The organism is Inquilinus limosus DSM 16000 (assembly GCF_000423185.1).
In the GTDB taxonomy this organism is placed as follows: Bacteria; Pseudomonadota; Alphaproteobacteria; order DSM-16000; family Inquilinaceae; genus Inquilinus; species Inquilinus limosus.
The window spans coordinates 1-55,128 of the sequence record NZ_AUHM01000025.1 but is presented as its reverse complement, the minus strand read 5'-3'; the positions used below and the strand labels follow the sequence as shown (position 1 = coordinate 55,128).

The window sequence follows — 55,128 nt, the reverse complement described above, 5'->3', positions numbered from 1 at the left end:
CCTCGAAGGCCAGGATGGTGCGCAGGATCAGCGCGGTCTGCAGGCTGGGCCGCAGCAGCGGCAGGGTGATGCGGACGAAGCGCTTCCACGGGCTGGCGCCGAACACCTCCGCCGCCTCGTAGTACTCCTTGGGGATCAGGCTCATGCCGGCGACCAGGATGACCAGCACGATGGCGGTCGCCCGCCACAGCTCGGCGATGATGATGGCCACGAACAGCGCCACGATGCTCTGATAGCTCAGCAGCAGCTTCGGGCCGGGGATCAGGCCGACATAATAGAGGACGCTGTTGAGAAAGCCGTTCTGCTCGAGGATGGCGAGCCAGATCAGCCCGGCGGCGAGGTCGGAGATGCCGAGCGGGATGGTGAAGATGTACAGCGCCACGTCGCGGCCGCTCTTCAGCGCCATCACCAGGCTGGCCATGGCCAGCGCCAGCGCGATCTGCAGCGGCACCAGGATCAGGGTCAGCACGAAGGTGTTGCGCACCGCCGGCCAGAACTTCCAGTCGGCGGCGATCGACCGGAAGTTGCCGAAGGACAGCTGGCCGTATTGGGTGAAGGCCTCGACCGCCACCTGGCCGAAGGGCACCAGGAAGAAGGCGACCAGGAAGATGGCGGCCGGGGCCAGCAGGATATAGGGCAGGACGCGGGCATCGCTCATGGCGGGCTCCGTCGCAATTCGACGCCAGACGCAGGCCAAAGCTCAACGAGTCCCCCCTCCCCTCGCGGGAGGGGGCCAGGGGGAGGGGGTTCGGGCAGCAAGAACCGGCTTCGGCGATCAAGGGATGCGATAGGATCCAGGAAGGGCGGCGTCACATCTCTTCGATCGACAGCCCCCTCCCCCTGCCCCCCTCCCGCGAGGGGAGGGGGGACAAGGAAGGGACGGGCTCGACCCATTCCGGCCATCACTGCACCTTGCACGGCCCGTCGCTCACCGGGTCCGGGGCCCAGCAGGGGGCGCCCTTCTCGTCGAAGATCGCCTGCAGGGCCTGGGCCTGCTGGTCCAGCACCTCGCGGACGTCCTGGCCGGACAGGACGATGCGCTGGAACGTGTCGCTGAACGCCTTGTTGTAGCGGCCACCTGCGTCGCCCAGCCCCATCGGCAGCAGCACGGGCAGGGAATCCTTCGCCGCGCTCTGCGCCGCCACCACCGGCTGCAGCATCTTGATGCTGTTCGGCACGTCGGCCGGCAGCTGAACCTCGACCACGGGGAAGAAGCCGGTCGCCTTCATCATGGCGATCTGGTTCTCCGGCTTCTCCATATGCGCGACCAGCGCCTTGGCGTCTTCGAGGGCGTTGGTGGTCTTCGGGATACCGATGCCGGTCAGCACCGGCATATGGCCGCGCCCGGCCGGCCCGGCGGGCACCGGGAAGACGACGAAATCGTCCGGCTTCTGGTTCAGCGCGTCCTTCAGCCGGGCGACATGGTCCCAGGCCACCCAGACATCGCCGGTCAGCAGCGGCTCCTGCATGAAGGCGTAGCCGGTCGAGGCCGGGGTGACGGAGGCGGTCCAGAAGTCCCGGAACGACGTCCACATCGCCTCGGCCTCCGGCGACTTGAACTTCACCACGGGCGAGCCGGTGTAGGACGGGTAGAGATAGCCCTGGAAGAAGCGGTGCATCAGCCCCTTCGGGCCGGCCGGGAAGCCGATCTTGGGCGATCCGGTGGCCTCGGCCATCGCCTTGCCCCAGGCGGCCAGTTGGTCGTAGGTCAGGGCGTTGATGTCGGCGCCCTGCGGCAGGTACTGCAGCGCCTGCTTGTTGGCGGCCATGACATAGGTCGCCTGCATCCAGGGCAGGTATTTCTGCTCGGCCGTGCCGAGCTTGCCGAGATCGAGATAGGATTTGTTGATCGCGCCCTCGGGCACGATGCCGGACAGGTCGATCAGACCGTCCGGGATGTTGGCGAACTCGCCGTGCAGCCCGCCGATCACGGTGATGGCGCCGGATCCGGCCTTCAACTCGGCCTGGATGCGGGTCATGAACGGCCCCGGCTCCTGCGCCGAATAGGTCACCGGCTTGCCGAATCCGGCCAGGACGGTTTCGCGCATCGCCTGCGATTCCTCGACCGGCGTCGCCTGGGTCGACCAGAAGAGGATCTCCTGGGCGCCGGCGGCGCCGGCCAGGCCGAGGCCGAGCAGGCCGGCGGCAAGGGCGACGGCTGTGGTCCGGATGGTCATCCTGTCCTCCCTCTTTGTCTGCGGCCGGCCTCCGCGGCGCCGGCCCGTTCACGCCCGCCGGTCATGCCGGGCGGGCGCGTTTCCGTGGCATCGGGGCCGAGCCGTGGCTGGCCCGTTCGACGAATCTCACCTCGGCCAGGCGCGGCTCGACGCCGTCCGGTCCGTTCTCGATGGCGTCCACCACCATGTCGGCGATGACCGTGGCGCTGCGCTGGATGTCCTGGTCGAAGGTCGACAGGGGCGGCCGGGCATAGGCCGCGATCGGCACGTCGTCGAAGCCGACGACCGACAGGTCCTCGGGGATGCGCAGCCCCGCCTCCTGCGCCGCCTCCATCACCGCCAGCGCCAGCCGGTCGGTCATGCCGACGATCGCGGTCGGGCGCGGATCCAGGGCGAAGAGGCGCCGGGCCGCGGCCATGGCGGCGGCCTTGTCGCGGACCGGCACCGCCGGCAGCCGGTCCGGCGCCAGGCGGATGCCGTGCCCGGCCAGCGCGCTCTCGAAGCCGCGCCGCCGGAAATGGGCGTAGCTGTAGGGCTCGCCCGGCGACAGCAGAGCGAACTCCCGGTGGCCCAGGGCGTGCAGCCGGTCGACCAGCCCGGCGAAGGCGGCCTCGCCGTCGGTGTCGAACCAGGGATAGGCGGCCGGGGGATCGATCAGCCGGCCATGGGCGACGAAGGGGAAGCGGCGCTCGATCAGGAAGCGCACGCGCGGGTCGTCGCAGGTGACGCGGTTGATGACCACGGCGTCGATATGGCCGCCGTCGACCACGTGCCGCAGCACGGTCATGTCGTCCTGGCCGCGCGGCACGGCGGCCAGGAACAGGTCGCGGCCGCGCCCGGCCAGCCCGTCGGCGACGCCGGACAGGAACTGGCCCAGGAAATCGTCCATGAAGTTGGGGGCGCTGATCGGCAGCAGCACGGCGACGAAGTTGGTCCGCCCCGACACCAGCATCCGGCCGATGCGGCTGGCGACATAGCCGTGGGTGCGGGCGGCCTCCTCGACCCGGCGGCGGGTCTCGGCGCTGACGTCGGAATAGCCGGCCAGCGCCCGTGACACGGTGGTCGGCGACAGGCCGAGCTTCAGCGCCAGCTCCTTCAGCCGGATTTGCCGGGTCACCGCCACAGCGCAGGCCTCCCTGTCCCGCCCATGCACGTTCAAAACGTTTTGGATTCGCTCCGAATGATTCCCAAAACGTTTTGGAACTGTGCGGCAGAATCGGAGCAGGGTCAAGCGCGAGCTCTTGAACGCAATCGGCCGTCCGGGAATCTGCTACTTCTGCCGCGGCTCCCGCAGCGCCGTGCCGGCGGCGGCCTGGCGGCCCTCGCGCCGGGCGATGACCGCCTCCAGCAGGGTACGCGCGGCGTTGCGCACCTCCTCCTGCACCGCCCTGTCGCGGTCCAGGGCGTCGTGGCTGGTGGCGTAGGGCTCCCAATAGCCGATATAGCGGTCGATCTCGGCCAGCGGCCCGGCCGGGACCAGATGCATGTAGCACAGCCAGTCGGACAGGCTGCGGCGCACGCTTTCCGCGCCCTCGACGTCGCCATGCACCACCACGGCGAACAGCCGGCCGGCCAGGTGCCGGGGATAGTCCCAGCCCGCCATCTCGATCTCCTTGGCCCGCCTGGCGTCTTTGCCATGGGTCAGGGTCGGGTCCGGGTTGCCGCCGTCGGCGCAGACCAGCCGATCCATCATCAGCTTCACCGGCGAGGAGACCTGGTACCAGTTCACCGGCGTCACGATCATGATCCCGTGCGCCGCGACCCACAGCGGATAGATCTCGTTCATCCAGTCCTGCAGCTGGCCGAGCGAATAGTTCGGGTAGCAGGAGCAGGGCCAGTGGCAGAGGGCGGGCGAGGTCGAGAAGCAGGTCTTGCAGGGATGGATGTGCCGCCCGTATTCCGAGGCCAGCCGGCTGAGGTCCAGCAGGTCGGTCTCCACCCCCGCGGCGGCGGCGAAGACCTCGCGCGCCAGCTGCGCCAGGCGATAGGTCTTCGACAGCTCGCCGGGGCAGGTGTGCTCGCTGCGCGCGGCGCCGCTGATCAAGAGGATCCGGTCGGGCAGGGCCGGGTCGGCATGGCGGTGCTCCGCCGCGCGGATCGCGTCGCGCGCCGCCAGCCAGTCGACGGAGAGATCGTAGTCGGGATCGGCGAAGCCCGGCCCGGCCTTCCGCGTCCGCGGGCTCTTCCGCGAATGGCTGTACGCATCCCAGGCCGCGGCGGCGATCCGGCCGAGCTCGGCCTGCAGCGGGTCGAAGGCGGGATCCTGGAACTGGCCGAGGAACCGCCGCCGGAACTCCTCCTCGCTCAGACCGGGGCTCGGGCTGCCCTTGCGCGGGTTGAGATCGGCCATGACGGCGTCCCGCCCGGCGGTCAGCCGCGCACCAGTGGGGTGTCGACCAGGTGCTCGGCCAGGAACCAGGCCTGCAGCTCCCCGGTCCGGATCAGGTCGGAGACGATCAGGTCGTTGGTGCCGTCGTCGCCCATCTCGGCCGCCTTGCCGGCGGCTTCATGGGCATCGATCAGGATCAGCTCATGCGCCTCGAGCAGCCGGGACAGCATGGCCGGGACCTCCTCGCAGCCGTCGGGCGCGCGCGGGATCCGGGTGATCTCCGCCACGTGCCGCGGGTCGCCGACCGCGATCCCGCCCAGCGTCTGGATCCGCTCCGCGATCTGGTCGATGAGCGCCAGCTGCTCCCCGGCATGTTTGTCGAGCAGCAGATGCAGCTGGTAGAAGGTCGCGCCGCGCATCAGCCAGTGATGCTTCTTGTACAGGGCGTGCAGGATCTGCGAATCCGCCAGCAGCTGGTTCAGGCGCTGGCAGGAATAGAGGCGCGCCTCGTGCGACAGCCCCAGCGGCAGCTGCCGGACCGTGCCGAAGGCCTGGATCTCGCCGCCGTGCTGGTGCAGCCAGGGCTGGCTGGTCCGCGGGCGATGGTCATGGGCAGTGACGCGCTGCACGCTTCTCGCCATCTTCTCTCTCCCGTTTCACCGGTTCCCGGACGGCCGGCGGATTGCGTGCCGTCGCCGTCCATCAAGGGATACGGCGCGACGGCCGCCCGGGTTCCGGGGCCGGTTAGGCCTCGAGCAGGTCCTCGATCCGGATCGGCAGCGCCCTGATCCGCTTGCCGGTCGCGTGGTACACGGCGTTGGCGACGGCGGCCGCGGTGCCGACATTGCCCAGCTCGCCGATGCCCTTGATGCCGGCCGGATTGACCTTGTTGTCCTCCTCCGGCACCAGGATCACCTCGACCTCGCCGATATCGGCGTTCACCGGGATCAGGTATTCGGCGATGTCGGTGTTGGCGTAGCGCGCGGTGCGCCGGTCGATCTCGGTCTTCTCGTGCAGGGCCGAGCCGACGCCCCAGATCATCCCGCCCATCAACTGGCTGCGCGCGGTGCGCGGGTTCATGATCCGGCCGGCGGCGAAGGCGCCGACCATGCGCGGCACCCGGATCTCGCGGGTGCGGGCATGGATCCGCACCTCGACGAACTCGGCCCCGAAGGCGTAGCGGATGAAGTCCTCGCCCCCCGGCCCGCCCGTCAGCGCGCTGGCGCCGCGGTACAGCTTGTCGATCGCGCCGGGCGGCAGTCCCTTGGGCACCGACTCCGCATACTCCTCGATCGCTCCGGCGCCGATGCGCCCGAACGCGGCCTGCAGCTCCTCCGCCTGCCCGTCCGGGCCGATCAGCCGGCCGTCGCGCAGGTCGTAGCCGGACAGGTCGTTGTCCCGGCCCGCCTTGGCGCGGAACAGCGTCTCGCGGATCGCGTCGCAGGCCTTGATCACGGCGGTGCAGACGCTGGCGGTCATGTTCGACCCGCCGGCGACCGGGGCGGGCGGCAGCGCCGTGTCGCCCAGCAGCACCTCGACCCGGTCGAGCGGCAGGCCCAGCCGCTCCGCCGCCGCCTGGCCGATCACCGTATAGGCGCCGGTGCCCAGGTCGTGCGCGGCCGTCGCCACCTGGACGCGGCCGTCGCCGAGCAGCCGCACCCGCGCCGAGGCGGCGGCGATCATGCTCGGATAGCAGGCGGTGGCGCAGCCCCAGCCGACCAGCCAGTCGCCGTCGCGCATCGATCCGGGCCGCGGGTCGCGCCGGGCCCAGCCGAAGGCTTCGGCGGCGGCGTCGTAGCAGGGCATCAGCGACCGGCTGCTGTAGGGCACGTTCCTGATCGGCTCCGCCACCGTGTCGTTGACGCGCCGCAGCTCCACCGGATCCATGCCCAGCGCCACCGCCAGCTCGTCCATCGCGCTCTCCAGCGCGTACATGTAGGGCACCTCGGCCGGGGCCCGCATGAAGCCGGGGGTGTTCCGGTCGGCATGGACGAGATGGACCTTCGAGGCGACGTTCGGCGCGGCGTACATCCGCGTCGTCGTGTCGGTGCCGGCGACCATGTAGGAATCGGGCCGCGAGGTGACCTCCCAGCCCTCGTGGCTCAGCGCCGCCAGCCGGCCGTCCTCGCCGGCCGCGAGCCTGATCCGGTGCCGGGTCTCGGCGCGGTGGGTCGTGGTGGTGAAGCCCTGGGCCCGGCTGGTCACCAGCTTCACCGGCCGGCCGACGCGGCGGGCGGCGACCGCGGCCAGGGCGGTGCGCGGCGTCACCGAGGCCTTCGACCCGAAGGCGCCGCCGACGAAGGGGCTGACCACCTGGACATTGTCCGGGTCGAGGCCCAGCTGCTGCGCCACCCCGTGCTTCAGCCCGTAGACGATCTGGCTCGGCTCGTGGATGGTCAGCCTCACCCCGTCCCAGGCGCAGGTGGTGGTGAACAGCTCGATCGGATTGTGGTGCTGGATCGGGGTCTCGTATTCGGCATCGACCACCACGGCCGCGTTGCGGATGGCGGCGTCGACATCGCCGATCGCCGGGTCTTCGTGCGTCTCCTTGGCCTTTGCGGCGTCGACCGTGTCGACGCCCGGCGCGTCGAAGCCCCAGCTGGGCGCCGGATCGGCCCGGTAGCGCAGCTTCACCCGGTGCGCCGCGTCCTGCGCCGCCTCGAAGCTCTCGGCGGTGACCACGGCCACGATCTGGCCGTCATGCCAGATCCGGGCGCTCTCGAGCGGCCGGATCGTGGTCGAGGCATAGCCGCCGGCGGCGAAATGCTTCATCGGCGCGACCTGGCCGTGCGCGTCGCGGTAGGTGAGGATGTCGAGCACGCCGGGCACCGCCTTCGCCTCCTCCAGCTCGATGCCGGCGATCTCGCCCTTCGCCACCGCGCTGGTCACCAGCACGGCATAGGCCGGGTTCTGGACCGGGGCGTCGGAGGGGTAGCGGGCCTCGCCGGTCACCTTGCGACGGCCGTCGATGCGCGGCTCGGGGCGGCCCATATTGGGGCCGGGCTCGGGGGCGGCTCTCACCATGTCACGCCTCCATCCTTGCGGCCTGCAGCAGCGCGCGCACCAGCGTGCGGCGCCCGAGATCGACCTTGAACGCGTTGTCCCGTTGCGGCCGGGCCGAGGCGAAGGCCGCCTCCGCCGCCGCCTCGGCCGCCTCCTCGTCGAGCGGCTTGCCCTTCAGCGCCGCCTCGGCGGCGCGGGCCCGCCACGGCACCGTCGCCACCCCGCCCAGCGCGATCCGGGCCTCGCGCACCGCCCCGTCGGCGATGTCGAGGGCGACCGCGGCGGAAGCGAGGGCGAAGGCGAAGGATTCGCGGTCGCGGATCTTCAGGTACAGCGACCGCCGGGTCCACGGGCCGCCCGGCACGTCGATGGCGGTGATGATCTCGCCGGGGGTCAGGCGCGTCTCGCGATGCGGCTCGCCGTCCGGCAGGCGGTGCAGCTCGGAGACCTGCAGAGTGCGGGCGCCATCCGGCCCGACGATGTCGAGCGTGGCGTCCAGCGCGATCAGCGCCTGCGCCAGGTCGCCGGGATATGTGGCGATGCAGGCGTCGCTGGTGCCCAGCACGGCATGCTGGCGGTTGACGCCCTGGATCGCGGCGCAGCCGGACCCCGGGACGCGCTTGTTGCACTCGGCCCAGCTGGTGTCGCGGAAATAGGGGCAGCGGGTGCGCTGCAGCAGGTTGCCGCCCAGCGTCGCCATGTTGCGCAGCTGCTGGCTGGCGGCGAGGTCCAGCGACTGCGCGATCACCGGATAGTCGCGGCGCACGTCCTCGTCCTCCGCGACATCCGCCATCCGGGCCATGGCGCCCAGATGCAGGCCCCGCGCCGTGCTCTCGATCCGGTCCTCGCCGATGCCGGTGATGTCGATCACCCGCTCCGGCCGCATCACGTCCAGCTTCATCAGGTCCAGGAGCGTGGTGCCGCCGGCGATGAACTGCGCGGCCTCGGCCTGCGCGGCGGAGCGGACCGCCTCCTGCACCGTTCCGGGATGGTCATAGGCGAAGGGGCGCATCTCAAGCCTCCATCTGCGGCTTGGCCTGGAGGATGGCGGCGACGATGTTCGGATAGGCGGCACAGCGGCACAGGTTGCCGCTCATATATTCGCGGATCTCGGCCTCGCTGCCGGCATGGCCCTCCTCGACGCAGGCGACGGCCGACATGATCTGCCCCGGCGTGCAGTAGCCGCACTGGAAGGCGTCGTGGTCGATGAAGGCCTGCTGCATCGGATGCAGGGCCCCATCGGGCGCCAGCCCTTCGATCGTGGTGACCTCACGGCCCTCCGCCATGACGGCGAGGACGAAGCAGGACAGCACCCGCTTTCCGTCCAGCAGCACGGTGCAGGCGCCGCACTGCCCGTGGTCGCAGCCCTTCTTCGAGCCGGTCAGGCCGACATGGTCGCGCAACGCGTCCAGCAGGGTGGTCCGGGCGTCGAGGGCGAGGGCATGGTCCTGGCCGTTGATCCTCAGCGTCACCGGCACCAGCCGGCCGTTGCCGTGTGCCGCCGTGCGCTCGGCCGTCTCGGCCAGCGCCGGCCCGGGGCCGGCGAGGGGGAAGGCGGCGGCGGTGGCGGTGATGCCCAGGAAGGCGCGCCGCTTGACGTCGGGCAGGCTGACGGGCTGGCGGTCTGCTTGCATCGCCTGGCTCCTGCAGTGTCGGGGAGGCCGCGGCCGTCATGGCGATGCGGCCCTTACCGACGACAATGCGGGCGCGGCGACACCGGTTCCTGGCCCGGCGGGATCAGGCCTCCAACCCGGCGAACGGGTCGCGCCAGGCCTCGATCCGGTTCAGCCGGTCGTGCCAGCGCATGATATGGGCGTATTGCGTCACCGGGATGCCGGCGCGCTCGGCGAAGGGCAGGGCGGTCGCCACCCGGAAATCGGCATAGGTCGGGCCGTCGCCGACCAGCCAGGTGCGGCCGGCCAGGACCTCGTCCAGGATCGGGCCGAAGACGCGAAGGTCGTCCGCAGCCTCCTCCAGGGCCGGCTGGTTCGCCGGCCGCGACAGGAATTGCGGGCGGATCAGGTTCTCGAAGTAGAAGACGTCGGCGGCCCGGGTGAAGTGATGGGTGCTCCAGCTCACCCAGCGCAGGATCTCGACCATGCGCTCGTCGGTCGGCCAGAACTCGCCGCCGGCCAGGGAAGACAGGCGGCAGGCGATCGCGTCGGTCTCCCACAGCGGCGGGCGTCCGTCCTCGACCAGGATGGGCACGCGGGTGTTCGGGTTGATCGGCCGGAACGAGTCGCGGTGGCGCGGGTCCATCGGGCTGGCGCGGACGAATTCGACCGGCGAACCGAGATACTTGGCCACCGCCACGGCGACGCGCGGGTTGAGGTTGGGCGAGTAGTAGAGCTTCACGGCGCTGCCTCCTGGGCGGGTCGCGGGACGATCACCCGCTCTCCTTGTCGCGCCGGGGAGGATGGAATCGACAGCGCCTCATTGCTCAATGCCCTCTTCTCACCGTCATGCGAGGAGGCGAAGCCGACGAAGCAATCCAGGGCGGCTCGCGCTGGCCCCTGGATTGCTTCGCTGCACTCGCAATGACGGTGGAGGGAGGAGGGGGCCGCCCTCACTCCTGCGCCGCCGGCTCCACCGGGCTGCGCATGCGGCGGTACACGAAGTCGGGCGGTGCCTCGCTGTGCGCCGCGGTCTCGGCCAGGCCCAGCATGGCGTCGTGGAAGGGCGACAGGACGCAGGCCGGGTCGGTGGCGTCCGCCCGGCCGGTCAGCGCCAGCGCCTGGCAGCGGCAGCCGCCCCAGTCGACCTCGCGCTGCGCGCAGCTGCGGCACGGCTCCGGCATCCAGGCGGTGCCGCGGAAGCGCTGGAAGGCGTCCGACGCCGCCCAGATCTCGGCCAGCGGCTTGTCGCGCACCGACTCGAAGCCCAGGCCGGGGATGGTCTCGGCGGCGTGGCAGGGCAGGACCTTGCCGGACGGGGTGATGTTCAGGAAGCGGCGGCCCCAGCCGCCCATGCAGGCCTTGGGCCGGCGGGCGTAGTAGTCCGGCACGACATAGTCGATCACCAGCTTGCCGTGCAGCCGCTGCCGTGCCGCCTCGACCACGGCGCTGGCGGCGTCCAGTTGCTCGCGGCTCGGCATCAGCGCGTCGCGGTTGTGCAGAGCCCAGCCGTAATACTGGACATGGGCGACCTCCAGCCGCCCGGCGCCGAGCCCGACCGCCAGGTCGATCATCTCCTCCAGCCGGTCGAGATTCTGCCGGTGGACCACGGCGTTCAGGGTCAGGGGCAGCCCGGCCTCCGTCACCCAGCCGGCGAAGGCCAGTTTCTTCGCCTGCGCCCCGGGGTAATGGCCGATGCGCTCGGCCGACTCCGCGTCGGTGTCCTGGATGCTCAGCTGGGCGTGGTCCAGCCCGGCCTCGACCAGCCCGAGAAAGCGGTCGGGGTCGATCGCGACGCCCGAGGTGATCAGGTTGGTGTAGAGCCCGGCCGCATGCGCGCCGCGGATCAGCTCCGGCAGGTCACGGCGGACCGTCGGCTCGCCGCCCGAGAAGTGGATCTGCAGGATGCCGAGATCCGCCGCCTCGCGGATCACCCGCAGCCAGTCCGCGGTCGGCAGCTCGTCCCGCGCCCGCTCCATCTCCAGCGGGTTGGAGCAGTAGGGGCACTGCAGCGGGCAGCGATGGGTCAGCTCCAGCAGCGCGGCGAGCGGTGGTTCCAGGCGGGGTGACATCTGGTTCATGTCGCCAGGACCCGTTTGGCCGTCAGGTCGTCGACCAGCTGTACCACATCGGCCTCGACCTCGCCCGGCTCGGCCTCGAAGCTGCGGGCCAGGTCGGCGGCGATCTCGGCGACGGTGGCGGTGCCGTCGCAGCGCCGGACGATCTCATAGGCGGTCTCGTCCAAGAGGATCACCCGCTCCGGCGCCAGCACCACCCAGCTCTGCCGCGCCTCGTCCCAGCGCAGCCGCGACCCGCGGGCCAGCCGCGGGCGGGGGGCGGCGGGCTCGGCGGCCATGCTCACTGCCGGTCCTCCGGCACGAAGGCGCCGGGCGGGATATGGCCCGGCTCGACATAGGCGTGGTGCAGGGCGTCGAGCTGGGCCCACAGCACGTCGCATTTGAAGATCAACGCGTTCATCACGTCCTGCTGCTGGTCCGGCCGCCGCGCCTCGCGCTTGACGTAGTCCAGGGCGAAATCTGCGTCGCGCGGCGCCTGGGTCAGCCGCTTGTCGAAATAGGCCAGGGCCTCGCGCGACACGAAGTCGTAATTGGCCAGCATGCCGGCGACGCGGTTGCCGATGATGGTCGGCGCGAACAGCTCGGTCAGCGACGAGGCGACCGCTTCGAGCAGCGTCCTGTCGCGCACGAAGCGGACATAGGCGTCGACCGCGAAGCGGGTGGCCGGCAGGATGCCGCGGCCGTCGATCACCGCGGCGCGGTCCAGGCCCAGCGCGTCGGTCAGGCGCAGCCAGCGGGCGATGCCGCCTTCGCCCTCCTGCTCGCCGTCGTGGTCGACGATCCGCTGCCGCCAGGCGCGGCGCAGCGCCGGGTCCTCGGCGCGGGACATCAGCGCCGAATCCTTCAGCGGGATCCGGCTCTGATAGTAGTAGCGGTTCAGCGCCCAGGCCTGCACCTGGCCCCGGTTCAGCTTGCCGCCGTGCAGCAGGGCGTGGAAGGGATGGCGGTCGTGGTACCGCTCCCGCCCGATCGCGCGCAGCGCCGCCTCCAGCTGGTCCGGGGTCATCGGTTCGGTCATAGGGCGATCTCCATCCCGTCTTCCGCCACCTCCCAGCCGGCCTCGGCCAGGGCGGCGCGCTCGGGCGAATCCTCGTCGAGGACCGGGTTGGTCGTGTTCACATGGATCAGGATCCTGCGCCGCACGTCGAGATCGGCGAAGGCGGCGATGGTGCCGTCCGGCCCGTCGATGCTCATATGGCCCATGCGCCGCCCGGTCTTGCTGCCGACGCCGGTCGCGATCAGCTCGTCGTCGCGCCACAGCGTGCCGTCGAAGAACACCAGCGGCGATCCCCGCAGCCGCGCCCGCAGCTCCGGCGTCATCGCGGCGCAGCCGGGGATGTAGTGGAAGCGCAGCCCGTTGCCGGCGATCTCAAGGCCCAGCGTCTCGTCCGGCGCGCCGGACAGGTCGTCGCCGGCCTGGCCTTCCAGATAGAGCGGCACCTTGCCCGGGACCGGGAAGGCGGTGACGGTCAGGCCCAGCCCGCCGCCGGGGCCGGTGACCGGGAACGACCCGTTCGGCGCCACCGCATGGCGTTCGACGCAGCGGGCGCTGAGGGCATCGAAGATCGGGTTGGCGGCCAGGGCAGCCAGCACCGGCGGCGCCGCCCACAGGGCGAAGGGCTGCGATTCCCGCATCGACAGCAGGCCGGCGACATGGTCGATCTCGCCGCTGGTCAGGATCACCGCGGCGATCGGCGAATGGCGGAGGCCGGCCTGCGGCCACAGCGCCGGGGTGGCCTGCACCTGCTGCCGGAAATCCGGCGAGGCGTTCAGCAACAGCCAACGCTCGCCGTCCGCACTGACGGCGAGGGAGGCCTGGGTGCGCGGCTTGGCGCGCAAAACCCCGGTCCGCACCCCCCGACTGGTGGGCGCGTTGCAGTTCCATTGGGGAAAACCTCCGCCGGCGGCGGAACCGAGGACGACGATGCGCATGGTCTCAGCCCCGCTTTCCGCAGCCTCGCCGGATCCGCCGCATGGCGGAGGGTGTCGTTACACGGTCGCGCAGGCGTAGGCGTTGATCTCGCAGCCCACGGAGATTTCGCGGATCTTCGGTGTCTTCCAGCGTTTCATGAGGCTCCTCCAGTCAGGGGCAAGCTCTCTTCGGATGACGCCTCGACCCGGACCTTGGTTCCGGGCCGCGAGCATCATGAACATGATGCGCCTTCCGTGCGTCAGGGGAATACTACTTTGGAGCCAAGTCCGGCATTTCTTGTCGCACCGGCGTGCACCTGGGGCGGCGGTTCACTCGCTCCGGGACACGAGTTGCGCCCGCCGCTGCTTCCGCAATTCGAGAAAACGGTCCCGTATCGTACGGAACAGCTTAGGCGGCAAAAACCCGTAGGCGGCTCCGGCCGGTCCCTTCTCACGAGGGAAGCGCAGATCCGGTCCGGGCCAGTAGAAGACGTTAGCCTCGGTCAGGATGACCCATGAACGGGCATCGTCGAGCCCGAGATGCTCCTTGACGACCGTGGGGATCTCGATGCCGTCCCCCGGCTCGGCCGGCGCCGAATGCGTGATCGGCAATGCATAGACCCGGATCCGGCCGTCTTCCTCCCGATGGACCAGCAGCACCGCGCAGGGTCGGTCCTTCTCGCCTTCCTCCCGGCCGGCACGGGCGGCTTCTTCCCAGAGATAGGCGTAGCGGATGACGAGGCCGGGCGCCGGCGTCGGCCAGGTCACGAATGCTTATCACCCAGTAGGGCGTCGAGATGGGCGTGCTCCGCCGGGACTTCAGCGCCTGCGATCAGCTCTGCCTCCTCGTCCGTCACATCCTCGACCCGCACCACGCGGCGATCCCGGCTCTTGAGACGCTCGTATTCTTCGGCCGAGAGTATGACCAGCCGGTCCCGGCCGTTCTTGGTGATTGTGACGGGTTCGGAGAGGGCGCGATCGGCGAGGGTTCCCCAGCGCTTGATGAAATCTGCAGTCGTGACGCGCATGTGGACCACCAATTTGTAGATTGTCCACAAAATATGGATTCTCGGGATAATTCGCAATCCTGAGGCGTTGGCTAACCGGCCTCTCACCCGGTCGGGGGCGCGAACCACACGCCGACCATGGCGGCGACGCTGACCAGGGCCAGAAAGCCGTTGACGGCGATCAGCAGGGCCGCCGGCAGGCGGTGGACATCCGGCCGCGGCGGCGGCACCCCCGGCGCCAGGTTGCGCCAGACCGCGGCGGCGAAGCAGAAGGCGCTGAACAGCACCAGCAGCGTGCCGGTGCCGAAGATCATCCACTCGGCCACCAGCCCCTCCAGCAGCTTCCGGCTGCCGATGCCGGCGGCCAGCGCGCCGAGGCCGAGCTGGGTCCAGGAGGCGTAGGTCCGCTCCGCTGCCAGCACCGTCCGGCTCGCCGCCAGCTCGGTCCGGCGGTCGGCGGAATCCGTCATATCGGCCGTCATCACGGTGCGGTCGGCGGCCAGGCGCGTCCGGCGCGCCTCTTCTCTGCTGCTCTCCGCCATTCGGGCTCTCCGATAGGGGGCTCTGCCATGACAACACCCCGGTGGAGCCGGATGGCGCCGGCGCCCGTTGGCCCGGTGAAGGGAGGCCGCCATGGGACCATCGCCGCGGACGAAATGGGGCGTCGCGCTGGGCTTTGCCCTGGGCGGCTTCTTCGACGGCATCCTGCTGCACCAGATCCTGCAGTGGCACCACCTGCTCAGCCTGGTCCCGGGCGCCGGTGACCTGCGCATGCAGGTGCTGTGGGACGGCTATTTCCACGCGCTGATGTATGTGATCGCGGCCGTCGCGCTCTGGGGCCTGTGGCGGGGACGCCGGACGGGCGACGACGGCGGGCCGCTGTCCGCGGCCGTCCTCGCCGGTTTCGGCCTGTGGCACGTGGTCGACGGCGTGCTGTCGCATTGGGTGCTCGGCCTCCATCGCATCAGGCTCGACAGCGCCAGCCCGCTGGCCTGGGATCTCCTCTGGTTCGCGGTCTTCGGCCTGCTGCCGCTGGCCCTGGGCTGGCTGGTGCTGCGGCGTGGCGCCGGTGGGCCGACACAGGGGGCCGTCCTCGGACTCCTGCTCCTCGCCGGGGTGAGCGGGGCCGCCGGCGCCTGGGCGCTGCGCCCGCCGCCCGGCCAGCCCTTCACCACCGTGGTGTTCCGGCCCGGTCTGGAGCCGCAGGAGGTGCTCGGCGCGCTGGATGCCGCGGAGGCCCGGCTGGTCTGGTCCGACCCCGCGATGGGCGTGGTCGTCGTGGCGGTCGCGCCGCAGCGGCGGTGGAGCTTTTACCGCCACGGCGCGCTGCTGGTCGGCGGCTCCGGCGTCCCGGCCGGCTGCATCGGCTGGAGCAGGGCTCAGGCCGCCGCCGGCCGCGCGCTCATGGTCAGCAGGTCGTAGCGGGCCACGGTCTCGTCGTTCTGGTTGAACACCTCGACGTCCCAGCGCACCTCGCCGTATTCCGGCATGCGGGCGGCGGTCTTGCGCTTGACCGTCAGCCGCACCCGGATCGAATCCCCGGGCGACACCGGCTTCAGGAAGCGCAGGTTGTCGAGGCCGTAATTGGCCAGCAGCGGCCCGGGCGCCGGGTCGACGAACAGGCCGGCGGCGAAGGACAGGATCAGGTAGCCATGCGCCACCCGGCCGGGGAAGAACGGGTTCGCCTTGGCCGCCTCCTCGTCCATATGAGCGTAGAAGGCGTCGCCGGTGAAATCGGCGAAGTGCTCGATGTCCGCCAGCGTGATGGTGCGCGGCCCGGTCTCCACCGTCTCGCCGATCGTCAGCTCGTCGTAGTTGCGGCGGAACGGGTGGGTGGCCGGCACCGGCGCCGGGGCGCCCTTGATCCAGTTGCGCGTCAGGGCGGCCAGGCGGCTCGGCGAACCCTGCAGGGCGGTGCGCTGCAGATAGTGGTGGACGCCGCGGATGCCGCCCAACTCCTCGCCGCCGCCGGCGCGGCCGGGGCCGCCATGCACCAGCCCGGGCAGGGGCGAGCCATGGCCGGTCGACTCGCCGGCGCAGTCGCGGTCGACGATCAGGATGCGGCCGTGGAACGGCGCCAAGCCGAAGACCAGGGCGTCGGCCACCGAATCGTCATGGGTGAAGACCGAGGCCACCAGGCTGCCCTCGCCGCGGCGCACCAGCTCCACCGCCTGGTCCAGGCCGTCATAGGCGATCACCGTCGCCACCGGCCCGAAGGCCTCGACCGTGTGCACCTTGCGCGCCCGCGCCGGGTCGGTGCAGCGCAGCAGCACCGGCGCCATGAAGGTACCGCCCGCGATGCCGTCGGCTTTCGGGTCGCCGGCCACGATCTCCGCCTCCTCCGCCAGCTCGGCGATGCGGGCGCGGACGTCGTCGCGCTGGGCGGTGCTGACCAGCGGCCCCATCCGCGTGCCCTCCTGCCGCGGGTCGCCGGCCGAGATGCCGGACAGCTTCTGCGACAGGGCGGCGATCACCTCCCGCTCCAGCGCCCGCGGCACCAGGATGCGGCGGATGGCGGTGCATTTCTGCCCGGCCTTCGCCGTCATCTCGCGCACCACCTCCTTGACGAACAGGTCGAATTCCGGCGTCCCCGGCGTCGCGTCCGGGCCCAGCACCGCGGCGTTCAGCGAATCCCGCTCGGCGATGAAGCGCACGGCGTTGCGCAGGATCGCCGGGTGGTTGCGCAGCTTCTCCGATGTCTCGATCGAGCCGGTGAAGGCCACCAGGTCCTGCCCGGTCAGGTGGTCCAAGAGGTCGCCGGCGCTGCCGGCCACGAATTGCAGGCTGCCTTCGGGCAGGATGCCGGAGTCGACGATCAGCTTCACCAGCGCCTCGGCGACATAGGCGGTGGCCGAGGCCGGCTTGGTGATCACCGGCACCCCGGCCAGGATCGCCGGCGACAGCTTCTCCAGCAGGCCCCAGCAGGGGAAGTTGAAGGCGTTGATGTGCACCGCGACGCCGGTCAGCGGCGTCAGGATGTGGACGCCGACGAAGCTGCCGCCCTTGGACAGCCTCTCGACCCCATCCTCCAGCAGGAAGCGCTCGCTCGGCAGCTCGCGCCGCCCGCGCGAGGCATAGGCGAACAGCGTGCCGATGCCGCCGTCGACATCGATCAGGTTGTCCCGCTTCGTCGCCCCGGTGTCGGCGGCGAGGGCGTAGAGCGGCTCCTTCCGCTCCGACAGGTAGAGCGCCAGCGCCTTCAGCATGTCGGCGCGCTGGTGGAAGGTCAGCCGGCGCAGCGCCGGGCCGCCGACCTCGCGGGCGTGGCGGACCATCGCCGCGAAGTCCAGGCCGCGGCTGGACAGCCGGGCCACCACCCGGCCGTCGATGGCGCTGGCGATGTCGGCCAAGCCCTCGGCCGGGGCGATCCAGCGGTCCTCGGCGTAGTTCTGCAGGATGGGGGTCATGGGCATCCTCCCGATCACCCGGTCCGCGACGTCGGTTGGCGATTGACAGGCCGGGGTGCGGGTCTAAGAATTAACCGACCGATCGTTCAATTCAAGAGGCCCGGAACAAAGGGTCCATCCGGAGGAGGGCGCCCGTGGAACCAACGGTCCTTGTCGATCGCCGCGACGGCTGGCGGGTGCTGACGCTGAACCGCCCGGACCGGCTGAACGCCTTCAACGAGGAGATGCACCGCGCCCTCGCCGAGGCGCTGGCCGAGGCCGAGGGCGATGCCGCCTGCCGGGCGGTGCTGCTGACCGGGGCGGGCCGCGGCTTCTGCGCCGGGCAGGACCTGAACGACCGCGCCACCGGCGGCGAGGCGCCCGATCTCGGCGCCACGCTGGAGGGGCTGTACAACCCGCTGATCCGCCGCCTGCGCCGGCTGCCGAAGCCGGTGGTCTGCGCCGTCAACGGCGTCGCCGCCGGGGCCGGAGCCAATGTCGCGCTGGCCTGCGACATCGTGCTGGCCGCGCGATCGGCGAAATTCATCCAGTCCTTCGCCAAGATCGGGTTGGTGCCGGATTCCGGCGGCACCTACGTCCTGCCGCGGCTGGTCGGCCAGGCCCGGGCGCGCGGCCTGGCGCTGCTGGCCGAGCCGCTGCCGGCGGACAGGGCCGAGGAATGGGGCCTGATCTGGAAGGCGGTGGACGACGGCGCGCTGATGATCGAGGCCGAGGCGCTGACCGCCCATCTCGCCTCCCAGCCGACCCAGGGGCTGGCGCTGATCAAGCAGGCGCTCGACGCGTCGGCCGGCAACAGCCTCGACGCCCAGCTCGACCTCGAGCGCGACCTGCAGCGCCGGGCCGGGCGCACGCCGGATTATGCCGAGGGCGTGCGCGCCTTCCTGGAGAAGCGGCCGCCCAGGTTCACGGGACAGGCGTGATGAAGGCGACGACGGGGGCGGAGGCCGAGGCGGTCGCCAAGGCGGCGGCCGAGGCGATGTGGCGCGACGACAGCGCCAGCCGGGCGCTGGGGATGGAGATCCTGGAGGTCGGGCCCGGAATGGCGCGGCTGGCCATGACCATCCGTCCGGACATGACGAACGGCCACGGCACCGCCCATGGGGGCTTCATCTTCACCCTCGCGGATTCGGCCTTCGCCTTCGCCTGCAACTCCGCCGGCGACCGGACGGTGGCGGCGCATTGCAGCATCACCTTCCTGCGCCCCGCGGCCGCGGGCGACCGGCTGGTGGCGACGGCGCGGGAGGTGGCGCGCTCCGGCCGTTCGGGCCTCTACGACGTCAGCGTCGCGGTCGGCGAGACGGTGATCGCCGAGTTCCGCGGCCATTCCCGGACGGTCGGCGGCTCCTTCATCGACAGGGCGGCTGAAGACTAGGAACAGCACGGGGAGGAAACGATGACGGGGATCCCGGGGCTGGACGCGGCCGAGCGGGCGTCACGCGACGAGATCATGGCGCTGCAGCGCGAACGCCTGTCCTGGACGCTGCGCCATGCCTACGACAACGTCCCGCATTACCGCCGCGCCTTCGACGCCGCGGGGGTGCATCCCTCGGATTTCCGCGACCTGCCGGATCTGGCGAGATTCCCGTTCACGACCAAGCAGGACCTGCGCGACGCCTATCCCTTCGGCATGTTCGCGGTGCCGCGCGACCGCATCGCCCGCATCCACGCCTCCTCCGGCACCACCGGGAGGCCGACCGTGGTCGGCTACACCCGGGCCGATCTCGACATGTGGGCCGACGTCATGGCGCGGTCGATCCGCGCCGCCGGCGGGCGGCCGGGGATGACCGTGCATGTCGCCTATGGCTACGGCCTGTTCACCGGCGGCCTCGGCGCCCATTACGGGGCGGAGCGGCTGGGCTGCACCGTGGTCCCGGTCTCTGGCGGCATGACCGAACGCCAGGTCCAACTGATCACCGACTTCAGGCCGGACGTGATCATGGTCACGCCCAGCTACATGCTGGCGATCCTGGACGGCTTCCAGGCCCGCGGCCTGGACCCGCGCGACAGCTCGCTGCGCTTCGGCATCTTCGGCGCCGAGCCCTGGACCAACGCCATGCGGCAGGAGATCGAGCAGGCCTTCGCCCTCGACGCCACCGACATCTACGGCCTGTCGGAGGTGATCGGCCCCGGCGTCGCCCAGGAATGCGTCGAGACCAAGGACGGGCTGCATGTCTGGGAGGACCATTTCCTGCCGGAGGTGGTCGACCCCGAGACCGGCGCCGTGCTGCCGGACGGCGAGAGGGGCGAGCTGGTCTTCACCTGTCTGACCAAGGAAGCCTTCCCGGTCATCCGCTACCGCACGCGGGACCTGACCCGCCTGCTGCCCGGCACCGCCCGGCCCGGAATGCGGCGGATGGAGAAGGTGACCGGCCGCTGCGACGACATGATCATCCTGCGCGGCGTCAACGTCTTCCCGACCCAGATCGAGGAGGCGCTGCTGGCCTGCGACTGGTGCGGCGGCCATTTCCTCATCGAACTCAGCCGCCCCGGGCGGCTGGATGAAATGACGGTGCTGGCCGAGGCGCGGGCGGAGCATTGGGACGGCGCCGGCCTCGTGGCCCAGGCCGAGCGGCTGACGTTGCGGATCAAGGACATGATCGGGGTCTCGGCCCGGGTGGTGATCCAGCCGCCCGGCAGCATCGAACGCTCCGCCGGCAAGGCCAGGCGGGTGATCGACAAGCGGCCGAAGGGGTGAGAAGGAGGGGCTTGCTCCTTCGTCCTGGCATGCCCGGGCCTGACGAAAGGACAAGGCTCCCGGGTCACCGCTCCGGCAGCGGCAGCTTCTCGGTCTCGTCCGGGATCTCGCCGAAGCGGCCCTCGCGCCAGTCCTGCTTGGCCTGCTCGATCCGCTCGCGGCTGCGGGCGACGAAGTTCCACCACAGCTTGCGCGGGCCGTCGAGCGGCTCTCCGCCGAACACCAGCAGCCGCGTCTCCTCCAGCGCCTCGACCTCGACCTTGTCGCCGGGGCGCAGCACCAGCAGGCGCTGCGGCGGGAAGTCGTCGCCGCCGATCCGGACGCCGCCGGAGACGACATAGACCGCCCGCTCCTCATGCTCGGCCGGCAGCGGCAGCACCGCCCCGGCCTCGAGCGCCGCGTCGAGATAGAGGGTCTCGGAGAAGGTGGCCACCGGCGAGCGGGCGCCATAGGCGGAGCCGACGATCAGCCGCACGGTCTTGCCGGCATCTTCGATCACCGGCAGGTCGTCGGCGCCGTGATGGGCGAAGCTGGGCGCCACCTCCTCATAGGGGGCGGGCAGGGCGACCCAGGTCTGCACCCCGAACAGGGTCGATCCGGTGGCGCGCAGGGCCGGCGGCGTGCGCTCGGAATGGGCGATGCCCCGGCCGGCGGTCATCCAGTTGACGTCGCCGGGGCGGATCACCTGCCGCGTGCCCAGGCTGTCGCGATGGGTCTGCTCGCCGGCGAAGAGATAAGTGACGGTGGCCAGGCCGATATGCGGATGCGGCGGCACGTCGATGCCCTCGCCGGCGCCGAATAGGGTCGGGCCCATCTCATCGACGAAGACGAAGGGCCCGACCGAGCGCTTCTGCATCGACGGCACGGCGCGCCGCACCTCGAAGCCGCCGATGTCGGCGGTGCGCGGGATTACCACGGTCTCGACGAAGGGGCAGGGCGTCTTGCCGACGGCGGGCTCACGGGTCGGTTGCCAGCTCATGGTCTCGGGCTCCTGTGCCGGCGGACGCGGATGGACGGCCGTGCGGTTCGACCGTACCCTTCGCCCCGGCATCAGCCAAGGGGAGCGATGATGGCCGAGACCACCCGGGGCGCCGCCCAGGACACCCCGACCGGGGCCGCCGGCGAGACCACGATCTGGAAGATCCACACTGCCCTGCGCGCGACGTTCTACATCTGGGTGCTGGCCGTCGTGCTGGCGGTGCTGCTCGGCCTGATCGGCGGACCGCTGGCCGCGGTGCCGCTCGTGCTGGCGCTCGTCTGGACCGCCTGGCGCTGGCTGACCAGCTATGAGCTGACGACCGAGCGCCTCATCATCCGCTCCGGCTTCCTGGTGCGGAGGCGCGAGGAGGTGGAGCTGTTCCGGGTGCGCGACTTCTCGCTGTCGCGGCCGCTGCACTGGCTGGTGCTGGGGCTGGGCACGGTCGGGCTGACCACGCGCGACCAGTCGGCCCCGAACATCCTGATCGGCCCGATCGCCGCGCCGGAGACCAGGTTGGACGAGCTGCGCCGGGCCACCGTGGCGCGGCAGAACCGGGTGCGCTTCCGCGAGGTCGAGGTGTCGTCGGCCGGTGACGATCTGGAGGGACTTCATGGCGATCCCGGCGGGCCGTTGCCGGGATGATCGAGGCGGGACAGGCGGAAGCCGTCGCGGCCGAGACCGGGCTGACGGTCCGGCCGATGCGCCGCGATGCGGGGGAGATCGCGGCGGTGGCGGCGCTGATCCGGGGCGCCTTCGCGGATTACGTCGGCCGGCTCGACCCACCGCCCAGCGCCGTGCGCGAGACGGCGGAGAGCGTCGCAGAGCTGCTGGGCCGCGAGCAGGGGCTGGTGGCCGAGGCGGGCGGGACGATGGTCGGCTGCCTGTTCCTGCAGCGACGCGACGGCGGCGACATCTATGTCGGCCGGGTGGCGGTCGCGCCTGAACACCGCCGCGCCGGCGTCGGCCGGGCGCTGATGGCGGCGGCCGAGGCGGAGGCGCGGCGGCTGGGTGGGGCGCGGCTGACGCTCGGCGTCCGCCTGGCGCTGGACGGCAACCGCCGGTTCTTCGCATCGCTCGGCTTCGCCGAAGGGGCCCTGCACGCCCACCCCGGCCACGACAGGCCGACCTGGGTCGAGATGACCAAGCAGTTGGGGTGACGGAGGGGACTATGGCGGAATTCGTGCTGCATTGCTTCGCCCAGTCGGGCAACGCCTACAAGGCGGCGCTGATGCTGGCGCTGTGCGGGGCCGACTGGCGGCCGCGCTTCGTCGACTATTTCAACGGCGAGACCCGAACGCCGGAATACCGGGCGATCAACGCGATGGGCGAGGTGCCGGTGCTGGAGGCGGAGGGCCGCATGATCAGCCAGTCCGGCGTCATCCTGCACCACCTCGCCCGCCGCTTCGGCAAGTTCGTGCCGGAGGGCGAGGCGGAGGCGGAGGAGGTGCTGCGCTGGATCCTGTTCGACAACCACAAGCTGACCAGCTACACGGCGACGCTGCGCTGGTTCCGGACCTTCGCCAGGGACCCGGCCGATCCGGCGGTGACTGCCTTCCTGGAAGGCCGGGCCCGGGCGGCCTGGAAGGTGCTGGACGGCCATCTTGCCGGGCGCGACTTCGTGCTGGGGGCGAAGCCGACCATCGCCGACATCTCGCTGTGCAGCTATCTGTTCTGGCCGGAGGAGATCGGCGTCGACTGGGCGGACGGCTATCCGCAGATCCAGGCCTGGCTCGGCCGCATCCGTGCGCTGCCCGGCTGGACGCCCGCCTACGAGCTGATGCCGGGGCACCCGCTGCCCGGGAAGGGTTAAGGCCGGCTCACCCCCGGAAGCTGCGCCGGAACTCGCGCGGGGTCATCGCCTTCAGGGCCCGGAACTGGCGGTTGAAATTGGCGATGTTGGGATAGCCGACCTCGTCCGCGATATGGGCGATCGGCCGGTCGCTGTTGATCAGCAGCGAGCAGGCCCGGCCGATGCGCAGCTGCGCCACGTAGCGCGACACCGTCATCCGCGTGTGCCGGCGGAAGAAGCGGTGGAAGGCCGAGGGGCTGAGGCAGGCCAGGCCGGTCAGCGCCGCGATCGGAATCTCGTCGCGGTAATGCGCGTGGATGTGGTTCAGCACCCGGTCGATCCGCGCCTGCTCCGGCGCCGGCAGGGCGGCGGGATGCGGCGCCGGGGCGGCCAGCGGCACCCGGCCCTCGTCCCGCGCCAGAACGGTCAGCACCTCGATCAGCCGCAGCAGCCGGCCGGCGGGGTCGAGATCCGGCATCGCCTCGATCGCCGGCCGCACCGAGGCGGCGGCCTCGGCGGAGAAGGCGAGGCCGCGCCCGGCCTCGTCGAGGATGCGCCCGACCGGCCGCAGCTCGGCCAGCGATTCCACCAGCCGCGCCGCCCAGTCCGGCGTGAACCACATCACCAGGGCGACGTGCGGCCGGGCCGGGTCGATCCGCTCACGCGAGCACCAGGTGTGCAGCAGGTTGGGGCCGACCAGCACCAGGTCGCCGTCGTCGTACTGGCCGAGATGGTCGCCGACATGGCGCTGGCCGCGGCTGTTCAGGGTCAGCGTCAGCTCGAATTCCGGATGGTAGTGCCACTCGAAGGGGATGGCGTCGTCCAGCCGCCGGTTCAGCAGCGTCCAGGACGCACCCGGCGGCACCGTCACCTTCTCGAAGACCGGCTGCATGGCCTGAAACTGATACAGGAGGACGGCGGTCAGGCCATCCGACGCGACTTTGGTATCAGTTTTTGGCAGGCGACGCCAACATGACGAGACCGGACGGCGGTAGAGTCCCAGACATGGACGGCCGAACGCCGCACCGCTGAGGGGAAACGCCGAGATGGACCGCTATCAATACGGGGACAACCGGCCGGGCAACGCCTCGGTCGCCTACACTTACGACACCCAGCTCAAGGACATCGAGAAGACGCTGCCGCTGCGCGTCCTGTCCGAGGCGGACTGGCAGCACTGGATCACCTGGGGCTATGTCGTCGTCCCCGACGCCGTGCCGGCGGAGAACATCCGCCGCACCCGCGACCTGCTGTGGGAATTCCAGGAGATGGATCCGAAGGATCCGGAGAGCTGGTATAAGCCGCAGCTGCGCGACCATGCGATGAAGGAGCTGAACAACAGCGGCATGGTCGAGATCTATAATCATCAATATCTGTGGGACAACCGGCAGCACCAGCGGGTCTACGACGCCTTCGTCGACATCTGGGACACCGAGCGGCTGTGGGTCACGATCGACCGCGCCAACCTGAACCCGCCGAACCGGCAGGCGCGCGGCTTCAACGGCTTCATCCACTGGGACGCCGACACCTCGCTGACGCCGCTGCCGGTGAACTGCCAGGGCGTGCTGTCGCTGGTCGACACCGATCCGGAGATGGGCGGCTTCCAATGCGTGCCGGAGCTGTTCCGGACGCTGGAGGCCTGGCGCGAGACCCAGCCGGCCGACCGCAACCCCTGGGCGCCGGACACCACCGGCTTCGAGATCCGGAACGTCACCATGAAGGCCGGCGACCTGCTGATCTTCAACAGCCTGCTGGCCCACGGCATCCGGCCGAACCGGTCGCAGGACCGCGTGCGGATGGCGCAGTACATCTCGATGACCCCGGCCGACGAGGGCAATACCCAGCTGCGCGACTGGCGCATCCGCTCCTGGCGCGACCGCGAGCCACCGCAGGGCTATGCCTTCCCCGGCGACCCGCGGGAATGGGAGAAGACCCGCTACGAGCGCGCGAAGCTGACCCCGCTGGGCGAGAAGCTGCTGGGGCTGCGGTCCTGGGACGAATAGCTGCCGGACATCCATGGCAGTTCGGCCGTCCCCGTCTTACGATCATCGGACGAAGACAGGGGAGCGCGAGGCATGGACCTGCACGGCAAGACCGTCCTGATCACCGGCTCGACCGATGGCGTCGGCCGCTGGGTCGCCCGCCGGCTGGCGGCCGGCGGCGCCCATGTGCTGCTGCACGGCCGCAACGAGGAGCGCGGCCGGGCTGTGCTGGAGGAGATCCGGGCCGAGGGCGGCAGCGCCGAATTCCTGCCGGCCGACCTGTCCTCGCTGGCCGAGGTGCGGCGCCTGGCCGAGGCCGTGCTGGCGCGGCACGACCGGCTCGACGTGCTGATCAACAATGCCGGTATCGGCGCCGGCCTGGACCCGACCTGGCGCGAGACCAGCGCCGACGGGCACGAGCTGCGCTTCGCCGTGAACTACCTCGCCGGCTTCCTGTTGACCCGGCTGCTGCTGCCGACGCTGCGGCGCAGCGCGCCAGCGCGGATCGTCAATGTCGCCTCGGCCGGGCAGCAGGAGATCGATTTCGACGACGTCATGCTGACCCGCGGCTACAGCGGTCTCCGCGCCTATTGCCAGAGCAAGCTGGCGCAGATCCTGTTCACCTTCGACCTGGCGGAGGAGCTGCGCGGCAGCGGTGTCACCGCCACCTGCCTGCACCCCGCGACCCATATGGACACCACCATGGTGCGGCAGAGCGGCATCCGGCCGACCAGCACCGTCGAGGAGGGCGGCGAGGCGATCCTGGCGCTCGCGGTCTCGCCCGAGCGGGAGGGCGAGAGCGGCGTCTACTACAGCGGCCGGCATCGGGCCCGGCCGCTGGCCCAGGCCGAGGACCCGGCGGCGCGGGAAAAGCTGCGGCGTCTGAGCGTGCAGCTCACCGGCCTCGAGCCGGGCTGATCCTGTCCCATTCGTAACTTGTCCGGAGCCGCGGGCGGCGCGAAGGTCGCGGCTTCGGAGGTGCGCCATGGCGACCGATACGGCATCGCGGAACGGAAGAAGCGCCCGGCGCTGGCTGCGCGGCGCGGGCGAGCTGGCGGCGCTGCTGCTGGTGATCGCGATCGGCAAGACCGCGGTCGCCGAACCATTCTACGTGCCCTCCGGCTCGATGGAGCCGACGCTGCAGATCGGCGACGAGCTGGTGGCGGCGAAGTTCAGCTACGGCTACAGCACGGCCTCTCTGCCCTTCGGCCTGACCCTGCCCCAGAGCGGCCGGGTGCTGGGCCGGCTGCCTTCCCGCGGCGACGTGGTCGTCTTCCGCTGGCCCGGCGACCCGTCGCAGACCTGGGTAAAGCGGGTGATCGGGCTGCCGGGCGACCGCGTCGCGATGCGTGCGGGGCGCCTGTGGATCAATGGCGAGCCCGTCGAACTGCGGCCGGGCGGGGAAGGGACGGTGGAGCGGGGCGACGGCGCCGCCGTGCCCGCCGCCCGCCTGATCGAGACGTTGCCGGGTGGGGTCAGCCACCCGATCTTCAAGCGCTTCGCGTACGGGCCGCTGGACGAGATGCCGGAGGTCATGGTCCCGCCCGGCCATCTCTTCGTCATGGGCGACAACCGCGACAACTCGGCCGACAGCCGCCTGCCCGTGGCCGCCGGCGGGGTGGGCCTGCTGCCGGTCGGCGACCTGGTCGGCAAGGCCGCGTTCGTGGTCGCGTCCTGGGATCTCGGCCTGCGCTCGCAGCCGGTCTGGACCTGGCCCGGAGGCCTGCGGCTGGACCGGTTCTTCTCCGCGATCGAGTGATGACGGCAGGGGTGTGATTTTCTCATACCGCCATACTAGAATCTTGATGGAGGACCGAGCGATGCCGTCAGCCGAGAAGCGAACCTTCAGCCTGCCCGCCGAGCAGGCCGACTACATCGACAGCTTGGTCGCATCGGGTGCGTATTCGACGGCCAGCGAGGTCGTGCGCGCCGGCCTGCGCGCCTTGCAGGAGCGCGACGCAGCCGTCGAGCGGTGGCTTCGGGAGGAGGTCGTCCCGGTTGCCGCTGCGATGCAGGACGATCCGGGCCGGGCGATTCCCGCGGCTCAGGTGTTCGACGAGATCCGCGCGATCCACGCAAAGCGATCGCGCACTTCATGATGCCATTACACGGTCGTTTTCTCGCCGGAGGCCAGAGACGATCTGCTGCAGCTTTATCATTACATTGCCGAGCGCTCCGGCGCGGAGCGGGCCATCGGCTACGTCGAGAGGATCGAAGTCGCCTGTCTGGGCCTTTCGACGTTCCCCCAGCAAGGCACATCCCGGGACGATCTCTTTCCCGGATTGCGCATCATCGGCTTTGAACGCCGGAGCGCCATCGCCTTTCACATCGGGCCAGAGACGGTCACGATCGACCGCATCCTGTATGGCAGCCGTGATCTCGGGCTTCTCAGCGGATAATTCGAGCCGGAGAAGGTTCCGGGAACTGTCATGCCCGGGCTTTGACCCGGGCACCCAGAGAGCGTCGACGTCCACTGGATTGCCGGGTCAGGCCCGGCAATGACAGGCCGCTGCGATCAGATCGCCGCGGTGACCTGGATCTCGACCCGGTACTCCGGGCCGGCCAGCTTGCTCTCGACCGTGGCGCGGGCCGGGGTGTTGCCGGGCGAGACCCAGCTGTCCCAGGCCGCGTTCATCGCCGCGAAGTCGGCGATGTCGGCCAGCCAGATGTTGGCGGTCAGCAGCTTGGTCTTGTCGGTGCCGGCCTCGGCCAGAAGCTTGTCGATCGTCGCCAGGATCTGGCGGGTCTGCTCGGTCACGTCCGGGGTCGGGTTCTCGGCGACCTGGCCGGCCAGGAACACGCGGCCGTCATGGATGACGGCCTGGCTCATGCGCGGGCCGACGCCGATGCGCTTGATGGTCATGCAATCCTCTCTCTTCTTCCGGATGGATCAGGAATCGAGCCGCGACAATAGCCGGGCCCGGGTGGGTTCGTCGACGAAGGCGGCCTGCAGCGCGGTGCGGGTGACCTGCCGCAGCGCCGCCTCGTCTAGGCCGAAATGCCGCTCCGCCACCGCGTATTCCCGGCCGATGGTGGTGGCGAAATAGGGCGGGTCGTCGCTGTTCAGCGTCACCTTGACCCCGGCCTCCATCAGCCGGCGCAGCGGATGGGCGCGGTAGTCGGGATAGACCTTGGTGGCGACGTTGCTGGTCGGGCAGACCTCCAGCACCAGGCCGCGGTCGGCCAGCTCCCGCACCAGGGTCGGGTCCTCGATCGAGCGCACGCCGTGGCCGATGCGGGCGACCGGCAGTCGCAGGGCGGCCCAGACACTCTCCGGCCCAGCCGCCTCGCCGGCATGGACGTTGCAGGCCAGGCCGGCCTCGTCATGGGCGATACGGAAGGCCTGGGCGAACAGGCGCGGCGGGAAGCCGGCCTCGTCGCCGCCCATGCCGAAGCCGGTGACCAGCGGATGCGGGTGCTTCGCCGCCAGCCTCGCCACCTCCACCCCGCGCCCCGCCCCCAGATGGCGGACGCAGGTGACGATGATGCGGGATTCGATGCCGGTCTCGGCCCGCGCATCCTCGATGCCCTGGACGATGCCGTCGAGATGGCCCTGATAGGACAGGCCCGCCGCGGCGGCGTGGTCGGGCGAGGACATCAGCTCGACATAGATCGCGCCCTCGGCGGCGCAGGCCTTGAGATACTCATAGGTGACGTCGCGATAATCCTGCTCGGTCCGGATCACCGTGCTGGCCAGGTCATAGACCTTGAGGAAGTGCAGGAAGGTGGTCCAGGCGAACTCGCCCTTGGCGTTGAACAGCTCCGCCGGCAGGGTCATGCCGTGCCGGTCGGCCAGGCGGCGGACCAGCTCCGGGCCGGCCGCCCCTTCCAGATGCAGGTGAAGCTCCGCCTTCGGCAGCATCGCCCCCTCCGTCATGATGCCGGAACCCCGCTTTCGCCGGACGGGTCGGTGGCCGCGGCCGGCGGCGAGGGTGTACGGCCCCGCGTCTCGCGGTGCAGGATGTAGAGGCCGCTGGCGATGACGACCGCCGAGCCGACCCAGATCCAGAGATCGGGCACGTCGCCCCACAGCATGAAGCCCAGCCCCACGCCCCAGATCATGCCGGTGTATTCGAACGGCACCACGATCGACGGAGTGGCCACGCGATAGGCCTGCGCCATCATGATCGCGCCGATGCCGCCGAGCAGGCCGAGCACGGCGAGCAGCCCGGCATCCTCCCAACTCGGCGTCACCCAGACGAAAGGCATCTGCACCCCGGCGACGGCGATGATCACGAGGGTGGCGTAGAAGATCATCGAGGCGTTGGTCTCGGTGCGGCTGTAGAGGCGCATCAGCACCATGGACAGGGCATAGGCCGCGGTGGCCAGGAGCGCGATCGCGCCGCCGCTGCCGAAGGTGCTGCCTTCGCCGCCCGGCCGGATCATGATCATCACCCCGGCGAAGCCGACCAACACGGCCAGCCAGCGTTTGAGGCCGACCCTTTCGCCCAGGATCGGCACCGACATCGCGGTGATGAACATCGGCGCGGCGAAGCCGATGGCGTAGGCGTCGGCCAGCGGCATCACCGCGAAGGCCCAGAAGAAGCCGAAGGTGCCGATGACGCCGACGACGCCGCGCAGCAGATGCGCCCCGACCCGCCGGGTCCGCAGCGCCTCCAGCCCCGGCGGCCGATACAGCATCACCAGCGTCGGGATCAGGCCGATGGTGGCGCGGAAGAACACGATCTGGGCGATCGGATAGTCGGCCGACAGCCATTTGATCATGGCGTCCATGACGCACAGGACGAAGACGCCGCCGGCATAGAGGGCGATGCCCTGCGCCGGCGACTGCCTCGCTGTCGGCGGCGCGGCTGCGGCCTGTGCGCCCATGCTCAGGCGATCCGCTCGGCCACCAGCGGCGGCTGGGCCGGTGCGGCCCCGGCCACCGTGACGGCGGCGCGGATCGCGGCCTCGGCCCGGTCCGCCGCGGCCTCGTCGCGGGTGTGCAGCAGGGCCAGCGGCCGGCCCTGCGGGCCTACGGATTCGCCGATGGCGGCGATCTCGGTCAGGCCGACGGCGTGGTCGATGCCGTCCTCGGGCCTGGTGCGCCCGCCGCCCAGGGCGACGATGGCGACGCCGATCGCCCGGGCGTCGACCGCGGCGACGACGCCGTCGCGCTCCGCCGTGATCGGCCGCACCACCGGCGCCGCCGGCAGGTGGCTGTCGGCCTTCTCCAGGATGTCGGCGGGGCCGCCCAGGTCGCGGACCATGCGGGCGAAGCGCTCCGCCGCGGCGCCGCTGGCCAGGGCGTGCTCGACCTTGATCCGCGCCGCCTCGGCATCGGCGGCCAGGCCGCCGATCGCCAGCAGCTCCGCGGTCAGCCGGGCCGTCACCTCCCACAGCCGGGCGTCCTTCGGCCCGCCGGTCAGGAGGTCGATCGCCTCGCGCACCTCGACCGCGTTGCCGGCGGCGCGGCCCAGCGGCTGGTTCATGTCGGTCAGCAGGGCGACGGTCGGCAGGCCGCCGCCATTGGCGACGTCGACGATCGACCGGGCCAGGGCGCGGGCGTCGTCCATGCCGCTCATGAAGGCGCCGGTGCCGAACTTCACGTCCATCACCAGCCCGCCCAGGCCGGCGGCCATCTTCTTCGACAGGATCGAGGCGGTGATGAGGTCGATCGACTCCACAGTGCCGGTGGTGTCGCGGATGGCGTAGATCCGGCGGTCGGCCGGGGCGATGTCGCGGGTGGCGCCGACCACGGCGCAGCCGGCCGATCGCACCACCCGGTCCAGCACCTCGGTCTCCGGCTGGCTGACATAGCCCGGGATCGAATCCATCTTGTCCAGCGTGCCGCCGGTGTGGCCCAGGCCGCGGCCGGAGATCATCGGCACGAAGCCGCCGCAGGCGGCGACGATCGGGGCCAGGATCAGGCTGGTCTTGTCGCCGATGCCGCCGGTCGAATGCTTGTCCAGCACCGGGCCGGGCAGGTTGGCGGCCGACCAGTCCAGCACCCGGCCGGACCGGGCCATGGCGCGGGTGAAGGCCACCCGCTCCGGCATTGTCATGCCGCGGAAGAAGACCGCCATGGCGAAGGCGGCGATCTGGGCGTCGGTGACGCTGGCGTCGACCGCGCCGCGCACCATCGCCTCGATCTCGGCATCGTCGAGCACGGCCCCGTCGCGCTTGCGGCGGATGATCTCCTGCGGCAGCAGCGTCATGTCAGCGGCCCTCGGCCGGCACGGCAGCGGTCTCGGACATGGCGACCCTCGGGCGAATCCGTTTGGACACGGTTGGTTCTTACTAGGACGGGAAACGGACGGACGCCAGAGGCGTTCTCAGACCTCAGTCCCGCAGGTTCTCCGGCCCGAAGGAATGCGGCAGCAGGGCGTCGAGCGTCGTGGTCATGCGCAGCCCCTCCGGCCCGCAGACATGGATCTTCGTGTCGCCGCGGGCGAACTCCCGGATCCGCTGACGGCAGCCGCCGCAGGGCGTGCACAGCAGCGTGTCGCCGGCCTCGCCGCCGACCACCACGATCTCGGCGATCGCCTTGTCGCCCGCCGCGACCATGACGCCGATCGCCGTCGCCTCGGCGCATTGGCTCTGCGGATAGGCGGCATTCTCGACATTGCAGCCGGCATGGATGCGGCCGTCCGGCGTGCGGATCGCGGCGCCGACCGGGAAACGCGAATAGGGCACATGGGCGCGGGCGCGGGCCGCGCTGGCGGCCTGGAACAGCGCCTCGAAGCCGGGATCGCTCATCACTCAGCGTTCCTTGACGTAGGGAATGCCGCTCGCCTTCGGCGCGGTCGCCCGGCCGATGAAGCCGGCCAGCAGGACCACCGTCAGGATATAGGGCAGCGCCTGGATGAACTGCACCGGGATCTCGCCGATGCCGGGAATGACCGTGCCCTGCAGCCGCGCCTCGATCGCCTCCAGAAGGCCGAAGAGCAGGCAGGTGAACATCACGGGCCAGGGCTTCCACTTGGCGAAGATCAGGGCGGCGAGGGCGAGATAGCCCTTGCCGGCGGTCATGTCCTGGCCGAAGGAGGCGTTCTGCGCCACCGACAGATAGGTGCCGGCGAAACCGCAGAGCACGCCGGTGAGGGCGATCGCCCGGTAGCGCAGCCCGGCGACCGAGATGCCGGCGGTGTCGACCGCCGCCGGGTTCTCGCCGACCGCGCGCAGGCGCAGGCCGAAGCGGGTGCGGTAGACGATCCAGGCCACCAGCGGCACCGCCAGGAAGGCGACATAGACCAGGATCGAGTGGCCGGAAATCAGCTCGGACCAGATCGGTCCTATCACCGGCGCGTCCCGCAGCGTGTCGGCCAGCGGCAGAGCGATCTGCTGGAACCGGGCGTCGCCCTCCAGCGGCGGGGTCTGGCCGCCGCGCTGGTACCAGGCGATCCCCAGCGTCACCGTCAGGCCTGAGGCCATGATGTTGATGGCGAGGCCGGAGACCACCTGATTGCCGCGATGGGTGATCGAGGCGTAGCCGTGCAGCAGCGCCAGCGCGACCGAGACCACCACGCCCATGCCGAGCCCGGCCCAGGCCGAGCCGGCATAGGCGGCCATGGCGGCGGAGGCGAAGGCCGCGGCCAGCATCTTGCCTTCGAGCCCGATATCGACCAGCCCGGCCCGCTCGGCGAACAGGCCGGCGAGGGCGGCCAGGATCAGCGGGGTCGAGGTGCGGATCGTGGCGTCGAGCAGCGCGATGATGTCGAGCAGGGTCACGAGCCGGCCTCCCGCGCCGCCCGCAGCGCCGGCTCGCGCCGCCGGAACAGCGCCTCGATCCGCGGCCGGAACAGGTTCTCCAGCGCGCCGGCGAACAGGATCACCAGCCCCTGGATCACCACCACCATCCAGCGCGTGATCTCCGGCATGTCGAAGTTCAGCTCGGCCCCGCCCTGATAGAGGGCGCCGAACAGGAGGGCCGCGAAGATGATGCCGAAGGGATGGTTGCGCCCCATCAGCGACACGGCGATGCCGACGAAGCCGGCGCCGGCGACGAAGTTCAGCAGGATGCGCCGCTGCACCCCCATGATCTCGTTCAGCGCGATGAAGCCGGACAGGGCGCCCGAGATGCACATCGCCAGGATGATGATGCCGGCGACCGAGATGCCGCCATAGACCGCCGCGCGCGGGTTCAGCCCGACCGTCCGCAGGGCATAGCCCCAGCGGGTGCGCCAGACGAAGATCCAGACGAAGACGCAGCAGGCCAGCGCCCACAGGAACGACAGGTTCAGCGGCAGCCGCCGCATCCGGATCCCGAACCAGGACAGGACCTCGCTGATGGTCGGCAGCACGGTGCCGGCGGCGAAGGCCCGGCTCTCCGGCGACTGCTGGCCCGGCGCGATCAGCACATGGACCATCAGATAGACCATCAGCGACGAGGCGATGAAGTTGAACATGATCGTCGTGATGACGATGTGGCTGCCCCGCTTGGCCTGCAGATAGGCCGGGATGAAGGCCCAGGCGGCGCCGAACAGCGCCGCGGCGACGATCGCCAGCGGCAGCACCAGTATGAAGGGCAGGAAGTCGAGATAGAGGCAGACGAGGCCGACGCCGAGCCCGGCGACATAGGCCTGCCCCTCGGCGCCGATGTTGAACAGCCCGGCATGGAAGGCGACCGCCACGGCCAAGCCGGCGAAGATGAAGTTGGTGGTGTAGTAGAGCGTGTAGCTCCAGTTCGCGAAGCTGCCGAAGGCGCCCTTCAGCAGAAGGCCCGCCGCGCGCACCGGGGTGTAGAGATAATCCGCCCCGGGCAGCGTGCCGTCGGCGTACTGGCCCCAGTAGATGACCAGCACCACCAGCCCGGCGGCGACGAAGGCGAGGATCAGGTTGACCGCGGGGATCAGCCCGATCGACACCCAGCGCGGCACCGCGGCCGAACGGCCGAAGGCGCTCATTCCGCGGCCTCCTGCTGGACGCCGGCCATCATCAGGCCCAGCGATTGCTCGCTGGCGCCGTCGGCCGGAACCTCGCCGACGATCATGCCGTCGAACATGACGAGGATGCGGTCGGCCAGGGAGCGGATCTCGTCGAGCTCGACCGACACCAGCAGGATCGCCTTGCCGCTGTCGCGCAGCGTCACCAGCCGGCGGTGGATCGCCTCGATCGCGCCGATGTCGACGCCGCGGGTCGGCTGGCCGACCAGCAGCACCTTCGGGTCGCGCTCGACCTCGCGGCCGACGATGATCTTCTGCTGGTTGCCGCCGGAGAAGTTGGCGGCCCTGAGATGCGGGTTCGGCGGCCGCACGTCGTAGTCGCGCATCAGCCGCTCGCAATGCGCCACCACCTTGCGGCCGTCGGTCATCACCGCGCCGTTGTAGGCCGGATCGGCGTGATGGCCGAGGATCGAGCATTCGGCGGCGGTGAAGGCGGTGACCAGCCCCTCGCGGTGCCGGTCCTCCGGCACATGGCCGACGCCGAGGCCGCGCAGCGTCCCGGCATCGACATGCGGCAGCGACGAGAGGGCTGTGCCGCCCACCACGATGTCGCCCTTGGCCGGCCGCACCATGCCGGCCAGCGCGGCCAGCAGCTCCGACTGGCCGTTGCCGGAGACGCCGGCGATGCCGACGATCTCGCCGGCCCTGAGGGCGAAGGACACGTCCTTGACCCGGCGCACGCCCTGGCCGTCGACGACGTCGAGGCCGCGCACCTCCAGCAGCGTCTCGCCCGGCCGGGCCGGGGTCTTATCGACGCGCAGCAGCACCTTGCGGCCGACCATCAGCTCCGCCAGCTGCTCGCGGCTGGTCTCCTTCGTCGCGACGTTCGCGACGACGCGGCCCTGCCGCATCACCGTCACCGCGTCGGTGATCGCCATAATCTCGCGCAGCTTGTGGGTGATCAGGATCACCGTCTTGCCCTGCGCCCGCAGCGCCGCGAGGATGCGGAACAGGTGGTCGGCCTCCTGCGGCGTCAGCACACCGGTCGGCTCGTCCAGGATCAGGATGTCGGCGCCGCGGTAGAGTGCCTTCAGGATCTCGACCCGCTGCTGCAGCCCGACCGGCAGGTCGCCGACCACGGCGTCGACCGGCACCTCCAGGCTGTATTCGCGCTCCAGCCGCTGCAGCTCCGCCCGCGCCCGGGCCTTGCCGCCGGCCAGGAGGGCGCCGCCCTCGGCGCCGAGGATCACGTTCTCCAGCACGGTGAATGGCTCCACCAGCATGAAGTGCTGGTGCACCATGCCGATGCCGGCCGCGATCGCGTCGCTGGAGGAGGTGATGCGCTTGGCCTGGCCGTTGACCAGGATCTCGCCGCTGTCGGCCTCGTAGAAGCCGTACAGGATCGACATCAGGGTCGACTTGCCGGCGCCGTTCTCGCCGATGATGCCGTGGATCGTGCCGGGGGCGATCGTCAGCGAGACGTCCTGGTTGGCCCGGACCGGGCCGAAGCTCTTGTTGATGCCGCGCAATTCGATGGCCGGCGGCCCCCCCGCGAGGGAACCGCCGGCCGCCGCGGCGCGGGTCACGCCGTCATTGTCCATCTGCGCTCGGGCGCCGCCGTCACAGCGGGCAGGAGTTGTTGGTGCGGTAGTCCACCACCTGGATCGAGCCGTCGATGATGCCCTTCGCCGCGGCGTCGACCTTCTCTTTCATCTCCGGCGTGATCAGCTTGGCGTTGTTGTCGTCCAGCGCCCAGCCCACGCCGTCCTCCTTGAGGCCGAGCACCTTCACGCCCGGCTTCCAGCTGCCGTCCTGGGCGGTCTTGAACACGTCGTAGGCGGCGACGTCGACGCGCTTCAGCATCGAGGTCAGGACCGAGCCCGGATGCAGGTGGTTCTGGTTGCTGTCGACGCCGATCGACAGCTTCTTGGCGTCGGCCGCGGCCTGCAGCACGCCGAGGCCGGTCGCGCCCGCCGCGGCATAGACCACGTCGGCGCCGCGATCGAACTGGCTGCGCGCCAGCTCGCCGCCCTTGGTCGGGTCGTTCCAGGCGGCCGGGGTGGTGCCGGTCATGTTCTGCAGCACCTTGGCGTTGGCATTGGCGTGGTGCACGCCCTGGACGTAGCCGCAGCCGAAGGCGCGGATCAGCGGGATGTCCATGCCGCCGACGAAGCCGACCGTGCCGGTCTTCGAGGCGAGGGCCGCCAGCACGCCGACCAGGAACGAGCCTTCCTGCTCCTTGAACACGATCGACTGGACGTTCGGCTTGTCGACCACCGCGTCGATGATCGCGAACTTCGTGTCCGGGAACTCGTCGGCCACGATCTCCAGCGCCGGGGCCTGGGCGAAGCCGACGGCGATCACGACATTGGCGCCGTTCTCGGCCATGCGGCGCAGCGCCTGCTCGCGCTGGGATTCGTTGGTGACCTCGAACTCGGCGATCTTGATGCCGGTCTCGTCGGACCACTTCTTCGAGCCGTTGTAGATGCCTTCGTTGAAGGAGCGGTCGAACTTGCCGCCCATGTCGAAGACCACTGCCGGCTTCACCTCGTCGGCGAAGGCAGCCCCGGCCACGAGCGCCGTGGAGAGGGCGAGGGCGGAGAGAAGCTTTTTCATTGTTGGAAGACGCTCCCTGTCGAACCAAGAGTCAGAACATATCTGCCATGCGCATGGGGCGCCAGCGCCGCGAGGCGCCGGAGGTCGGGGCATGGACGGAGGATATGGAGCAGGCCGGCCGCGCGGTCACGGTGTCGGATGCCGTCGTCATCATCTCTCCCAGGGGCTCGATCCCGGACTCCGGCCGGGAGACGACGAACCGCAAGCCTCGCATGGCGCCGCGACCGGATTCTCCGGCATCGGCGCCGCCTCTCCTGGAGTCGAACCGTAACGAAATCCTGACCAAACGGTCAAAGCAAAATATGCGTCGAAAATCAGTATTAATATCGGACAAAAGGCCCATGCCCGGGGCGACCCTGCTTGCAGGATCTCATCGACATTTGCCGTCATTGCGAGCGCAGCGAAGCAATCCAGGGCCGTTTGGCGTGGCCCCTGGATTGCTTGGTCGACTTCGCCTCCTCGCAATGACGGTTTCTCGTGGCCCGCCGAGACTCAACCGTCCAGGGCCGAGGCAGGAGCCGCTGTTGCGGGCGCGGTCGGGTCGTCGGCCGCCACGGCCACCAGCCAGTCGCGGAAGGCGCGCACGGCCGGGCGGTCGATCGCATCGGTCCGGCACAGGAAGTGATAGGCGTAGTCGGCCACCTGGCTGTCCGGGAACGGCCGGACCAGCCGGCCGCTGGTCAGGTCGTCGGCCATGATCGAGCTGCGGCCGAGGGCCACGCCCTCGCCGGAAGCGGCCGCCTCCAGCATCATGTGGCTGTCGCTGTAGCGCGGCCCGCGCCGGGGGTCGACATCGTCGAGCCCGAAATGCAGCAGCCATTGCTGCCAGGTGACCCAGGGCTCGTCGTCCCCGGTCAGCACGTCGTGGATCAGGGTGTGGTGGCGCAGATCCTCCGGCCGGCGCAGCGGGTTCGGCCCGTCGCGCAGCAGCTTCGGGCTGCACACCGGGAACACCTCGTCGTCGAGGAAGCGCTCGACATAGAGGCCGGGCCAGCCGCCACGGCCGTAGCGCAGGGCGATGTCGACCCGCTCGCGCCGGAAATCCACGGCCTGGTGCTGGGCCTGGACCTCGATCTCGATGCCCGGGTTGAGCCGCCGGAACTCGCCCAGCCGCGGCAGCAGCCAGCGCACGGCGAAGGAGGGCAGCACGGTGACCGACAGCACGGTCTGGCCGCCATCGGCCCGGACCCGCGCCACCGCCTCGGCCAGGCGGTCAAAGCCGCGGGTGAGCTGCGGCGCCAGGGCCTGGCCCTGCTCGGTCAGCACCAGCCCGCGCGCCAGGCGCTGGAACAGGGGGAGTCCGAGATGGGCCTCCAGCGCCTTGACCTGGTGGCTGACCGCGGCGGGCGTGACCGCAAGCTCGTCGGCCGCGTCGACGAAGCTGAGATGGCGGGCGGCGGCCTCGAAGGCGCGGAGGGCATTGAGCGGTGGCAGGCGGCGCGCCATCGGTCCGGGCCGGTCAAGCAATAGTTTTTCTAAGCCATAGCACGAGAAAGCCTCGTTTGTCGAAGCGAGAACGAAGGCGCAACTATCAGGGCGAAGGAGGCCGCTTCCCGACGGGCCGGCCGCCTCCGAAAGCAAGGAGAACCGCCATGTCCATCACCGGACTCTCGCTCACCACGTCCCGCGACGCCACCGGCGGGGGCCTGGTCCTGCGCCTGCTCGACCGGCTGCTGGATTGGCAGGACCGCGAGCGGCAGCGCCGCCACCTGTCCACCCTCGACGACCACATCCTGGCCGATGTCGGCCTGAGCCACGGCGACGTCGAGGCGGAGGTCCGCAAGCCGTTCTGGCGCGCCTGACCTCGAGCGGCCCGCTGGAGGGAGCTCTTCGGAATTCCGAACATCGTTATTGCGAGCGCAGCGAAGCAATCCAGAGGCAGCACGCACCGGCCCCTGGATTGCTTCGTCGGCTTCGCCTCCTCGCAATGACGGCGAGGGATGCGCATTGTGAAGAGGTCTCGTCAGAGCTTGAGAATGTGCAGGCCTCCCGTCCCTGTGAACACGAACAGGCGGCGGCCCGGCATCATCCGCAGCCGGCGGGCCTCGGCCGGAAGGTGATATCGGTTCAGCAGGGTCGGCTGGCGCGGATTGCGGACATCGATCTCCTCGACATCACCGTCCTCCGCGACGAACACCGTCCCGGAGCCGAGCGCGATCGCCGGACCACCCTGGCCGGCCGCGTAGAACCCGACGCGGACCGGCCGGCTCGGCTGGTTCACATCCAGGATATGGAGGCCGGTTGAGCATCGCAGATGGATGGTCCTGGCGTCGTCGCTGGGGGCCAGGTCGCTCGAGAACGCGCAATCGTCGGTGTAGCGTCCGATCTCGCTGATCTGCGAGGGGTTGCCGACATCGAAGATGCGCAGTCCCCCCGCAGGACCGCCGGCGGCGTCCGGCGCGGTGGCCGCGAAGAGCAGCCTTCCGGCCAGCTGCAGCCGCTCGACACGGGTGTCCACCGGAATCGAACCCCGCACGACCGGACGGGCAGGGTTCGACACGTCGACGGAGGTTACCGAGCCCCCGTTCGTGGCTGTGCCGAGATAGACATGCCGGCCTTTCCCCGCGATCGCGGAGGAGAACTCGGCGGGCAGCCGCCCCAGTTCGCGCGGCGACGACGGATTGCTGATATCGACGACGATCAGCCCGTAGCCCCAGGCCGCCAGATAGGCCCGCCTGCCATCGACCGACATGTCCTCGAAGGCGCGGGCCTGCTTGGCTTTCGGCAGGTCGGCGTAGAACTTCCCCGTCGGCATGAGATCATCGTCGTTGGCCGAGCTCAGCCCATAGACGTTCTGGAGCAGGACCAGGTTGCGGTCGATCAGGGCCGCGTCCCTGACATCGGCGCCGCCGATGGTGTCGACGACGCTGGCCAGGCGGGGGGATGCCGTCCTGCCCGTGTCGAAGAGAGCCAGCTGATCGGTGCTGGTGGCCACCCATCCCCATTGGCCCTGCACGGTGGTCGTTTCCGCGGCGAAGGCATTGTCGAAGTCGGCGCGGCCGATCCGGCGGACCGGCAGGCGCAGGCTCCAGACGCTGACGCCGGATGCGCCGAAGCCGTAGGCCTTGTCGCCGGCGATGAAGCCGTTGAAGAGAGCTTCCCCCGGCGCCGCGCTCCCCCACAGCAGCGGCGGACCTCCCCACGGCGGCAGGTAATACAGATTGACGCTCAACCCAAACCCCACCGCGAGCGGCCAGGAGAACTGCAGGCGGAAATTGTCGAACCCGTCCAGGTTCTCGTTGGTGATCCTCTTGGGAAAGCTCTTTCGACTGTTGTCGAAAACCTGCAGCAGCGTGTCGCCCAGCCAGGTCCGGCCGGCCGTGAAGATGCGGCTGCCGGCCATGCCGACCACATCGGCGGGGCCGCTCTCGACCACCCGGACGGCTTTGGGGTAGAGCGGATCGGCCAGGGAGTGGACGACCAGGCCTCTTTCGCTGTCGAACGCGTAGAGAAAATCCCCATCGATCGAGATCGCGGTGATGGCCTCGGGCGATGCGCTTTTCCGAAGGATGCCGCCGTCGATCAGCCTTGGTCTCCCCGGATCGAGGAGGGAATAGATGGCCAGGCCGGAGCTGCCGTCTTGCCGTCGCCAGCTTGCGTAGAGATACCGGCCGCGGGATGCGATCGCGGTGATGACGCCGGCGAGCGGCTGCCGGCGCGTGTCGCCGGCCAGCCGGGGCGCCTCCGGAGTCCGGTAGTCCCATGCCGATATGGTGGATCCGGCCGGAAGATAGACGAAGTCGCCTCGCTTGAGGGGGACGCCGATCTGGCCGCCATAGGCCGTTTGATTGGCCCGCATCGCCAGATCCTGCGAATGGGCCAGGGTCGCGCCGGAAATCGCGAGGGCCAGCGTGAGCGCTATATGTTTTGAATAACGAAGTGTCTTCTGCCACACACGCTCCGATAAACTTGTCGCTTCAGAGTCCCCCACGATCGGCTCCTTGTTGATTGGGTTCGTTTTGGCAGGCGCCAATACTCGGTATTGAGGTCATTGAACCGTCATGGCGAGCCCCGAACGGGCGTGGCCATCCAGGGCGGCTCGCCTCCCTCGGACTATTCAATCTCGAAAACGTCGAAATCTATGGATCTGGCGGCGAAATGCCGATCCGCAGATTCGGATATGGATTTCACCATTACAAATGAAACGAAATCTGACAAGCGGATTTGACGGAACAGAAGGTGGTGGATGGAGATCTATTCAATATTGCTCAAAATTAGATTCTTTTATCGTCAATCATGGTTCTGTTTTGGCTTGTTCGGCAGCCTGCCGAGGGGCGAGGGCTCGCCATGACGATCGATGCGTCTCATGGATGATCACGCCGCATGGCGCCGGTCGGATCGGATGCTAAGCTGATCCCATGACCGAAGGGATCGTCGATCACACCGAGACGCTGGCCGAGGAGATCGCCAACGCGGTCACCCACGGCGTCGGCGCCGTCCTCGCCCTGGCCGGGCTGGTGGTGCTCCTGGTTTTCGCCAGCCTCAATGGCGGTGCGCTCGAGATCGTCAGCCTGGCGATCTACGGCGCGACGCTGGTCCTGACCTATGTGTCGTCGACCCTGCTGCATGCGGCGCGCACGGCCCGGTTCAAGCATGTCTGCAACCTGCTCGACCATGCCTCGATCTACCTGCTGATCGCCGGCACCTATACGCCGTTCCTGCTGCTCGGCCTGCGCGGCACCTGGGGCTGGGCCCTCTTCGCGGTGATCTGGGCCTTGGCCGTCACCGGCGTGGCGCTGCGCCTGACCTGGCGCCGTTACGGCCGGCATGTCGCGCTGCCGCTCTATCTCGGCATGGGCTGGCTGATCCTGGTCGCCATCGGCCCGGTCTGGTCGTCGCTCGGCGGCGCCGCGGTCGGCTGGATCGTGGCCGGCGGCCTTGCCTACACCGCCGGCGTCGCCTTCTATGTCTGGGAGCGGCTGCCGTTCAACCACATGGTCTGGCACCTGTTCGTGCTGGCCGGCAGCGCCCTGCACTTCACCGGCATCATGGTCACCGTCGTCCCGCGCGGCTGACCCGCTGCCCCTCGCAGGATCTTTGCAGCGGTTACGCAAGGGCTCGTCAAGGCAAGCCCCGCAGGGGCGTTGCCATCCAGCGACTCCGGCCCGGACCGCCGCGACGTCGTCGGCGTGCGGCCGATCGTGCCGGCGCCGGCGCGACGGGGCTGGCACGAATCTGCCGCCATCGCCATTCTGTCGCCGGGACCACCAGCGGGCGAGGGGCAGGTGAGCGAACGGCCGGACGACATCTTCCAGGAGGACCTCGATCCGGCGCCAACCCGGCGCGGCTGGGGCGCGCGGCTGGGCGGCCTGTTCCGGCGCAGGGCCGCCGGCGAGGGCGTCCCGCCGGCCGCACCGCCGCCATCCGGCGGCCGGCGCTGGTCCCGGGCGCTCGCCTGGGGCATCGGCGGGCTGGTGGTGCTGTTCGTGCTCTACATGGCGATCGGCGCCTTCGTCGTGCATGCGATCGACGACGATCCGGACTTCGCCGCGGCCGCGCCGGTGGCCAACGGCAGCCGGGCGGTGGACGTCGCCACGGCCCTGATCGAGCGCGAGACCGGCGGCACCCATCGCTGGACCGCCAACGACCCGTTCTTCCTGCCGGGCTGGCTGCTCGACAACATGCCGAACTACCAGCAGGGCATCATCTACGCCCTGTCGCGCTTCACCGCCGAGATGGGCGACCAGATCGGCCGCTCGCGCGGCTCGTCCCAGATGGACCCGGATCTTGACCGCGCCACCGGCCTCCTGCGCTATCCCGGCACGATCTGGCTGTTCGACCTCAGCACCTCCTGGGCCCCGACCGCGTCGTCGGAATCGCAGTACCGTGCCGCCGCCCAGGCGCTGCGCCGCTACAACGAACGGGTCGCCGCCGGCACCGCGCCCTTCGAGCGGCGGGCTGACAACCTGCTGCAGACGATCGACCGCTTCGCCGCCGATCTCGGCTCGCAATCCTCGGTGATCGCCGACCATATCGAGGCCAGCCGCGGCTGGCTGATCGACACCCGGGCCGACGACATCTTCTATGCCACCAAGGGCCGGCTCTACGCCTACTTCCTGGTGCTGCGGGCGCTGGGCCAGGACTTCCAGGGGGTGATCTCCCAGTCCGGCGCGACCAGGATCTGGGACGAGATGGTCGACAACCTGCGCGAGGCGGCGGAGCTGCGGCCGCTGGTGGTGATGAACGGCCGCGCCGACGCCATGTTTCAGCCGAACCACCTGGCGGTGCAGGGCTTCTTCCTGCTGCGCGCCCGCACCCAGATGCGCGAGCTGTCGAACGTGCTGCGGAACTGAGGACCGGATCTTAAGATCGACTCCTGGATCCCTTCCCGTCATGGCAAGGAGCGAAGCGACGTGGCCGTCCAGGGCCGCTTGCACTGGCCCCTGGATGGCCACGCCCCTGCGGGGGCTCGCCATGACGATCCATGATTTCCGGCCTATCAATCCTGGCGTCCGAACGGCCCCAGCGCGGCGGCGTGCCGCGCCACCAAGTCGAGGCCGAAATCGGTCGGGCGCAGGGCCGGCGCCCGGTCGTGCACCGTCAGGCCCAGCCGGGCGGCGAAGAGGCGCTTGCCGTAGCAGATCAGCGTCTCGATCGACTGCATGACGAAGACGATCGACGGCGCCACCCGGGCATAGGCCGCTGCAGCGCCTGTTTCATCCCCGGCCTCGTGCAGCCGCTGCAGCGCCACCGCATGGTCGACCGCGTCCGGCGCCAGGAGGAAGCCGCTGCAGCCGGCCCGCAGGCTGTCGATCATCTCCAGCCCGCCACGGCCGTTGAACACCCGCAGCTTTCCCTCGGTGGCGGCGATCAGCCGCTCGATCTCGACCGCCGACCCCTCCGCCTTGATCAGCGTCATGTTGGCGTGGCGCCGCATCAGCCGGGCGATGTCGTCGGCGGCCAGGCCCCGGCCGAGATATTGCGGCGCGTTCTGGATCGCCACCGGCAGCGCCGTCGCCTCCATCACCCGGCTGAAGAAGTCCAGGTACTCGCCGGCGCCGTAGCTGCCGGCCGCGGGCGGCTGCAGGATCAGCCAGCCGGCCCCGGCCGCCTCCGCCGCCCGGACCATGGCGACCTGCTCCGCCACCGACGGGCCGAAGATGGTGAAGCCGACCGGCACCCGGCCGCCGACATCCTCGGCCACCCATTCCATCACCGCCCGGCGCTCGTCGAAGCTCAGCTTCGCCACCTCGGTAGCCAGGCCGAGCGCCGCGATGCCCGCAACCCCGGCGTCCAGGCAGGCCTCGGTCTGCCGCCGCATGGCGGCGCGGTCGAGCCGCTCCTCCGCGTCGAAGAAGGCGTAGAGGATGGCGTGGATGCCGGATGCGGTCATGGCGGTCTCCCTGGTTCTTGCCGTTCTGGAACACGACGGCCGGGCGCGCAACCGATGTCAGGCCGGCCCCGGCGGCGCCGCCGCGTCGCCCGCCTGCTCGCGCAGCCGCTCGGCCAGGTCGGCGAGGTTGTCGCGGATCTGGGCGAAGGTGAAGGCGATGGCGAAGGCCTGGCCGAATTCGCGGCCGTCCAGCCCGTCGCCGCCGGTTCCCCGCAGGGCGTCGACGCTGCTCTGCAGCGCCGCGACGGCCTGGTCGAGGGCGCTGCCGTCGCCCGGCGCGGCCCTGGCCTCCAGCGCCGCGGCCAGGGCGGTCATCCGCTTCTTCGCCGCCGTCACCGCCTGATCCAGCGTCGCCGCCAGCGCCGCCTGGAGCGGCGCCGAGAGCGGTGTCTGGGCGGCCCGGACCAGGATGATCTCGCTGTGCCAGAGGCGGCGGATGGTGCGGATGATCGGCGCGGGGTCGAGGTGATCCGGGATCGCTCCGGGCCGTTCCCGCCGCGCCTCGTCGATCTGGCCGTCGCCCTTGCGCAGCAGCTTGCGGATGCGCTGGTTGAGCGCGGTCGGGTCTTCCCCCGAACCGGCCAGCCGCCCGGCGATCAGGGTCAGGAGCGCGGCGCACTGGCCGAGGAGCTCGGCGCCGGTGTCGCGCAGATGGTCGCCGGCCCGGGCCGGCAGGATCAGAAGGGCGGCCAGCACGCCGACCACGGCGCCGAGGCCGATCTCCGCCACCCGCTGGAAGGCGGCGCCCAGCGGGTCGGCATGGCTCGGGTCGGACAGCATGACGATCGCCGCCGTGACCGAGCCGAGCCGCAGGCTGGGCCGGCGGGCGGCGATGTAGACGGTGGCCAGCATGACCAGCAGCAGCACCGCCCCGGTCCGTAGCGCCGAGGGGCCGGACGCCACCGCCCCGACCACCCCGAAGGCGGCGCCGAGCATGGTGCCGAGCAGCCGGTCGATCGTCGCGCTCAGCGTGGCGCCGAGCGTGGCCTGCATCACGATCACCGCCGTCAGCACCGACCAGTAGCCCTTCGGCAGCCCGAAGGCCTCGGCCAGGGCATAGGCAGCGACGGCGGCGACGGCGCCGCGCACCGCCTGGCGCAGATGGATCGGGTCGAGGCGGGGGCGGGGCAGCTGAATCATGGCGACTCCGGCGCGGTCCGGAGAAGCATGCCAGAGAGCGGCGATCGGCTGCAGCCACGGTTCGGTGAAGCTGAAAAGCACTCGCAATCGCAATTGCTGCATGGTACCCAACGCCGGTTCACGAGGAGGGTCCGCGATGCGATCGGTCTTGTCGTTCCTTGCGGCGGCGGCTCTGAGCTTCATTGCCGGCGCGGCCGTGGCGGCCGGGGACAAGATCACCGTCACCGATCTCGCCGGCCGCACCGTCGAGGTGCCGAGGAAGGTCGAGCGCATCCTGCTGGGCGAGGGGCGGCAGATCTACATCGTCGCCGCGCTCGACCGCGAGAACCCGATCGGCCGCATCGCCGGCTGGAAGGACGAGTTCGAGCGCTCCGACCTCGACACCTACAGGCTCTACCAGGCGAAGTTCCCCGGCATCGACGCCATCCCGGACATCGGCGACCCGGAGGAGGGGACCTTCAACACCGAGCAGGCGCTGGCGCTGAAGCCCGACGTGCTGTTCCTGCTGCTGGGCCAGAAGCCCGCGGCCGAGGAATCCGGGCTGATCAAGACGCTGGAGGGCGCCGGCATCGCCACCGTCTTCATCGACTTCCGGGACGAGCCCTTCACCAACACCGAGCCCAGCGTGCGGCTGTTCGGCGAGATCCTGGGCCGGCAGGACCGGGCCGAGGAATTCATCGCCTTCTTCCGGCAGCAGATGGACCTGGTGCAGGACCGGCTGGCCAAGTCCGACGCGCCGAAGCCGAAGGTGATGATCGAGCGCGCCGCCGGCACCGGCTGGGGCGCGGAATGCTGCGCTTCCTTCGGCGACAACAATTTCGGCCGCATGGTGCGGATGGCGGGCGGCATCAACATCGCCGCCAACCTGATCCCCGGCACCTTCGGCGTGCTGAACCCGGAGCAGGTGACGGTCGCCAACCCCGACGTGGTCATCGCCACCGGCGCCAACTGGTCCCAGTTCGTGCCCGATGGCGGCTGGGTCGGCCTCGGCCCCGGCGCCGACCAGGCGAAGGCGAAGGACCGGCTGGCGGCGCTGGTGCGGCGCCCGGCCTATACCGGCGTCAAGGCGGTGGCCGGGGGCCGCGTCCACGCCATCTGGCACCAGTTCTACGACAGCCCCTACCAGTTCGTCGGGGTGCAGCAGATCGCCAAATGGCTGCATCCGGATCTCTTCGCCGACCTCGACCCCGAGGCGACGTTCCGCACCCTGCACGAGCGCTTCCTGCCGATCCCGTACCAGCCGGGCTACTGGGTCTCGCTGAGCCCGGCAGGCTGAGAGTCACGATATGGCCGATCACGCCGTCCCGATCCCGATCGACACCCATCTGCGGTCCGGCCGCGCCGCCTATCGCAGCCTGGCGCGGCGCAAGCTGCTGCTGCTCGCCGCCCTGGCCGCGGCGCTGCTGGTCAGCCTGGTGCTCGACATCGGCATCGGCCCGGCGCGCTACGGCGTCGGGGAGGTGGTGTCCGCCCTGGTCTCGCCGTCTGACGTCCCCGCGACGCTGCGGGTGGTGATCTGGGACATCCGCCTGCCGGTGGCGCTGATGGCCGTCGTGGTCGGCGCCGCCCTGGCGGTGGCCGGCGCCCAGATGCAGACGGTGCTGAACAACCCGCTGGCCGACCCCTTCACCCTCGGCATCTCGGCCGCCGCCAGCTTCGGCGCGGCGCTGGCCATCGTGCTCGGCGTGGCGCTGATCCCCGCCCTGACCGACGTCATGGTGCCGGTCAACGCCTTCCTGATGGCGCTGGTGGCGTCGCTGGGGCTGCATGCGCTGAGCCAGCGCCGCGGCGTGACGATGGAGACGGTGGTGCTGCTGGGCATCGCCATCGTCTTCACCTTCAACGCCCTGCTGTCGCTGCTGCAATATGTGGCGTCGGAGCAGGCCCTCGCCGCGGTGGTGTTCTGGACCATGGGCAGCCTGGGCAAGGCCAGCTGGGGCAAGCTCGCGGTCACCGCTGCGGTTCTCGTGGTGCTGCTGCCGCTGATGGCGCGCCGGGCCTGGCAGCTGACGGCGCTGCGCCTGGGCGAGGACAAGGCCCGCAGCTTCGGCATCGATGTCCGGCGCCTGCGGCTGGAGACGATCCTGGCGGTCAGCCTGCTGGCCGCGGTGCCGGTCGCCTTCGTCGGCACCATCGGCTTCGTCGGCCTCGTCGGGCCGCACATCGCCCGCATGCTGATCGGCGAGGACCAGCGCTTCTTCCTGCCGGCCTCGGCCCTGGCCGGGGCGCTGATGCTGTCCGCCACCTCGATCGTGTCGAAATCGATCGTGCCGGGCGTGATCTTCCCGATCGGCGTGATCACCGCCCTGGTCGGCGTGCCCTTCTTCTTCAGCCTGATCCTGACCAGCCGGCGCCGCGCATGGCAATGACCCCCGTGACCTTGGAGCTCCGCGACGTCTCGGTCGCCTATGGCCGCCGGGCGGTGCTGCACGGCATCACCACCCCGGTGATGGCGGGCGGCGAGGTAACCGCCGTGATCGGCCCGAACGCGGTCGGCAAATCCAGCCTGTTCCGCCGCATCGCCGGGCTGATCGGCGGCCCGGGCGAGGTGCTGATCGACGGCCGCCCGGCCGGCAGCTGGGCTCAGGGGGACCCCAGCCGGCCCTGCCACCTGCCGCAGGAGACGGCGGTGAACGCCGTGCTCACCGTGCTCGAATCCGTGCTGCTGGCGCGCAAGAGCAGCGCCGGCTGGCGGGTGGACGACAGCGATCTCGATGCCGTCACCCGCACCCTGGCGCTGCTCGAGATCGACGACCTCGCCATGCGCAACCTGGGCGAGCTCAGCGGCGGGCAGAAGCAGCTGGTCTCGATCGCCCAGGCGCTGGTGCGCGACCCGCGGATCCTGCTGATGGACGAGCCGACCAGCGCGCTCGACCTGCAGCGCCAGGTCGAGGTGCTGAGCCTGGTCCGCGACCTGGCGCGCAGCCGGGGCCTGTGCGTGCTGATCGCGCTGCACGACCTGAACCAGGCGGTGCGCTTCACCGACCGGGTGCTGGTGCTGCAGGAGGGCCGCGTCGCCGCCTGCGGCGAGCCGCGCGCCGTGGTCACCGCCGAGATGCTGCGCCGGGTCTACGGCGTCGAGGCGCGGATCGAGACCTGCTCGGACGGCATGCCGATGGTGCTCGCCGACCGCTCCACCCGCCGGCGCCGCATATCGCTCGACCGGCTGGCGGCGGAATAGCAAAAGGCCCGCCATGGGGCGGGCCTTGCATCTTGGAGCATAGGGCCGTCAGGCGGCCAGCTTCTCCTCGGCGTCCAGCGTGGCAGCCACGGCGTGGATCACCGCGGCGATGCGGATCACGGCCTGGACCACGTCCTTGCCGACGCCCTTCTTGGCCACAACCTGCTCATGGCTGTCCATGCACATGCCGCAGCCGTTGATCGCCGACACTGCCAGCGAGTACAGCTCGAAATCCACCTGGTCGATGCCCGGGTTGGCGATCGCGTTCATGCGCAGCCGCGCCGGCATGGTCGCGTAGTCCTTCTCGGACACGAGGTGGGTGAAGCGGTAGTAGATGTTGTTCATGCCCATGATCGCCGCCGCGGTCTTGGCGGCGCCCTGCGCCTCGGGCGACAGGTGTTGCGCCGCCTCGGCGGCGATCGCCTTGATCACGGTGGCGTTGCGCGAGGCATAGGCGCTGGCCAGGGCCGAACCCCAGATCTGCTGGGCGGTCACGCCGGGCGGGGTCAGGACCGAGGACAGGTTGAGCTTCAGATCCTTGGCGTAGTCGGGAAGGGCGGCCTTCAGCGTGTCGATCGACATGGGGGCTCCGGCGGAATGTCTGGTCTTGAACAAGGCGACGGCCGGTCCGGGGCAGGACCGGCCGCGCGGAAGGAAGGGCCGGGGATCAGGCGGCCTTCAGGGTCTCCTCGCCCTTCTGCCAGTTGCAGGGGCAGAGCTCGTCGGTCTGCAGCGCGTCGAGGACGCGCAGGACCTCCTGCGGGTTGCGGCCGACCGACATGTCGTTGACCGAGACGAAGCGGATGATGTTGTCCGGGTCGACGATGAAGGTGGCGCGCAGGCAGACTTCCTCGGTCTTCTCGAGGATGCCGAGGGCGCGGCTGAGATCCTTGCGGATGTCGGCCAGCATCGGGATCGGCAGCTCCTTCAGGTCGGCGTGATTCTGGCGCCAGGCCAGGTGCACGAACTCGCTGTCGGTCGAGACGCCGTAGACCAGCGCGTCGCGGTCGGCGAAGTCGCCGGCCAGCTTGCCGAACGCCGCGATCTCGGTCGGGCAGACGAAGGTGAAGTCCTTCGGCCAGAAGAACACGACCTTCCACTTGCCCTTGCTGGCGGCGCGGTCGATCTGGGTGAAGGCGTTCTTCGGGTCGGTCGAGACGACGGCCTGGAGCGAGAAATCCGGGAAGGTGTCGCCGATGGTCAGCATGGGCATCTGGAGAGGCTCCGTGGGTTCTGTCGTAGGCTTCGTGTTTGCAGTGCAGCGGAAATGATTTCGCGCTGCAGCAAGCAGATAGCAAAGCGGATTCCCATAATCCAATCGATTGTTCCGAGGATTATGATAGGTTGAACCTATGAACCAACCGATCACCCTGCGGCAGCTCCGCTACGTCGTCGCCGTCGCCGACACGCGGCATTTCGGCCGGGCCGCCGCCGCCTGTCATGTCAGCCAGCCTTCGCTCAGCGCCCAGGTGCAGGCGCTGGAGGAGATGCTGGGCGGGCCGCTGTTCGAGCGATCGAAGCGGCGGATCATCCTGACCCCGCTGGGCGAGGCGGTGGTCGCGCGGGCGCGGCGAATCCTCGCGGAGACCCAGGACCTGCTGCTCGCCGCCCGCGACCAGGCGGCGCCCCTGGCCGGCGACTTCCGGCTCGGTGTGATTCCGACGCTCGGCCCCTATCTGCTGCCGCGGCTGATGCGCATGCTGCGCCGCAACTTTCCCGATCTGCGCCTGTATCTGCGCGAGGACCTGACCGACCGGCTGGTGGAGCGGCTGCGCCGCGGCGAGCTGGAAGCGGCGCTGCTGGCCCTGCCGATCGAGGATCCGAAGCTGGAGGCGCTGCCGGTCTTCGACGAGCCCTTCCTTCTGGCCGTTCCGAGCGGCCATCGGCTGGCCCGGGCCAACCGGGTGACGCCGGGCGACTTGGCGGGCGAGCATCTGCTGCTGCTCGAGGACGGGCACTGCCTGCGCGACCAGGCGCTGGAGGTGTGCCGCAGCGCGGCGCGGACGGAGGAGGACGCCTTCGGCGCCACCAGCTTGTCGACCCTGCGGGAGATGGTGGCCGGGCGGATCGGCATCACGCTGCTGCCGGCCCTGGCCTGCACCGCGCCGACCACAGCCGACAGCGACATCGCGCTCCGGCCCTTCGACTCGCCGGCGCCGTCGCGCCGGATCGGCCTCGTCTGGCGCCGGGGCGCGGCCCGGCGAAGCGAGATCGAGATGCTGGCCGAGTTCCTGCGCCGGCACCTGCCGGAAGGGGCGGTGGCGATCCCGCAGGACGAGCTGCCGGGGGAGGGCGGCGCCGGGCCGGAGCGGAAGGCGGCCGGCTAAGCGGCGCGGGGCAGCACCTGCTCCAGGAAGCGGGTCTCGGTCTTCGGATCGAACGGCCACCGTGCCCCGGTCTCGGCCAGGAAGGCCTCCGCGGCGGCGGTGACCTCCTTGCCGCCCAGCCACCATTCGGCTTTGCGGACGACGCCGTCCCGATCGCGCTCGATCACCGCCGGCCCATCGGTGCGGTGGCGCTGGTTGTACCGGTACCAGCGCTCCAGCCGGCTGCCGTCCCGGCCGTAATGGACATAGGCGGGACCGTCCTCGCGATGGGCTTCGTCGGCCACGAACCACCATTCGAATTTCGGCGTGCCGTCGGGGTGGTAGACGGTCACCGCCGGCCTCTCGGTCTGGTGGTAGCGCCCGGCCCGATACCAGTCCTCGCGGCGCACCGCGCCGTTCTCATGATACTCGACGCGTGCCGGCGCCGCGTCGCGGTGCAGGCGATAACCGGCCTCGTCGCCGCCGAAGCGCTTGTACCAGCGCTGTTCCATGATCTGCTTGGAATCCAAGGCGTAGATCGTCTCGCAAGGGGTTTCGTCGAACAGCGTGCCTCCGGCCTGCGGCGCCGGGGCTTTCTCAAGCGCCATTGCTCGTCCTTCCGCTGGGACTCGGTGGGATTAAAAAGAATCCGTGCCAAGAAACGAGATTATAGACAAGTCGAATGAATATAACAGAGAAATTCAATCAAATTTTATACAACTTTTGATTCGCGGCTTCAGATTGCCGTTGCCGCAGCAACTCGGGCCTTTTCAGGCTCTGGATGCGAGGTGGCGGCGGTCGGATCTGCATGAAATGCATCTCCAGGTTGTGGCAATGAGTCGCGGGCCCCTGCCTCAGTAATCCCACTCCATCGTCACCCCGACGGCGCCGCCGCTGTCGCCGCCGACCTCGGCCTTGCCCTTGATGTGGTCGGTCACGTCGATGGTGACCGTGGCCCGGGTGCTGCCAGCGTCGATGCCCTGCTCCACCCCGACCCGGACGCCCTTGGTGAGGTAGCGCCCGAGGCCGATGGCCGATCCGCCGGAGGCGTCGGTGTTGAAGTCGAGCTGGTCGAGGCCGAGCGACTTCTGAAGGCCGCCGAGCAGGCCGCCCGAGCCGCCGCCGACGCCCGCCAGCTCCGCCGCGGCCTGGGCCAGCTGGATCGCCTGGGTCGGGCTGAGCTCGCTGGTCGCCTGGCCGAAGAGAAGGCGCGACAGCACCTCGTCCTGCGGCAACTCGGGTGTCGAGCTCAGCGTCAGCTCCGGCTTCGAGGCGTAGCCGCCGACCTGGATATGGGCGACGACGTCGCCGGCCCGGGACGAGGCCAGGAAGTCGAGCCGCGGATCCAGGTCCCCGCCGTCGAAGGTGATGCGGCCGCGCTCGAAATCCAGCCGCTGGCCGAATTTCGCGATCGAGCCGCGCCGCATCTCGAAGTCGCCCTGGATGTCGGGCGTCGAGGTGGTGCCGACGATGCGGATCTGGCCCTGCATCTCGGCATCGATGCCCTGGCCGCGGATATAGAGCTGGTTCGGCGCGTCGACAGTGATGTCGAGGCTGATCTGTGACGGCGGCTTCTGCGGCTCCTGCCGGGCCGATGCCCGGCGGGCGGGCGGGGGCTGCTGATCCTTCAGCCGGGCCGCGATCTCCGGCGGCGCGTTGATCTGGCGCACCGGGATCGGCGTGACCGAGACCGGGAAGCTGTCCGGGATCTGGATCACCGCCTGGCGCAGCTTGATCGAGCCTTTCAGCAGCGAGTCGGCCGACAGGTCGCCCGACATCGTCAGGTCGCTGTCGGCATGGACGGTGGCGAGGTCGCTGGAGACCAGCAGCGCATTGCTGGTCTGAATCCGGACGTCGATCGGCAGGCTGCCATTCGCGCCCAGGGTGACGCTGCCGCTGCCGCTGATGGTGCCGCCGCCCGGCGTCTTCGCCGACAGGCTGGTCAGGCGAAAGCTGTCGCCGGCGCCGGTGACCGTGGCGTCGATGTTCTGCAGCCGGACGCCGTATTCCGAGTTCTGGTAGCTGCCGTTGCGCAGCGTGACCGTGCCGGAGGCCTGCGGCCTCTCGGGCGTGCCCTCGATCCTGACGTCGAGCGACAGCGGCCCGCCGATGCGGTCGGCGCCGGCGGCGAGGAAATCGTTGAACATCGCCAGCTCGACCTGGCCCCTGGCCGAGGCCGAGAGCCGGCCGCCGCCCAGCGGCACCGTCCCCTGCAGGTCGAGCCGGGCGCGCCCGGCGGTGACCCGGCTGGTGACGGTGACGCGTCGGCCGCCGAGCGTGCCGTCGGCGGTGGCGTCGACCGCCGGCAGGCCGGCGGTGTTCAGCCCGCCCATCTTGGCGCCGGAGACCTTCAGCGAGAACTTACCGCCCGGGTCGGCGGCGCTGCCGGTGATGGTGGCGTCGCCGTCCAGCCGTCCCTGCAGCTCCAGCCCCGGGCTGGCGATCGAGGCCAGGCCGAGCGGCAGACGGGCGATGCGGGCGCGCAGGTCCAGCGCGTCGCCGGCGCGGCCGGACAGGGTGACGCTGCCGCCGCCGCTGACGGCGAGGTCGATGGTGCCGAGATCGACGCCCGCGGCGCCGGCGCGGATGGTGGCGGGCTTGCTCAGGGTGACGGATTGCCCGGACTGGCGGATCGCCAGGCTCTTCAGCCCGACCACGGTCTCCGCCCCGTTCAGCCCGATATCGGCCGCCATGTCGGCGGTGCCGTAGCCGGTCGCGGCCTGCAGCTTCAGCGCCAGCTGCTGCATGGTGCCGGCGACGGTCAGCTCGGCCCGGCTGATCGGGGTGCCGCTGGCGGTGGCGTTGGTGACCAGCAGCCGGCCGTCCTGGATGCGCCGGCCGTCCGCCATCGGGTCGAGCACCGTGCCGGTCAGCCGGATCTCGCCGAGCTGGGCGGTGTCGGCATAGGCGACGCGCCGGGCGGTCAGGTCGATCTTGGCGCCGGCCGCCGGGTCGAGCGAGAGCGTGGCGTCGAGCTGGCCGCGCAGTGCCTGGCCGATGAAGGCGCCGACGACGCCGAGATCGGCGACGGCGAGGCGGACGGTGCCGCCGACCGGTTTGCCGTCCGCCGACACCGCGGCGTTGCCGTCGGCCTTGATGCCGGCGACGTCCAGCACCAGCGTGCTGACATCGATGCCGCCATCCGGCTTCTGGGCCAGCACGATGTTGCCGGTGGCCGGCTTCTTGTCGACCGTCCCGGCCAGCTTCACCGTGCCGGCCGGGGCGGCGGGCAGGCCGGCGGCGTCGATATCGACGGTCAGGTGCTCGACCGTGTGGCCGGCGCTCTTCACCCCGTCGGCGACGACCTGGCCGCGGACGCCGAGCGCGCCGATGCTGCCGGACAATGTGGCGTCGACCGACACCGCGCCCTCGACGCCGGGGGCGACCGCGGCGAGCGAGCCGAGCGCCGCCTTGACCGTGCCCTGGATCGCGTCGCCGTCCAGAGTCCCGGCGGCATCGAGCGAAGCCTTCTCGCCCTTCACGCTGATGCCGGAGACGGTGATCTTGCCGCCGGCGTCGCGGTCCACCCGGCCGGTCAGGGTGGTGCGCCGCCCCAGCACCGCGGCAGTGGGCGTCGCCTCGACATTCGCCTCGCCGATGGCGCCGTCCCATTCCAGGGTGGCGGTGCCGTCCGCGGCCAGCATCGGCCTGACCGTCAGGTCGAGATTGCCGGCGATCTGCTGGCCGACCAGTCCGGAGAAGCGGCCGAGATCGGCGGCGGTCAGGCGCAGCGTGCCGTCGCCGGAGGGCGCCATCGCGTCGCCCCGGCCGCTGGCGGTCAGCACGGCGTTGTCCAGCCGGGTCTCCAGCCGGTCGATCACCGCCTTGCCCGACTGGGTGGCGCTGCCGTCGAGGCTGAGCTGCAGCGTATGCCCGGCCGCCGCCTCGAGTTGCGGGTCGCCCAGCGCGAGTCCGTCGGCGGAGGCGGTGACGCGCAGCCCGATCGGGGCCTCGGGGTCGGACAGCGGGCCCTGCGGCGTGGCCGTCAGGTCGACCGCCAGAGTGCCGGCGCCGTAGGGCGCCTGGCGCAGCCCGGCGCCGCGGATCGCGGCCACGACGACCGGCGCATCCAGCGCGCCCTTGGCGGTCCCGTCGACCGCCAGCGAGTCCCAGCCGGCGCCGGGCGGCAGCAGGGTGGCGAAGCCCGAGGCGGCGCCGGCCTGCAGCTTGTAGGCGAGATCCACCTGGTTGCCGGTCGGGTTCAGGCTGCCGGTCACCGACACGCTGCCGGCGGCGGCCGCGGCCTCGAGCTGCCGGATCGTGATCGGGCCGGCATCGGCGATCTCCGCCTCGGCCTTCAGCGTCGTCCGGCCCTGCAGCAGGGCGGCGATCCCGGCCGGCGCCAGCCGGGCGGCGTCGGCGCCGAGATCGACGGTCAGGCGCCGCCCGCCCTCCCGGGGTTCGATCCGGACGCTGCCGTCGACCCCGCCGAGGTCGCCGACCTTGCCGGCCAGGGTGGCGCGCCAGTCCGACAGCGTGCCGGTGCCGTCGAGCCGCAGGTCGACCGGCGGCTGCCCCGGGAACTGGGCCATGGTGGCGATGACGCCGCCCGGCGGCTCCTGCACCGACACGGCGACGTCGAGCTGCTCGGTCGACGGGATGAAGGCCAGCCGGGCGGTGATGTCGCCGGCCGTGCCGTCCAGCCGGCGGACGGCGATGTTGGCCGCCAGGCCCTGCGACGGGTCGCCCAGCTGGGCGTCGCCGGACACGCTCAGCGTCGCCGCCATCCCGGCGACGGCCGGGCCGATCGCGATGCGGTC

At 70.6% G+C, this 55,128-nt stretch carries 55 protein-coding genes and 1 pseudogene (1 of these 56 only partly in view); 19 read left to right on the top strand and 37 right to left on the bottom strand.

Annotated elements, in window-relative coordinates; all coding sequences use genetic code 11:
* From G537_RS0121420 to G537_RS0121340, 17 genes are all read right to left on the bottom strand, one after another.
* Positions 1–658, bottom strand: the 5' portion of a protein-coding gene (locus G537_RS0121420; RefSeq protein WP_026871860.1) for a carbohydrate ABC transporter permease. It extends 191 nt beyond the left edge of the window; the window shows 658 of its 849 coding nt (coding positions 1–658); the start codon lies at positions 656–658; its stop codon lies off the left edge, out of view.
* Between the two features lie 244 nt (positions 659–902).
* Positions 903–2,177 (bottom strand): ABC transporter substrate-binding protein, encoded by a 1,275-nt coding sequence (locus G537_RS0121415; RefSeq protein WP_026871859.1) that lies wholly within the window; start codon positions 2,175–2,177, stop codon positions 903–905.
* Between the two features lie 61 nt (positions 2,178–2,238).
* A complete protein-coding gene (locus tag G537_RS0121410; RefSeq protein WP_064742190.1) occupies positions 2,239–3,294 on the bottom strand; it encodes a LacI family DNA-binding transcriptional regulator in 1,056 nt (351 codons plus the stop codon).
* 153 nt (positions 3,295–3,447) lie between these two features.
* Entirely contained in the window at positions 3,448–4,527 is a 1,080-nt protein-coding gene (locus G537_RS0121405) for a flavodoxin family protein (protein WP_026871857.1), read from the bottom strand.
* Positions 4,528–4,547: 20 nt separating this feature from the next.
* On the bottom strand, positions 4,548–5,147 hold the full coding sequence (locus G537_RS0121400) for a Dps family protein (RefSeq protein WP_034852528.1): 600 nt from the start codon (positions 5,145–5,147) through the stop codon (positions 4,548–4,550).
* Positions 5,148–5,250: 103 nt separating this feature from the next.
* The gene (locus G537_RS0121395) at positions 5,251–7,530 is read right to left on the bottom strand and encodes a xanthine dehydrogenase family protein molybdopterin-binding subunit (RefSeq protein WP_026871855.1); all 2,280 of its coding nucleotides are present in this window, start codon (positions 7,528–7,530) and stop codon (positions 5,251–5,253) included.
* A 1-nt stretch (position 7,531) separates the two neighbouring features.
* Entirely contained in the window at positions 7,532–8,521 is a 990-nt protein-coding gene (locus tag G537_RS0121390) for an FAD binding domain-containing protein (protein WP_026871854.1), read from the bottom strand.
* Position 8,522: 1 nt separating this feature from the next.
* Positions 8,523–9,143, bottom strand: a complete 621-nt coding sequence (locus G537_RS0121385; RefSeq protein ID WP_051248799.1) for a (2Fe-2S)-binding protein — start codon at positions 9,141–9,143, stop codon at positions 8,523–8,525.
* 103 nt (positions 9,144–9,246) lie between these two features.
* A complete protein-coding gene (locus tag G537_RS0121380) occupies positions 9,247–9,864 on the bottom strand; it encodes a glutathione S-transferase family protein (protein WP_026871852.1) in 618 nt (205 codons plus the stop codon).
* Positions 9,865–10,075: 211 nt separating this feature from the next.
* Entirely contained in the window at positions 10,076–11,194 is a 1,119-nt protein-coding gene (gene pqqE, locus G537_RS0121375; protein WP_211230453.1) for a pyrroloquinoline quinone biosynthesis protein PqqE, read from the bottom strand.
* Positions 11,195–11,199: 5 nt separating this feature from the next.
* The gene (gene pqqD / locus G537_RS0121370) at positions 11,200–11,478 is read right to left on the bottom strand and encodes a pyrroloquinoline quinone biosynthesis peptide chaperone PqqD (RefSeq protein ID WP_026871850.1); all 279 of its coding nucleotides are present in this window, start codon (positions 11,476–11,478) and stop codon (positions 11,200–11,202) included.
* 2 nt (positions 11,479–11,480) lie between these two features.
* Entirely contained in the window at positions 11,481–12,218 is a 738-nt protein-coding gene (gene pqqC / locus G537_RS0121365; RefSeq protein ID WP_026871849.1) for a pyrroloquinoline-quinone synthase PqqC, read from the bottom strand.
* On the bottom strand, positions 12,215–13,132 hold the full coding sequence (gene pqqB / locus G537_RS0121360) for a pyrroloquinoline quinone biosynthesis protein PqqB (RefSeq protein ID WP_026871848.1): 918 nt from the start codon (positions 13,130–13,132) through the stop codon (positions 12,215–12,217). Before pqqB ends, pqqC begins: the two co-directional genes overlap by 4 nt.
* Before the next feature lie 57 nt (positions 13,133–13,189).
* Entirely contained in the window at positions 13,190–13,270 is an 81-nt protein-coding gene (gene pqqA, locus G537_RS45640) for a pyrroloquinoline quinone precursor peptide PqqA (protein ID WP_034852526.1), read from the bottom strand.
* A 171-nt stretch (positions 13,271–13,441) separates the two neighbouring features.
* The gene (locus G537_RS0121350) at positions 13,442–13,879 is read right to left on the bottom strand and encodes a hypothetical protein (RefSeq protein WP_026871847.1); all 438 of its coding nucleotides are present in this window, start codon (positions 13,877–13,879) and stop codon (positions 13,442–13,444) included.
* Positions 13,876–14,139 carry a type II toxin-antitoxin system prevent-host-death family antitoxin gene (locus G537_RS0121345; RefSeq protein WP_026871846.1) on the bottom strand — a complete coding sequence of 88 codons (264 nt, stop codon included), beginning with the start codon at positions 14,137–14,139 and terminating at the stop codon, positions 13,876–13,878. Before G537_RS0121345 ends, G537_RS0121350 begins: the two co-directional genes overlap by 4 nt.
* An 83-nt stretch (positions 14,140–14,222) precedes the next feature.
* Positions 14,223–14,660 (bottom strand): DUF202 domain-containing protein, encoded by a 438-nt coding sequence (locus G537_RS0121340; protein WP_026871845.1) that lies wholly within the window; start codon positions 14,658–14,660, stop codon positions 14,223–14,225.
* A 91-nt stretch (positions 14,661–14,751) separates the two neighbouring features.
* Between G537_RS0121340 and G537_RS0121335 the strand changes: the two genes are divergently transcribed.
* Positions 14,752–15,540: a DUF2243 domain-containing protein gene (locus G537_RS0121335; RefSeq protein WP_026871844.1), complete on the top strand. Its 789-nt coding sequence runs from the start codon at positions 14,752–14,754 to the stop codon at positions 15,538–15,540.
* On the opposite strand, the gene paaZ is transcribed toward G537_RS0121335, so the two are convergent.
* Complete coding sequence (gene paaZ / locus G537_RS0121330; RefSeq protein WP_026871843.1) at positions 15,498–17,525, bottom strand: phenylacetic acid degradation bifunctional protein PaaZ; 2,028 nt, start codon at positions 17,523–17,525, stop codon at positions 15,498–15,500. The two genes, G537_RS0121335 and paaZ, sit on opposite strands and share 43 nt — an antisense overlap.
* A gap of 134 nt (positions 17,526–17,659) precedes the next feature.
* On the opposite strand from paaZ, the gene paaG reads away from it, so the two are divergent.
* From paaG to paaK, 3 genes are read left to right on the top strand one after another with little or no spacing between them, the layout of a single operon-like run.
* Entirely contained in the window at positions 17,660–18,445 is a 786-nt protein-coding gene (gene paaG / locus G537_RS0121325) for a 2-(1,2-epoxy-1,2-dihydrophenyl)acetyl-CoA isomerase PaaG (RefSeq protein WP_026871842.1), read from the top strand.
* A complete protein-coding gene (paaI, locus tag G537_RS0121320) occupies positions 18,445–18,897 on the top strand; it encodes a hydroxyphenylacetyl-CoA thioesterase PaaI (protein ID WP_026871841.1) in 453 nt (150 codons plus the stop codon). Before paaG ends, paaI begins: the two co-directional genes overlap by 1 nt.
* Positions 18,898–18,918: 21 nt before the next feature.
* Positions 18,919–20,220, top strand: a complete 1,302-nt coding sequence (gene paaK, locus G537_RS0121315) for a phenylacetate--CoA ligase PaaK (RefSeq protein ID WP_026871840.1) — start codon at positions 18,919–18,921, stop codon at positions 20,218–20,220.
* A 64-nt stretch (positions 20,221–20,284) separates the two neighbouring features.
* Here the strand turns inward: paaK and G537_RS0121310 are convergent, their stop codons facing one another.
* On the bottom strand, positions 20,285–21,199 hold the full coding sequence (locus G537_RS0121310; RefSeq protein WP_026871839.1) for a pirin family protein: 915 nt from the start codon (positions 21,197–21,199) through the stop codon (positions 20,285–20,287).
* A gap of 90 nt (positions 21,200–21,289) precedes the next feature.
* Here G537_RS0121310 and G537_RS42255 point away from each other — a divergent pair, with 90 nt between their 5' ends.
* Genes G537_RS42255 through G537_RS0121295 form a run of 3 tightly spaced genes read left to right on the top strand, consistent with a single transcriptional unit; the run spans position 21,290 to position 23,009 of the window.
* Entirely contained in the window at positions 21,290–21,841 is a 552-nt protein-coding gene (locus tag G537_RS42255; protein WP_051248797.1) for a PH domain-containing protein, read from the top strand.
* Positions 21,838–22,356 carry a GNAT family N-acetyltransferase gene (locus tag G537_RS0121300; RefSeq protein ID WP_081688955.1) on the top strand — a complete coding sequence of 173 codons (519 nt, stop codon included), beginning with the start codon at positions 21,838–21,840 and terminating at the stop codon, positions 22,354–22,356. The genes G537_RS42255 and G537_RS0121300 overlap by 4 nt, the downstream gene beginning before the upstream one ends.
* A gap of 11 nt (positions 22,357–22,367) precedes the next feature.
* Positions 22,368–23,009: a glutathione S-transferase family protein gene (locus tag G537_RS0121295; RefSeq protein ID WP_026871837.1), complete on the top strand. Its 642-nt coding sequence runs from the start codon at positions 22,368–22,370 to the stop codon at positions 23,007–23,009.
* Between the two features lie 7 nt (positions 23,010–23,016).
* On the opposite strand, the gene G537_RS0121290 is transcribed toward G537_RS0121295, so the two are convergent.
* Positions 23,017–23,880, bottom strand: coding sequence for a helix-turn-helix domain-containing protein (locus G537_RS0121290; protein ID WP_026871836.1), 864 nt, complete (start codon positions 23,878–23,880; stop codon positions 23,017–23,019).
* A 154-nt stretch (positions 23,881–24,034) separates the two neighbouring features.
* Between G537_RS0121290 and G537_RS0121285 the strand changes: the two genes are divergently transcribed.
* The 5 genes and pseudogenes from G537_RS0121285 to G537_RS45635 form a co-directional block, all read left to right on the top strand.
* Positions 24,035–24,988, top strand: coding sequence for a phytanoyl-CoA dioxygenase family protein (locus G537_RS0121285; protein ID WP_026871835.1), 954 nt, complete (start codon positions 24,035–24,037; stop codon positions 24,986–24,988).
* 72 nt (positions 24,989–25,060) lie between these two features.
* Entirely contained in the window at positions 25,061–25,885 is an 825-nt protein-coding gene (locus tag G537_RS0121280) for an SDR family oxidoreductase (protein ID WP_026871834.1), read from the top strand.
* Positions 25,886–25,952: 67 nt separating this feature from the next.
* The gene (gene lepB / locus G537_RS0121275; protein ID WP_026871833.1) at positions 25,953–26,726 is read left to right on the top strand and encodes a signal peptidase I; all 774 of its coding nucleotides are present in this window, start codon (positions 25,953–25,955) and stop codon (positions 26,724–26,726) included.
* A gap of 61 nt (positions 26,727–26,787) precedes the next feature.
* A complete protein-coding gene (locus G537_RS0121270) occupies positions 26,788–27,066 on the top strand; it encodes a type II toxin-antitoxin system ParD family antitoxin (protein WP_026871832.1) in 279 nt (92 codons plus the stop codon).
* Positions 27,067–27,090: 24 nt separating this feature from the next.
* Positions 27,091–27,366, top strand: a pseudogene (locus G537_RS45635) (type II toxin-antitoxin system RelE/ParE family toxin); the annotation flags it as partial.
* A gap of 116 nt (positions 27,367–27,482) precedes the next feature.
* Here G537_RS45635 and G537_RS0121260 read toward each other — a convergent pair.
* From G537_RS0121260 to G537_RS39125, 10 genes are all read right to left on the bottom strand, one after another.
* On the bottom strand, positions 27,483–27,830 hold the full coding sequence (locus tag G537_RS0121260; protein ID WP_026871830.1) for a RidA family protein: 348 nt from the start codon (positions 27,828–27,830) through the stop codon (positions 27,483–27,485).
* 27 nt (positions 27,831–27,857) lie between these two features.
* A complete protein-coding gene (locus G537_RS0121255; RefSeq protein ID WP_026871829.1) occupies positions 27,858–28,829 on the bottom strand; it encodes an adenosine deaminase in 972 nt (323 codons plus the stop codon).
* An 11-nt stretch (positions 28,830–28,840) separates the two neighbouring features.
* Positions 28,841–29,797, bottom strand: coding sequence for a DMT family transporter (locus tag G537_RS39135; protein WP_051248795.1), 957 nt, complete (start codon positions 29,795–29,797; stop codon positions 28,841–28,843).
* 2 nt (positions 29,798–29,799) lie between these two features.
* On the bottom strand, positions 29,800–31,125 hold the full coding sequence (gene deoA, locus G537_RS0121245; RefSeq protein ID WP_026871828.1) for a thymidine phosphorylase: 1,326 nt from the start codon (positions 31,123–31,125) through the stop codon (positions 29,800–29,802).
* Between the two features lie 124 nt (positions 31,126–31,249).
* Positions 31,250–31,666 carry a cytidine deaminase gene (locus G537_RS0121240; protein WP_026871827.1) on the bottom strand — a complete coding sequence of 139 codons (417 nt, stop codon included), beginning with the start codon at positions 31,664–31,666 and terminating at the stop codon, positions 31,250–31,252.
* 3 nt (positions 31,667–31,669) lie between these two features.
* On the bottom strand, positions 31,670–32,638 hold the full coding sequence (locus G537_RS0121235; RefSeq protein WP_211230451.1) for an ABC transporter permease: 969 nt from the start codon (positions 32,636–32,638) through the stop codon (positions 31,670–31,672).
* The gene (locus G537_RS39130; protein ID WP_034852522.1) at positions 32,635–33,813 is read right to left on the bottom strand and encodes an ABC transporter permease; all 1,179 of its coding nucleotides are present in this window, start codon (positions 33,811–33,813) and stop codon (positions 32,635–32,637) included. Before G537_RS39130 ends, G537_RS0121235 begins: the two co-directional genes overlap by 4 nt.
* Positions 33,810–35,393 (bottom strand): ABC transporter ATP-binding protein, encoded by a 1,584-nt coding sequence (locus G537_RS0121225; RefSeq protein ID WP_051248793.1) that lies wholly within the window; start codon positions 35,391–35,393, stop codon positions 33,810–33,812. The genes G537_RS39130 and G537_RS0121225 overlap by 4 nt, the downstream gene beginning before the upstream one ends.
* A 19-nt stretch (positions 35,394–35,412) precedes the next feature.
* Positions 35,413–36,408, bottom strand: a complete 996-nt coding sequence (locus G537_RS0121220; protein WP_026871824.1) for a BMP family lipoprotein — start codon at positions 36,406–36,408, stop codon at positions 35,413–35,415.
* A gap of 492 nt (positions 36,409–36,900) precedes the next feature.
* On the bottom strand, positions 36,901–37,854 hold the full coding sequence (locus tag G537_RS39125) for a transcriptional regulator GcvA (RefSeq protein ID WP_051248792.1): 954 nt from the start codon (positions 37,852–37,854) through the stop codon (positions 36,901–36,903).
* Positions 37,855–38,000: 146 nt separating this feature from the next.
* On the opposite strand from G537_RS39125, the gene G537_RS0121205 reads away from it, so the two are divergent.
* Positions 38,001–38,210: a DUF1127 domain-containing protein gene (locus tag G537_RS0121205; RefSeq protein WP_026871822.1), complete on the top strand. Its 210-nt coding sequence runs from the start codon at positions 38,001–38,003 to the stop codon at positions 38,208–38,210.
* Between the two features lie 161 nt (positions 38,211–38,371).
* Here the strand turns inward: G537_RS0121205 and G537_RS0121200 are convergent, their stop codons facing one another.
* Entirely contained in the window at positions 38,372–40,303 is a 1,932-nt protein-coding gene (locus tag G537_RS0121200) for an LVIVD repeat-containing protein (RefSeq protein ID WP_155888708.1), read from the bottom strand.
* 463 nt (positions 40,304–40,766) lie between these two features.
* On the opposite strand from G537_RS0121200, the gene trhA reads away from it, so the two are divergent.
* On the top strand, positions 40,767–41,423 hold the full coding sequence (gene trhA / locus G537_RS0121195) for a PAQR family membrane homeostasis protein TrhA (protein WP_026871820.1): 657 nt from the start codon (positions 40,767–40,769) through the stop codon (positions 41,421–41,423).
* 210 nt (positions 41,424–41,633) lie between these two features.
* Positions 41,634–42,701: a DUF2333 family protein gene (locus G537_RS39120; protein WP_051248790.1), complete on the top strand. Its 1,068-nt coding sequence runs from the start codon at positions 41,634–41,636 to the stop codon at positions 42,699–42,701.
* A 146-nt stretch (positions 42,702–42,847) separates the two neighbouring features.
* On the opposite strand, the gene G537_RS0121185 is transcribed toward G537_RS39120, so the two are convergent.
* The gene (locus tag G537_RS0121185) at positions 42,848–43,741 is read right to left on the bottom strand and encodes a dihydrodipicolinate synthase family protein (RefSeq protein ID WP_026871819.1); all 894 of its coding nucleotides are present in this window, start codon (positions 43,739–43,741) and stop codon (positions 42,848–42,850) included.
* 57 nt (positions 43,742–43,798) lie between these two features.
* Positions 43,799–44,881 (bottom strand): FUSC family protein, encoded by a 1,083-nt coding sequence (locus G537_RS39115; RefSeq protein ID WP_162146135.1) that lies wholly within the window; start codon positions 44,879–44,881, stop codon positions 43,799–43,801.
* A gap of 136 nt (positions 44,882–45,017) precedes the next feature.
* Here G537_RS39115 and G537_RS0121175 point away from each other — a divergent pair, with 136 nt between their 5' ends.
* From G537_RS0121175 to G537_RS0121165, 3 genes are read left to right on the top strand one after another with little or no spacing between them, the layout of a single operon-like run.
* Positions 45,018–46,157: an ABC transporter substrate-binding protein gene (locus G537_RS0121175; protein WP_051248788.1), complete on the top strand. Its 1,140-nt coding sequence runs from the start codon at positions 45,018–45,020 to the stop codon at positions 46,155–46,157.
* Positions 46,158–46,167: 10 nt separating this feature from the next.
* Positions 46,168–47,250 carry a FecCD family ABC transporter permease gene (locus tag G537_RS0121170; RefSeq protein WP_026871816.1) on the top strand — a complete coding sequence of 361 codons (1,083 nt, stop codon included), beginning with the start codon at positions 46,168–46,170 and terminating at the stop codon, positions 47,248–47,250.
* Positions 47,247–48,062, top strand: a complete 816-nt coding sequence (locus G537_RS0121165; RefSeq protein ID WP_034852521.1) for an ABC transporter ATP-binding protein — start codon at positions 47,247–47,249, stop codon at positions 48,060–48,062. The genes G537_RS0121170 and G537_RS0121165 overlap by 4 nt, the downstream gene beginning before the upstream one ends.
* Before the next feature lie 48 nt (positions 48,063–48,110).
* On the opposite strand, the gene ahpD is transcribed toward G537_RS0121165, so the two are convergent.
* Together ahpD and G537_RS0121155 are read right to left on the bottom strand one after the other, a co-directional pair.
* The gene (ahpD, locus tag G537_RS0121160) at positions 48,111–48,644 is read right to left on the bottom strand and encodes an alkylhydroperoxidase, AhpD family (protein WP_026871814.1); all 534 of its coding nucleotides are present in this window, start codon (positions 48,642–48,644) and stop codon (positions 48,111–48,113) included.
* Between the two features lie 85 nt (positions 48,645–48,729).
* Positions 48,730–49,275: a peroxiredoxin gene (locus G537_RS0121155; protein ID WP_162146134.1), complete on the bottom strand. Its 546-nt coding sequence runs from the start codon at positions 49,273–49,275 to the stop codon at positions 48,730–48,732.
* A gap of 139 nt (positions 49,276–49,414) precedes the next feature.
* Between G537_RS0121155 and G537_RS0121150 the strand changes: the two genes are divergently transcribed.
* The gene (locus tag G537_RS0121150) at positions 49,415–50,389 is read left to right on the top strand and encodes a LysR substrate-binding domain-containing protein (RefSeq protein WP_081688954.1); all 975 of its coding nucleotides are present in this window, start codon (positions 49,415–49,417) and stop codon (positions 50,387–50,389) included.
* Here the strand turns inward: G537_RS0121150 and G537_RS42250 are convergent.
* Positions 50,386–50,976 carry a toxin-antitoxin system YwqK family antitoxin gene (locus G537_RS42250; RefSeq protein ID WP_051248786.1) on the bottom strand — a complete coding sequence of 197 codons (591 nt, stop codon included), beginning with the start codon at positions 50,974–50,976 and terminating at the stop codon, positions 50,386–50,388. The genes G537_RS0121150 and G537_RS42250 overlap by 4 nt on opposite strands.
* A 246-nt stretch (positions 50,977–51,222) precedes the next feature.
* The coding region (locus G537_RS0121140) for a translocation/assembly module TamB domain-containing protein (protein ID WP_026871811.1) at positions 51,223–55,128 on the bottom strand (3,906 nt) is incomplete at its 5' end.

Coding starts and splice junctions, on each gene's coding strand:
- G537_RS0121415 (WP_026871859.1), bottom strand. CDS start 2,177: ATGACCATCCGGACCACAGCCGTCGCCCTTGCCGCCGGCCTGCTCGGC.
- G537_RS0121405 (WP_026871857.1), bottom strand. CDS start 4,527: ATGGCCGATCTCAACCCGCGCAAGGGCAGCCCGAGCCCCGGTCTGAGC.
- G537_RS0121400 (WP_034852528.1), bottom strand. CDS start 5,147: ATGGCGAGAAGCGTGCAGCGCGTCACTGCCCATGACCATCGCCCGCGG.
- G537_RS0121395 (WP_026871855.1), bottom strand. CDS start 7,530: ATGGTGAGAGCCGCCCCCGAGCCCGGCCCCAATATGGGCCGCCCCGAG.
- G537_RS0121390 (WP_026871854.1), bottom strand. CDS start 8,521: ATGCGCCCCTTCGCCTATGACCATCCCGGAACGGTGCAGGAGGCGGTC.
- G537_RS0121385 (WP_051248799.1), bottom strand. CDS start 9,143: ATGCAAGCAGACCGCCAGCCCGTCAGCCTGCCCGACGTCAAGCGGCGC.
- pqqE (WP_211230453.1), bottom strand. CDS start 11,194: ATGTCACCCCGCCTGGAACCACCGCTCGCCGCGCTGCTGGAGCTGACC.
- pqqD (WP_026871850.1), bottom strand. CDS start 11,478: ATGGCCGCCGAGCCCGCCGCCCCCCGCCCGCGGCTGGCCCGCGGGTCG.
- pqqC (WP_026871849.1), bottom strand. CDS start 12,218: ATGACCGAACCGATGACCCCGGACCAGCTGGAGGCGGCGCTGCGCGCG.
- pqqB (WP_026871848.1), bottom strand. CDS start 13,132: ATGCGCATCGTCGTCCTCGGTTCCGCCGCCGGCGGAGGTTTTCCCCAA.
- pqqA (WP_034852526.1), bottom strand. CDS start 13,270: ATGAAACGCTGGAAGACACCGAAGATCCGCGAAATCTCCGTGGGCTGC.
- G537_RS0121345 (WP_026871846.1), bottom strand. CDS start 14,139: ATGCGCGTCACGACTGCAGATTTCATCAAGCGCTGGGGAACCCTCGCC.
- G537_RS0121340 (WP_026871845.1), bottom strand. CDS start 14,660: ATGGCGGAGAGCAGCAGAGAAGAGGCGCGCCGGACGCGCCTGGCCGCC.
- G537_RS0121335 (WP_026871844.1), top strand. CDS start 14,752: ATGGGACCATCGCCGCGGACGAAATGGGGCGTCGCGCTGGGCTTTGCC.
- paaZ (WP_026871843.1), bottom strand. CDS start 17,525: ATGACCCCCATCCTGCAGAACTACGCCGAGGACCGCTGGATCGCCCCG.
- paaI (WP_026871841.1), top strand. CDS start 18,445: ATGAAGGCGACGACGGGGGCGGAGGCCGAGGCGGTCGCCAAGGCGGCG.
- paaK (WP_026871840.1), top strand. CDS start 18,919: ATGACGGGGATCCCGGGGCTGGACGCGGCCGAGCGGGCGTCACGCGAC.
- G537_RS0121310 (WP_026871839.1), bottom strand. CDS start 21,199: ATGAGCTGGCAACCGACCCGTGAGCCCGCCGTCGGCAAGACGCCCTGC.
- G537_RS42255 (WP_051248797.1), top strand. CDS start 21,290: ATGGCCGAGACCACCCGGGGCGCCGCCCAGGACACCCCGACCGGGGCC.
- G537_RS0121300 (WP_081688955.1), top strand. CDS start 21,838: ATGATCGAGGCGGGACAGGCGGAAGCCGTCGCGGCCGAGACCGGGCTG.
- G537_RS0121295 (WP_026871837.1), top strand. CDS start 22,368: ATGGCGGAATTCGTGCTGCATTGCTTCGCCCAGTCGGGCAACGCCTAC.
- G537_RS0121290 (WP_026871836.1), bottom strand. CDS start 23,880: ATGCAGCCGGTCTTCGAGAAGGTGACGGTGCCGCCGGGTGCGTCCTGG.
- G537_RS0121285 (WP_026871835.1), top strand. CDS start 24,035: ATGGACCGCTATCAATACGGGGACAACCGGCCGGGCAACGCCTCGGTC.
- G537_RS0121280 (WP_026871834.1), top strand. CDS start 25,061: ATGGACCTGCACGGCAAGACCGTCCTGATCACCGGCTCGACCGATGGC.
- lepB (WP_026871833.1), top strand. CDS start 25,953: ATGGCGACCGATACGGCATCGCGGAACGGAAGAAGCGCCCGGCGCTGG.
- G537_RS0121270 (WP_026871832.1), top strand. CDS start 26,788: ATGCCGTCAGCCGAGAAGCGAACCTTCAGCCTGCCCGCCGAGCAGGCC.
- G537_RS0121260 (WP_026871830.1), bottom strand. CDS start 27,830: ATGACCATCAAGCGCATCGGCGTCGGCCCGCGCATGAGCCAGGCCGTC.
- G537_RS0121255 (WP_026871829.1), bottom strand. CDS start 28,829: ATGCTGCCGAAGGCGGAGCTTCACCTGCATCTGGAAGGGGCGGCCGGC.
- G537_RS39135 (WP_051248795.1), bottom strand. CDS start 29,797: ATGGGCGCACAGGCCGCAGCCGCGCCGCCGACAGCGAGGCAGTCGCCG.
- deoA (WP_026871828.1), bottom strand. CDS start 31,125: ATGACGCTGCTGCCGCAGGAGATCATCCGCCGCAAGCGCGACGGGGCC.
- G537_RS0121240 (WP_026871827.1), bottom strand. CDS start 31,666: ATGAGCGATCCCGGCTTCGAGGCGCTGTTCCAGGCCGCCAGCGCGGCC.
- G537_RS39130 (WP_034852522.1), bottom strand. CDS start 33,813: ATGAGCGCCTTCGGCCGTTCGGCCGCGGTGCCGCGCTGGGTGTCGATC.
- G537_RS0121225 (WP_051248793.1), bottom strand. CDS start 35,393: ATGGACAATGACGGCGTGACCCGCGCCGCGGCGGCCGGCGGTTCCCTC.
- G537_RS0121220 (WP_026871824.1), bottom strand. CDS start 36,408: ATGAAAAAGCTTCTCTCCGCCCTCGCCCTCTCCACGGCGCTCGTGGCC.
- G537_RS39125 (WP_051248792.1), bottom strand. CDS start 37,854: ATGGCGCGCCGCCTGCCACCGCTCAATGCCCTCCGCGCCTTCGAGGCC.
- G537_RS0121205 (WP_026871822.1), top strand. CDS start 38,001: ATGTCCATCACCGGACTCTCGCTCACCACGTCCCGCGACGCCACCGGC.
- trhA (WP_026871820.1), top strand. CDS start 40,767: ATGACCGAAGGGATCGTCGATCACACCGAGACGCTGGCCGAGGAGATC.
- G537_RS0121185 (WP_026871819.1), bottom strand. CDS start 43,741: ATGACCGCATCCGGCATCCACGCCATCCTCTACGCCTTCTTCGACGCG.
- G537_RS39115 (WP_162146135.1), bottom strand. CDS start 44,881: ATGATTCAGCTGCCCCGCCCCCGCCTCGACCCGATCCATCTGCGCCAG.
- G537_RS0121175 (WP_051248788.1), top strand. CDS start 45,018: ATGCGATCGGTCTTGTCGTTCCTTGCGGCGGCGGCTCTGAGCTTCATT.
- G537_RS0121170 (WP_026871816.1), top strand. CDS start 46,168: ATGGCCGATCACGCCGTCCCGATCCCGATCGACACCCATCTGCGGTCC.
- G537_RS0121165 (WP_034852521.1), top strand. CDS start 47,247: ATGACCCCCGTGACCTTGGAGCTCCGCGACGTCTCGGTCGCCTATGGC.
- ahpD (WP_026871814.1), bottom strand. CDS start 48,644: ATGTCGATCGACACGCTGAAGGCCGCCCTTCCCGACTACGCCAAGGAT.
- G537_RS0121155 (WP_162146134.1), bottom strand. CDS start 49,275: ATGCCCATGCTGACCATCGGCGACACCTTCCCGGATTTCTCGCTCCAG.
- G537_RS0121150 (WP_081688954.1), top strand. CDS start 49,415: ATGAACCAACCGATCACCCTGCGGCAGCTCCGCTACGTCGTCGCCGTC.
- G537_RS42250 (WP_051248786.1), bottom strand. CDS start 50,976: ATGGCGCTTGAGAAAGCCCCGGCGCCGCAGGCCGGAGGCACGCTGTTC.